This window comes from Limobrevibacterium gyesilva (assembly GCF_025989185.1).
GTDB classification, from domain to species: domain Bacteria; phylum Pseudomonadota; class Alphaproteobacteria; order Acetobacterales; family Acetobacteraceae; genus Limobrevibacterium; species Limobrevibacterium gyesilva.
In genome coordinates, this window is record NZ_JAPDNT010000007.1 from 57672 (window position 1) to 115342 (window position 57671).

Annotated in this window: 51 protein-coding genes (2 of these 51 cut by a window edge); 40 read left to right on the forward strand and 11 right to left on the reverse strand. The window is 69.5% G+C overall.

Annotation, left to right across the window (positions count from 1 at the left end):
- The 9 genes from nuoN to dnaE form a co-directional block, all read left to right on the forward strand.
- Positions 1-1188 carry the 3' portion of an NADH-quinone oxidoreductase subunit NuoN gene (gene nuoN, locus OL599_RS11575; RefSeq protein WP_264714010.1) on the forward strand. It extends 234 nt beyond the left edge of the window, so the window shows 1188 of its 1422 coding nt (coding positions 235-1422); its start codon lies off the left edge, out of view; it ends in the stop codon at positions 1186-1188.
- On the forward strand, positions 1185-1937 hold the full coding sequence (locus OL599_RS11580; protein ID WP_347403201.1) for a biotin--[acetyl-CoA-carboxylase] ligase: 753 nt from the start codon (positions 1185-1187) through the stop codon (positions 1935-1937). The genes nuoN and OL599_RS11580 overlap by 4 nt, the downstream gene beginning before the upstream one ends.
- Positions 1938-1941: 4 nt before the next feature.
- On the forward strand, positions 1942-2751 hold the full coding sequence (locus OL599_RS11585) for a type III pantothenate kinase (protein WP_264713903.1): 810 nt from the start codon (positions 1942-1944) through the stop codon (positions 2749-2751).
- Between the two features lie 78 nt (positions 2752-2829).
- Positions 2830-4476 carry a ribonuclease J gene (locus OL599_RS11590; RefSeq protein WP_264713904.1) on the forward strand — a complete coding sequence of 549 codons (1647 nt, stop codon included), beginning with the start codon at positions 2830-2832 and terminating at the stop codon, positions 4474-4476.
- A gap of 29 nt (positions 4477-4505) precedes the next feature.
- Complete coding sequence (locus OL599_RS11595) at positions 4506-4766, forward strand: DUF1467 family protein (protein ID WP_264713905.1); 261 nt, start codon at positions 4506-4508, stop codon at positions 4764-4766.
- A gap of 501 nt (positions 4767-5267) precedes the next feature.
- Positions 5268-6572 (forward strand): proline--tRNA ligase, encoded by a 1305-nt coding sequence (proS, locus tag OL599_RS11600; protein WP_264713906.1) that lies wholly within the window; start codon positions 5268-5270, stop codon positions 6570-6572.
- A gap of 17 nt (positions 6573-6589) precedes the next feature.
- Positions 6590-7843 (forward strand): lipoprotein-releasing ABC transporter permease subunit, encoded by a 1254-nt coding sequence (locus OL599_RS11605; protein WP_264713907.1) that lies wholly within the window; start codon positions 6590-6592, stop codon positions 7841-7843.
- Positions 7836-8513, forward strand: a complete 678-nt coding sequence (locus OL599_RS11610; protein ID WP_264713909.1) for an ABC transporter ATP-binding protein — start codon at positions 7836-7838, stop codon at positions 8511-8513. Before OL599_RS11605 ends, OL599_RS11610 begins: the two co-directional genes overlap by 8 nt.
- Positions 8513-11932 (forward strand): DNA polymerase III subunit alpha, encoded by a 3420-nt coding sequence (gene dnaE / locus OL599_RS11615; RefSeq protein WP_264713911.1) that lies wholly within the window; start codon positions 8513-8515, stop codon positions 11930-11932. The genes OL599_RS11610 and dnaE overlap by 1 nt, the downstream gene beginning before the upstream one ends.
- 24 nt (positions 11933-11956) lie before the next feature.
- Here the strand turns inward: dnaE and OL599_RS11620 are convergent, their stop codons facing one another.
- Complete coding sequence (locus OL599_RS11620; protein ID WP_264713912.1) at positions 11957-13081, reverse strand: TAXI family TRAP transporter solute-binding subunit; 1125 nt, start codon at positions 13079-13081, stop codon at positions 11957-11959.
- A 25-nt stretch (positions 13082-13106) separates the two neighbouring features.
- The gene (locus OL599_RS11625; RefSeq protein WP_264713913.1) at positions 13107-15692 is read right to left on the reverse strand and encodes an AAA family ATPase; all 2586 of its coding nucleotides are present in this window, start codon (positions 15690-15692) and stop codon (positions 13107-13109) included.
- Between the two features lie 467 nt (positions 15693-16159).
- Between OL599_RS11625 and OL599_RS11630 the strand changes: the two genes are divergently transcribed.
- From OL599_RS11630 to OL599_RS11730, 21 genes are all read left to right on the forward strand, one after another.
- On the forward strand, positions 16160-17005 hold the full coding sequence (locus OL599_RS11630) for a branched-chain amino acid aminotransferase (protein ID WP_264713914.1): 846 nt from the start codon (positions 16160-16162) through the stop codon (positions 17003-17005).
- A 46-nt stretch (positions 17006-17051) separates the two neighbouring features.
- Positions 17052-17453 carry an SRPBCC family protein gene (locus tag OL599_RS11635; RefSeq protein ID WP_264713915.1) on the forward strand — a complete coding sequence of 134 codons (402 nt, stop codon included), beginning with the start codon at positions 17052-17054 and terminating at the stop codon, positions 17451-17453.
- Between the two features lie 225 nt (positions 17454-17678).
- Entirely contained in the window at positions 17679-18461 is a 783-nt protein-coding gene (gene rpsB, locus OL599_RS11640; protein ID WP_264713916.1) for a 30S ribosomal protein S2, read from the forward strand.
- Between the two features lie 26 nt (positions 18462-18487).
- Positions 18488-19420 carry a translation elongation factor Ts gene (gene tsf / locus OL599_RS11645; protein ID WP_264713917.1) on the forward strand — a complete coding sequence of 311 codons (933 nt, stop codon included), beginning with the start codon at positions 18488-18490 and terminating at the stop codon, positions 19418-19420.
- A gap of 79 nt (positions 19421-19499) precedes the next feature.
- Positions 19500-20225: a UMP kinase gene (gene pyrH / locus OL599_RS11650; RefSeq protein WP_264713918.1), complete on the forward strand. Its 726-nt coding sequence runs from the start codon at positions 19500-19502 to the stop codon at positions 20223-20225.
- 35 nt (positions 20226-20260) lie between these two features.
- Positions 20261-20827, forward strand: a complete 567-nt coding sequence (gene frr, locus OL599_RS11655; RefSeq protein ID WP_264713919.1) for a ribosome recycling factor — start codon at positions 20261-20263, stop codon at positions 20825-20827.
- 117 nt (positions 20828-20944) lie between these two features.
- Positions 20945-21619, forward strand: coding sequence for a polyprenyl diphosphate synthase (uppS, locus tag OL599_RS11660; RefSeq protein WP_264714012.1), 675 nt, complete (start codon positions 20945-20947; stop codon positions 21617-21619).
- Positions 21600-22313 carry a phosphatidate cytidylyltransferase gene (locus OL599_RS11665; protein ID WP_264713920.1) on the forward strand — a complete coding sequence of 238 codons (714 nt, stop codon included), beginning with the start codon at positions 21600-21602 and terminating at the stop codon, positions 22311-22313. The genes uppS and OL599_RS11665 overlap by 20 nt, the downstream gene beginning before the upstream one ends.
- 11 nt (positions 22314-22324) lie before the next feature.
- Positions 22325-23491: a 1-deoxy-D-xylulose-5-phosphate reductoisomerase gene (dxr, locus tag OL599_RS11670; protein WP_264713921.1), complete on the forward strand. Its 1167-nt coding sequence runs from the start codon at positions 22325-22327 to the stop codon at positions 23489-23491.
- 180 nt (positions 23492-23671) lie between these two features.
- Positions 23672-24799 (forward strand): RIP metalloprotease RseP, encoded by a 1128-nt coding sequence (gene rseP, locus OL599_RS11675; RefSeq protein WP_408886935.1) that lies wholly within the window; start codon positions 23672-23674, stop codon positions 24797-24799.
- Between the two features lie 38 nt (positions 24800-24837).
- Positions 24838-25815, forward strand: a complete 978-nt coding sequence (locus OL599_RS11680) for a class I SAM-dependent methyltransferase (RefSeq protein WP_264713922.1) — start codon at positions 24838-24840, stop codon at positions 25813-25815.
- 469 nt (positions 25816-26284) lie between these two features.
- Positions 26285-28537 (forward strand): outer membrane protein assembly factor BamA, encoded by a 2253-nt coding sequence (bamA, locus tag OL599_RS11685; protein ID WP_264713923.1) that lies wholly within the window; start codon positions 26285-26287, stop codon positions 28535-28537.
- Between the two features lie 5 nt (positions 28538-28542).
- Positions 28543-29370, forward strand: coding sequence for an OmpH family outer membrane protein (locus OL599_RS11690; protein WP_264713925.1), 828 nt, complete (start codon positions 28543-28545; stop codon positions 29368-29370).
- A gap of 3 nt (positions 29371-29373) precedes the next feature.
- The gene (lpxD, locus tag OL599_RS11695) at positions 29374-30435 is read left to right on the forward strand and encodes a UDP-3-O-(3-hydroxymyristoyl)glucosamine N-acyltransferase (RefSeq protein ID WP_264713926.1); all 1062 of its coding nucleotides are present in this window, start codon (positions 29374-29376) and stop codon (positions 30433-30435) included.
- A 6-nt stretch (positions 30436-30441) separates the two neighbouring features.
- Positions 30442-30939: a 3-hydroxyacyl-ACP dehydratase FabZ gene (gene fabZ, locus OL599_RS11700; RefSeq protein WP_264713927.1), complete on the forward strand. Its 498-nt coding sequence runs from the start codon at positions 30442-30444 to the stop codon at positions 30937-30939.
- Positions 30940-30966: 27 nt separating this feature from the next.
- Positions 30967-31776, forward strand: coding sequence for an acyl-ACP--UDP-N-acetylglucosamine O-acyltransferase (gene lpxA, locus OL599_RS11705; RefSeq protein WP_264714014.1), 810 nt, complete (start codon positions 30967-30969; stop codon positions 31774-31776).
- Positions 31777-32625, forward strand: coding sequence for an LpxI family protein (locus OL599_RS11710; protein WP_264713928.1), 849 nt, complete (start codon positions 31777-31779; stop codon positions 32623-32625). It abuts the gene before it with no gap.
- A 2-nt stretch (positions 32626-32627) separates the two neighbouring features.
- Positions 32628-33026 (forward strand): lactoylglutathione lyase, encoded by a 399-nt coding sequence (gene gloA, locus OL599_RS11715; RefSeq protein WP_264713929.1) that lies wholly within the window; start codon positions 32628-32630, stop codon positions 33024-33026.
- 1 nt (position 33027) lies between these two features.
- Positions 33028-34359: a YcjX family protein gene (locus OL599_RS11720; protein ID WP_264713930.1), complete on the forward strand. Its 1332-nt coding sequence runs from the start codon at positions 33028-33030 to the stop codon at positions 34357-34359.
- Positions 34356-35207, forward strand: coding sequence for a DUF697 domain-containing protein (locus OL599_RS26045; protein ID WP_264713931.1), 852 nt, complete (start codon positions 34356-34358; stop codon positions 35205-35207). The genes OL599_RS11720 and OL599_RS26045 overlap by 4 nt, the downstream gene beginning before the upstream one ends.
- Before the next feature lie 109 nt (positions 35208-35316).
- Complete coding sequence (locus tag OL599_RS11730) at positions 35317-36894, forward strand: ABC transporter substrate-binding protein (RefSeq protein ID WP_264713932.1); 1578 nt, start codon at positions 35317-35319, stop codon at positions 36892-36894.
- A 150-nt stretch (positions 36895-37044) separates the two neighbouring features.
- Here OL599_RS11730 and OL599_RS11735 read toward each other — a convergent pair whose 3' ends face one another.
- From OL599_RS11735 to OL599_RS11745, 3 genes are read right to left on the reverse strand one after another with little or no spacing between them, the layout of a single operon-like run.
- A complete protein-coding gene (locus tag OL599_RS11735) occupies positions 37045-38634 on the reverse strand; it encodes an ABC transporter substrate-binding protein (RefSeq protein ID WP_264713933.1) in 1590 nt (529 codons plus the stop codon).
- Positions 38635-38660: 26 nt separating this feature from the next.
- Entirely contained in the window at positions 38661-40403 is a 1743-nt protein-coding gene (locus tag OL599_RS11740) for a M28 family peptidase (RefSeq protein ID WP_264713934.1), read from the reverse strand.
- A gap of 2 nt (positions 40404-40405) precedes the next feature.
- Positions 40406-41263 carry an alpha/beta hydrolase gene (locus OL599_RS11745; protein ID WP_264713935.1) on the reverse strand — a complete coding sequence of 286 codons (858 nt, stop codon included), beginning with the start codon at positions 41261-41263 and terminating at the stop codon, positions 40406-40408.
- An 83-nt stretch (positions 41264-41346) separates the two neighbouring features.
- Between OL599_RS11745 and OL599_RS11750 the strand changes: the two genes are divergently transcribed.
- The gene (locus OL599_RS11750) at positions 41347-42021 is read left to right on the forward strand and encodes a GntR family transcriptional regulator (RefSeq protein ID WP_264713936.1); all 675 of its coding nucleotides are present in this window, start codon (positions 41347-41349) and stop codon (positions 42019-42021) included.
- 34 nt (positions 42022-42055) lie between these two features.
- Here the strand turns inward: OL599_RS11750 and OL599_RS11755 are convergent, their stop codons facing one another.
- The 6 genes from OL599_RS11755 to OL599_RS11780 form a co-directional block, all read right to left on the reverse strand.
- The gene (locus OL599_RS11755; protein ID WP_456306700.1) at positions 42056-42271 is read right to left on the reverse strand and encodes a YbdD/YjiX family protein; all 216 of its coding nucleotides are present in this window, start codon (positions 42269-42271) and stop codon (positions 42056-42058) included.
- A complete protein-coding gene (locus tag OL599_RS11760; protein WP_264713937.1) occupies positions 42264-44330 on the reverse strand; it encodes a carbon starvation CstA family protein in 2067 nt (688 codons plus the stop codon). Before OL599_RS11760 ends, OL599_RS11755 begins: the two co-directional genes overlap by 8 nt.
- Positions 44331-44521: 191 nt before the next feature.
- Entirely contained in the window at positions 44522-45502 is a 981-nt protein-coding gene (locus tag OL599_RS11765) for an ABC transporter permease (RefSeq protein ID WP_264713938.1), read from the reverse strand.
- Positions 45503-45550: 48 nt separating this feature from the next.
- The gene (locus tag OL599_RS11770) at positions 45551-47092 is read right to left on the reverse strand and encodes a sugar ABC transporter ATP-binding protein (protein WP_264713939.1); all 1542 of its coding nucleotides are present in this window, start codon (positions 47090-47092) and stop codon (positions 45551-45553) included.
- A 32-nt stretch (positions 47093-47124) separates the two neighbouring features.
- Positions 47125-48090 (reverse strand): ABC transporter substrate-binding protein, encoded by a 966-nt coding sequence (locus OL599_RS11775; protein ID WP_264713940.1) that lies wholly within the window; start codon positions 48088-48090, stop codon positions 47125-47127.
- A gap of 214 nt (positions 48091-48304) precedes the next feature.
- Positions 48305-48898: a TPMT family class I SAM-dependent methyltransferase gene (locus OL599_RS11780; RefSeq protein WP_264713941.1), complete on the reverse strand. Its 594-nt coding sequence runs from the start codon at positions 48896-48898 to the stop codon at positions 48305-48307.
- 208 nt (positions 48899-49106) lie between these two features.
- Here OL599_RS11780 and OL599_RS11785 point away from each other — a divergent pair, with 208 nt between their 5' ends.
- From OL599_RS11785 to OL599_RS11825, 9 genes are all read left to right on the forward strand, one after another.
- Positions 49107-50501, forward strand: a complete 1395-nt coding sequence (locus OL599_RS11785) for a trypsin-like peptidase domain-containing protein (RefSeq protein WP_264713942.1) — start codon at positions 49107-49109, stop codon at positions 50499-50501.
- 35 nt (positions 50502-50536) lie between these two features.
- Positions 50537-51919 (forward strand): PQQ-dependent sugar dehydrogenase, encoded by a 1383-nt coding sequence (locus OL599_RS11790; protein WP_264713943.1) that lies wholly within the window; start codon positions 50537-50539, stop codon positions 51917-51919.
- A gap of 106 nt (positions 51920-52025) precedes the next feature.
- Positions 52026-52703 carry a dienelactone hydrolase family protein gene (locus OL599_RS11795; protein ID WP_264713944.1) on the forward strand — a complete coding sequence of 226 codons (678 nt, stop codon included), beginning with the start codon at positions 52026-52028 and terminating at the stop codon, positions 52701-52703.
- A complete protein-coding gene (locus tag OL599_RS11800; protein WP_264713945.1) occupies positions 52690-53352 on the forward strand; it encodes a phosphoribosyltransferase in 663 nt (220 codons plus the stop codon). The genes OL599_RS11795 and OL599_RS11800 overlap by 14 nt, the downstream gene beginning before the upstream one ends.
- A 58-nt stretch (positions 53353-53410) precedes the next feature.
- Positions 53411-55096: an adenosylcobalamin-dependent ribonucleoside-diphosphate reductase gene (locus OL599_RS11805; protein ID WP_264713946.1), complete on the forward strand. Its 1686-nt coding sequence runs from the start codon at positions 53411-53413 to the stop codon at positions 55094-55096.
- Positions 54999-55247 (forward strand): hypothetical protein, encoded by a 249-nt coding sequence (locus OL599_RS11810; protein ID WP_264713947.1) that lies wholly within the window; start codon positions 54999-55001, stop codon positions 55245-55247. The genes OL599_RS11805 and OL599_RS11810 overlap by 98 nt, the downstream gene beginning before the upstream one ends.
- 131 nt (positions 55248-55378) lie before the next feature.
- Entirely contained in the window at positions 55379-56611 is a 1233-nt protein-coding gene (locus OL599_RS11815) for a 3-methyl-2-oxobutanoate dehydrogenase (2-methylpropanoyl-transferring) subunit alpha (protein ID WP_264713948.1), read from the forward strand.
- A gap of 11 nt (positions 56612-56622) precedes the next feature.
- The gene (locus OL599_RS11820; protein ID WP_264714016.1) at positions 56623-57627 is read left to right on the forward strand and encodes an alpha-ketoacid dehydrogenase subunit beta; all 1005 of its coding nucleotides are present in this window, start codon (positions 56623-56625) and stop codon (positions 57625-57627) included.
- A 1-nt stretch (position 57628) separates the two neighbouring features.
- Positions 57629-57671 carry the beginning of a dihydrolipoamide acetyltransferase family protein gene (locus tag OL599_RS11825; RefSeq protein WP_264713949.1) on the forward strand. 1187 nt of this gene lie beyond the right edge of the window, so only the first 43 of its 1230 coding nucleotides appear in the window; its start codon is at positions 57629-57631; its stop codon lies off the right edge, out of view.

Sequence of the window (57671 nt, forward strand, 5' to 3'; positions counted from 1 at the left end):
GCCGCCCTCTGCGTGGTGGTCTCGCTCGACTACAACGAGCACGTCAACCTGCGCCGCTTCGAGTTCCCGGTCCTCATGCTGTTCTGCACCGTCGGCATGATGCTGATGGCGTCGGCATCGAACCTGATGACGATGTATGTCGGCACCGAGCTGATGAGCCTGGCGATCTACGTTCTCGCCGCCTTCGCCCGTGACGAGCTGCGGTCCGCCGAGGCGGGCCTCAAGTATTTCGTCCTCGGTGCGCTGGCCTCCGGCCTGATGCTGTACGGCATCTCGCTGGTCTACGGCTTCTCCGGCAGCATGGCGTTCGACAAGCTCGCCGAAGCGCTGGCCGATCCCGCCAGCGCCTCGCCCGGGCTGGTGGTCGGCATCGTCTTCATCGTCGCCGGCCTCGCCTTCAAGGTGTCGGCCGTGCCGTTCCACATGTGGACGCCCGACGTCTACGAGGGCGCGCCCACGTCGATCACGGCGTTCCTGGGCACGGCGCCGAAGGTCGCTCCCATGGCGCTACTGGTCCGCGCCATGGCCACGCCGTTCGGGCAATTGCTGGTGCAGTGGCAGCAGCTCATCGTGCTGGTGTCGATCGCCTCGATGCTGCTCGGCTCGCTCGCCGCCATCGGCCAGCGCAACATCAAGCGCCTGATGGCCTATTCCTCGATCGGCCACATGGGCTACGTGCTCATCGGCCTTGCCGCCGGCTCGGTCGACGGCATCCGCGGCGTGCTGATCTACCTCGTCACCTACGTGTTCATGAATGTCGGCACCTTCGCCTGCATCCTCGCCATGCGCCGCCGCGGCAAGATGCTGGAAGGCATCTCCGACCTGGCCGGCCTCGGCCGCACCGACCCGGCGATGGCGCTGGCCTTTGCCGTGTTCATGTTCGGCATGGCCGGCATCCCGCCCTTGTCGGGGTTCTGGGGCAAGTACTTCATCTTCAGCGCCGCCGTGCAACAGGGCATGTGGACGCTGGCGGTGATCGGCGTGCTCACCAGCGTGGTTGGCGCCTATTATTACATCAACATCGTCAAGGTGATGTATTTCGACGCGCCCGAGGAAGCCTTCGACCCGCGTCCGGCCTCGCTGTCCTTCGTGGCCGCGGTCGGCGGCCTGTTCACCACCTTCTTCTTCGTCTTTCCCGCACCGGTGGTGGCGGCGGCCGAGGCGGCGGCGAAGGTTCTGTTCAGGTGAGCCTGGACGCCACCGGCGCGTGGCGGCTGCAAGTCCACGACGTCCTGCCGTCCACCTCCGATCTCTGCCGGACCCTGGCGGAAGCCGGCGAGCCCGACGGGCTCGCCGTGCTGGCGCATCGCCAGGAACGCGGCCGCGGCAGCCACGGCCGCAACTGGGACTCGCCCGCGGGCAACATGTATCTCTCCGTCCTGCTGCGCCCGCCCGGGCGTGTGCGCGAGGGCGGGTTGTGGTCGCTGCTCGCCGGCCTCGCGCTGGCCGAAACGGTCGCGCCCTGGCTGCCCGATCCCGCCGCACTCACGCTGAAATGGCCGAACGACGTGTTGCTGGGTGGCCGCAAGCTCGCCGGTATCCTGCTCGACAGCTCCGCCGACCCGCAGGGCGCGCTGGCCTGGCTTGTCATCGGCATCGGCCTCAACCTCGCCGCCGCGCCGCAGGTGCCCGGCCGCGCCGTCGCGTGCATCGCCGACGTGGCCTCTGCGCCGCGCCCCGAGGACGCCGCCCGCGCCCTGCTGGCCCGGCTCGACCACTGGCGCCGCGTCCACCGGCAGGCAGGGTTCGCCCCGGTTCGCGCCGCTTGGCTCGCCCGCTCGCTGCCGGTCGGCGCCGCCATGGCCCTGCGTCTGGGCGAGCGCGACATCGGCGGATCTTTCGCCGGACTCGCCGAGGATGGCAGCCTGCTGTTGCAGACCGGCGGCCATGTGCACGCTTTTGCCGCCGGCGAAGTTCGCCTGCAGCTCGGGAGATAGGGCCATGCTCCTCGTCGTCGATGCCGGCAACACCAACGTCGTCGTCGCCGTGCATGACGGCGCGCAGTGGCGCGGCATCTGGCGCGTCGCCACCGACCCGCAGCGCACCAGCGACGAATACGCGGTGTGGCTGCTAACACTGCTCAACCTCTCCGGCGTCAAGCGCGAGGAGGTCAGCGCCGCCGTCATCGGCACCGTCGTGCCCGCGGCGCTCTACCACCTGCGCCGCCTTTGCCGCGACTGGTTCGACGTCGAGCCCCTGATTGCCCGCGCCACCCTGGACTGGGGCTTCGACATCAAGGTCGACAACCCCGAGGAGGTCGGCGCCGACCGTCTGCTGAACGCGCTGGCCGGGCACCGCACCTATGGTGGCCCGCTCGTCGTCATCGATTTCGGCACCGCCACCACCTTCGACGTGGTCGATCGCGACGGCGCATACCTGGGTGGCGTCATCGCGCCCGGCATCAACCTTTCCATCGAGGCGCTGCACCGCGCCGCCGCCCGCCTGCCGCGCATCGGCATCGGCCGGCCCCAGGCGGTGATCGGCCGCGGCACGGTTTCCGCAATGCAATCAGGCATCTACTGGGGCTATGTCGCGATGATCGAGGGCCTGGTCGCGCGCATCCAGACGGAATATGGTGGCCGGCTGAAGGTCATCGCCACTGGCGGCCTCGCCCCGCTGCTGGCCGAAGGCACCACCGTCATCGGCCACATCAACCCTGACCTCACGCTGGATGGCCTGCGCATGTTGGCGGAGCGCAACCCGGTCCCCACATTGTCACGTGAACGGGCGCGGCTGCCTGAGGGCGAATAGCCCCAAGTGCCCCCCGCACCATAGGAAAGCACACGCCGGACGGTCCCGTCCGGCGCGACTCGATTTGAAGGCATATTAATGGACGCTGTTACTGGCGATCTGGCGTTCCTGCCCCTGGGCGGGACCGGCGAGATCGGTATGAATCTCAATCTCTACCGCTGCGGCGGCAAGTGGCTCGCCGTGGATTGTGGCATCGGCTTCGGCGGCGCCGAGCACCCCGAGGTCGACGTGATGATGCCGGACCCGGCCTTCCTGGCCGAGCGCCGGGATCGTCTGGTCGGCCTTGTCATCACCCATGCGCACGAGGACCATATCGGCGCCGTGGCCTGGCTGTGGCCGCAACTGCGCTGCCCGGTTTACGCCACCCCCTTCGCCGCCGCGGTGCTGCGCCGCAAGCTCACCGAGACCGGGCTGCTGAACCAGGTGCCGCTGCATGTCGTGCCCCCCGGCGGTGCCTTCGACCTGCTGCCCTTCCGCCTGCAGTTCATCCGCGTCGCCCATTCCATTCCGGAAGCGCAGGCGCTGGTCATCCGCACCCAGGCCGGCATCGTCCTGCACACCGGCGACTTCAAGCTCGATCCCGACCCGCTGATCGGCCCCCGCACCGACGAAGCCGCCCTGGCTGCCCTCGGCGACGAAGGCGTGCTGGCCATGGTCTGCGACAGCACCAATGCGATGGTGGAAGGGCATTCCGGCTCCGAGGCCGAAGTCCGCCGCAACATGTCCGCCCTGGTGCGCAGCCTGCGCGGCCGCATCGCCGTCACCTGCTTCGCCAGCAACGTGGCCCGCGTGGAATCGGTGGCGCTGGCCGCGCGCGACGCCAAACGCAACGTCGCCATCGTCGGCCGCAGCCTGCGCAATCTCGAAGCGGCCGCCCGCGACTGCGGCTACCTCAAGGGCATCCCGCCTTTCCTGTCCGAGGACGAGGCCAACGACGTCGACGATGACAACCTTCTGATCCTGGTCACCGGCAGCCAGGGCGAGCCGCGCAGCGCTTTGGCCCGCATCGCCGCTGACCAGCACCCGCGCATCGAACTGGGCGAGGGCGACACGGTGGTGTTCAGCAGCCGCGTCATCCCCGGCAACGAGCGGGCGATCGGCACGGTGCAGGACAACCTGGTCCGCCGCGGCGTGCAATTGATGACCGACGCGGACCACATGATCCACGTCTCCGGCCACCCGGCTCGCGACGAGCTGCGCAAGCTCTACAAGCTGGTGCGCCCGCGCCTGTCGGTGCCGGTGCACGGCGAGTGGCGCCACCTCTCGGCCCACGCCGCCCTGGCGCAGGAAGCCGGCGTCACCCCCATCCTGATCGAGGACGGCGATATCCTGAGCCTCTCGCCCGGCCGCGCCGAAGTGACCGACAGCGCCCCCGTCGGCCGCCTGGTGCTGGACGGCGCCAGGCTGGTGCCGCTGCAGGGGGCGGTGATGGGCGCGCGCCGGCGCATGCTGTTCAACGGCGTCGCCATCGCCTCCTTCGCGGTGGACGAGGCCGGCCGCGTGCGCGGCACGCCGCGGCTCAGCGCGCCCGGCCTGTTCGACTCGGACGACCCCGAATGCGGCCGCATCGCCACCGAGCTGACCACCGCCATCGCCGACCTGCCGGCGCCGCTGCGGCGCGAGGATGCGGCGTTGACGGAGGCTGCCAAGGCGGCGTTGCGGCGGTCGCTGGGGCGACGGCTGCAGAAACGACCGCTGGTGGATGTACATCTGCTGCGGGTTTGAAGCCCCTCTGGCCTTGAACGGAGCCAAAGATGAACCCCGTTACCGGCATAGCCCTCTACGTCATGATCTGGTGGACGATGCTGTTTGCGGTCCTGCCGTTCGGCACCCGCCCGGTTGCCGACGCTGACGACACCACGGGTTGGCGCGGCGTGCCGGAACGGCCGCACATGTGGCGCAAGATCCTGGCGACCACGATCCTGACGGCGGTGATTTGGGGGCTGATCTACCTGGTCATCACCAGCGACTGGATCAGTTTCCGCAACGGCTGGCTGTCTTTGCCCGACGACTAGGCAGGAATGCTCAATTCTTGAACTTAAAGCTCAAATACGATGCAAACCCTGCCTGGGAATCGCATATTTCATCAGAAATGACGCGAATTTTGATGGACGATTGGGCGCTTGAACGCAATCATCACGCCAGGAAGAGGAGTGGTTCCTCGACCTGCCGTGTGACTGGCGTTTCCTCCCTAAACTTGGCCCGCTTCGCCGATGGCGTGCGGGCCTTTTTTCTATCTACAAGCGTAATCCCTGCAAGTCACGCGCGTTCATGCGTCCCAGGGCAAATTTCAATGGCTTTATATCAAAAAACTCTTGTGCAACGCACAAAAATAAGCCGCCGCAAACGTTTCGGATGACCCTGCGCCCCGATCTTCATCCGGCGTGTGAGGCAACCTGCGGTGGTGCCCGACGAAGGGCGCTGGCGGGTACGGCGCTCGCCCTGTAGGTTCCCGCCTTCGCTGTTCCAGCCCTATCTTGCCACGCCCCGACCCAAAGAACGGACCCGATCGAACGATGCGCCTCTCCCGCAGCCTGGTGCCGACGCTGAAGGAAACCCCGGCCGAGGCGCAGATCGCCTCCCATCGCCTCATGTTGCGGGCCGGCCTGGTCCGCCAGACCGCCTCGGGCATCTATGCCTGGCTGCCCGCCGGCTGGCGCGTGCTGCAGAACATCGCCCAGATCGTGCGCGAGGAGCAGGACGCCTCCGGCGCCCAGGAAATGCTGATGCCGACCATCCAGTCGGCCGAGCTCTGGCGCGCCAGCGGCCGCTACGACGCCTACGGCCCGGAAATGCTGCGCCTCAAGGATCGCCACGAGCGCGAACTGCTGTACGGGCCCACCAACGAGGAGATGATCACTGAGATCGTCCGCAGCTCGGTGAAGTCCTACCGCGAATTGCCGCAGAACCTGTACCACATCCAGTGGAAGTTCCGCGACGAGGTGCGCCCCCGCTTCGGCGTCATGCGCGGCCGCGAGTTCCTGATGAAGGACGCCTACAGCTTCGACCTCGACTATGCCGGCGCCGTGGTCAGCTACCGCAAGATGATGCTGGCCTATATGCGCACCTTCCAGCGCCTGGGCCTGAAGGCCATCCCCATGGCCGCCGACAGCGGCCCGATCGGCGGCGACCTCAGCCACGAGTTCATCATCCTGGCCCCCACCGGCGAGAGCCAGGTGTTCTACGACGCGGCATTCGAGGGCATCGACTACACCGGCGGCCAGTTCTCCTTCGACTCCGAAGCCGACCTGCAGCGCTTCCACGAGATGATGACCGGAAGCTACGCCGCCACCGACGAGAAGCACGACACCGCCGCCTGGGCCAAGGTCGCCGAGAAGCGGGAAGGGCGCGGGATCGAGGTTGGCCACATCTTCTATTTCGGCACCAAGTACAGCGAGCCCATGGGCCTGACCGTCGCCGGCCCCGACGGCAAGCCGGTCGTCCCGCACATGGGCAGCTACGGCATCGGCGTCTCCCGCCTGGTCGGCGCGATCATCGAGGCCTCGCACGACGAGGCCGGCATCATCTGGCCCGACAGCGTCGCCCCCTGGCAGGCCGTCATCGTGAACCTCAAGCCCGGCGACGCCGCCTGCGACTCCATCTGCGAGGACCTGTACGCGAAATTCGCCGGCAAGGCGCTGTATGACGACCGCGCCGACCGCGCCGGCGCCAAGTTCGCCGATGCCGACCTGATGGGCCATCCCTGGCAGATCGTCGTGGGCCCGCGCGGCGCCGCCGCGGGCAACGTGGAGCTGAAGCGCCGCGCCACCGGCGAGCGCCAGGAACTCGCTGTGGACGCGGCATTGGCCCGCATCCTCTAGCATGAGCGCGGGTTAGCATGTTCGGGCCGTTCGAGCGCGCGGTCGCCGGCCGCTACCTGCGGGCCCGCCGGGGCGAGCGCTTCGTCTCCGTCATCGCCGGCTTTTCGCTGGTCGGCATCGCCCTGGGTGTCGCCACCCTGATCATCGTCATGTCGGTGATGAATGGGTTCCGCCAGGAGCTGCTGGGCCGCATCCTCGGGCTCAACGGCCATCTCGGCATCTACGGCGTGGGCCAGCCGCTGGTGGATTACGACGCCGTCGCCGCCCGCGTCCGCGGCGTGCCCGGCGTCGTGTCGGTCATGCCCATGGTGGAGAGTGCGGCCGGCCTGAAAGCCGACCGCGGTGGCGGCTTCACCGGCGGCGTGGTGCGCGGCGTGCGCCTCGACGACCTGCGCCGCACCCATGTCGTGGCCGACAACATCCGCGCCGGCAGCCTCGACGCCTTCAAGGGCAACGACGCGGTGGCGATCGGCGTCGGGCTGGCGCAGAAATTCGGCATCGGCATCGGCGACCGCATCCAGATCTACGCGCCGGAATCGCAATCCACCCCGTTCGGCAGCATCCCCCGCGGCCGCGCCTACACCGTGGTCGCGCTGTTCCAGGTCGGCTTCAACGAGGCCGACACCAGCTTCGTCTACATGCCGCTCGATGCCGCCCAGATCCTGTTCCGCGTCGAGAACGCGGCCACCCAGATCGAGGTCGTCACCACCGACCCCGATCGCGTGCGCGAGGTGAACCGCGCCATCCGCGCGGCGCTCGGCCCCCTGCCGGTGCGCGTCATCGACTGGACCCAGAACAACAACAGCTTCTTCGCCGCGGTCGAGGTCGAACGGAACGTGATGTTCCTGATCCTGACCCTGATCATCCTGGTGGCCGCCTTCAACATCGTCTCCTCGCTGATCATGATGGTGAAGGACAAGACCAAGGACATCGCCGTGCTGCGCACCATCGGCGCCGGCTCGGGTTCGATCATGCGCATCTTCCTGATGTGTGGCGCCTCCGTCGGCATCGCCGGCACGCTGCTCGGCACCCTGCTGGGCGTGGTGTTCTGCCTGAACATCGAGACCATCCGCGGCTGGCTGGAAAGCCTCACCGGCACCAACCTGTTCAATCCCGAGGTCTATTTCCTCAGCCGCCTGCCGGCCGTGCTGCAATGGAACGAGGTGCTGCAGGTGGTCGGCATGGCGCTGGTGCTGTCGCTGCTCGCCACGCTCTATCCAAGCTGGCGCGCCGCCCGCACCGACCCGGTGGAAGCCCTGCGCCATGAATGAGTCGCTGCAACTGCGCGGCGTGCAGCGCACCTACCGCAGCGAGGGCGGCGCCCTGCCGGTGCTGCGCGGCGTCGATCTCACCCTGCAGGCCGGCGAGATCGTCGCCCTGGTCGCCCCCTCCGGCACCGGCAAGTCCACGCTGCTGCATCTCGCGGGCCTGCTAGAGAAGCCCGATGGCGGCCAGGTCCTGGTCGCGGGCCGGGACGCGGGCGCCCTGTCCGACGGCGAACGCACGGCGATCCGCCGCGACTCCATCGGTTTCGTGTATCAGTTCCACCATCTGCTCGGTGAGTTCACGGCCGTGGAGAACGTGGTGCTGCCCCAGATGATCGCAGGCAAGGATCGCCGCGCCGCCGAGGCCCGCGCCCTGACCCTGCTGACCGCTTTCGGCCTGCAGGCGCGCGCCCGGCACCTTCCCGGCAAGCTGTCGGGCGGCGAGCAGCAGCGCGTCGCCATCGCCCGGGCGCTGGCCAACGCGCCGAAGGTGCTGCTGGCCGACGAGCCCACGGGCAACCTCGATGTCGGCACCGCCTCGCTGGTGTTCGAGGAATTGCTGCAGACCGTGCGCACGCATGGCGTGGCCGCCCTGATCGCCACCCACAACCCCGACCTCGCCGCCCGCATGGACCGCACCGTCACGCTGCACGAAGGCCGGATCGTGGAGTACTGATGCCGCACGCCGATTTCGTTCATCTGCGCGTCCATTCCAGCTACTCGCTCAGCGAGGGCGCGATCACCGCCGCCAGGATCGCCGTCCTCGCCCGCGACGCCGGCATGCCCGCCGTCGCCATCACCGACACCGGCAACCTGTTCGGCGCGCTGGAATTCAGCCAGTACTGCGCGGGCAAGGGCGTGCAGCCCATCGTCGGCTGCCAGCTTGCGCTGACCCGCGCCGACAACCCCCGCCTGCCGCCCGACCCCGTGGTGCTGCTGGCCCAGAACGCCACCGGCTTCGCCAACCTCCAGCGCCTGTCCTCCGCCGGCTTCATGGACACCGACCCCGGCCTGAAGCCGCAGCTCAGCCTCGAGCGTCTGTTCGAGCATGCCGAGGGCCTGCTGCTGCTCACCGGCGGCACAAACGGCCCGATTGCCCGCCTGCTCGCCGAGGGCCAGAAGCAGGAGGCCGATCAGCTTCTCGCCCGCCTGTGCGAAGCCTTCCCCGACCGCACGGTGATGGAGCTGCACCGCCACGGCCTGGCCGTGGAACGCGCCATCGAGCCCGGCCTGATCGCGCTCGCCGACCAGCACGCCATCCCGCTGGTCGCCACCAACGACTGCTTCTTCGCCAAACCCGACATGCACGAGGCCCACGACGCCCTGCTGTGCATCGCCGAGGGCCGCCTGCTGTCCGAGCAGGACCGGAGGCGGGTGACACCGGAACACTGGTTCAAGCCGGCCAAGGTCATGCGCGCCTTGTTCGCCGACCTGCCGGAAGCCTGCGACAACACGCTCGCCATCGCCCGCCGCTGCGCGGTCATGGCGGAGACCCGCAAGCCCCTGCTGCCGGTCTGCCCGAAGGTGCGCCCCGGCCGCACCGAGGAAGAGACCGTCCGCGCCATGGCCATCGAGGGCCTGCAGCGCCGCATGGACGCCAAGGACGCGGACGCCGAGACCCGGGCGAAATACCGCGAGCGCCTGGACTTCGAGCTCGACGTCATCGCCAAGATGGGCTTCCCCGGCTATTTCCTCATCGTCGCCGACTTCATCCAGTGGGCGAAGGCGCACGGCATTCCCGTCGGCCCTGGCCGCGGCTCCGGCGCCGGCTCCGTCGCCGCCTGGGCGCTGACCATCACCGACATCGACCCGCTGCCCTTCAACCTGCTGTTCGAGCGGTTCCTGAACCCCGAACGCGTGTCGATGCCCGATTTTGACATCGATTTCTGCCAGGACCGCCGCGACGAGGTCATCGCCTATGTCCGCAACGAGTACGGCGGCGACCGGGTGGCGCAGATCATCACCTTCGGCAAGCTGCAGGCCCGCGCGGCCATCCGTGACGTCGGCCGCGTGCTCGGCCTGCCCTTCGGCCAGGTCAACAAGGTCGCCGAGCTGATCCCCAACAACCCGGCCAAGCCGGTAACGCTGAAGCAGGCCATCGACGGCGAGCCCAAGCTGCAGCAGATGCGTGACGACGACGAGTCCGTCCGCCGCCTGATGGAAATCGCGCTGCAGCTCGAAGGCCTGTACCGCCACGCCAGCACGCATGCCGCCGGCGTCGTCATCGGCGACCGCCAGCTCACCGAGCTGGTGCCGGTCTACCGCGACCCGAAATCCGACTTCCTGGTCACGCAATACTCCATGAAATACGTGGAGCAGGCCGGCCTGGTGAAGTTCGACTTCCTCGGCCTGACCACGCTGACCATCCTCCAGCGCGCCGTGCGCTACCTGAAGAAGGAAGGCATCGAGGTCGATCTCGACCGCCTGCCGCTGGACGATCCGCGCACCTACGACATGCTGCAGAAGGGCGACGCGGGCGGCGTGTTCCAGTTCGAAGGCCAGGGCATGCGCGACGTGCTGCGCCAGATGCGCCCCGACCGCTTCGAGGACCTGATCGCCGCCGTCGCCCTCTATCGCCCGGGCCCGATGGCCAACATCCCCGCCTATTGCCAGCGCAAGCACGGCGAGCAATGGGAGCCGCCGCACCCCGAGCTTCTGGACATCCTGCAAGAGACCTACGGGATCATGGTCTACCAGGAGCAGGTGATGCAGATCGCCCAGAAGATGGCGGGCTACAGCCTCGGCGGCGCCGACCTGCTGCGCCGCGCCATGGGCAAGAAGATCCGCGCGGAGATGGACGCCCAGCGCAAGATCTTCGTGGACGGCGCCACCGCCCGCGGCATCGCCCCGGCGAAGGCCGAAGAAGTCTTCGAGCTGATGGCGAAGTTCGCCGACTACGGCTTCAACAAGTCCCACGCCGCCGCCTACGCCCTGGTCGCCTACCAGACCGCCTGGATGAAGGCCAACTACCCCGTGGCCTTCCTGGCCGCCTGCATGTCGCTGGGCATCCACAACACCGACAAGCTCGCCGCCCTGCGTCAGGAAGCCGCCCGCATGGGCATCGGCGTGCTGCCGCCCGACATCAACCGCTCCGGCGCCGATTTCCGGCTGGAACGCGACGCCGAAGGCAAGCTCGCCATCCGCTACGCGCTGGCCGCGGTGAAGAAGGTCGGCCTGTCCGCCATGCAGGCCATCGAGCAGGTGCGCGGCGAGCGCCCCTTCGCCGACCTGCCGGACTTCGCCGCCCGCGTCGATCCGCGCCAGCTCAACAAGATGCAGCTGGAGAACCTCGCCCGCGCCGGCGCCTTCGATGCCATGGAGCCGAACCGCGCCCGCGTCTTCGCTTCCGCCGAAACCATCCTGCGCCGCGCCCAGGCCACCGCCGAGGAAAAGGACAGCGGCCAGATCGGCCTGTTCGGCGGCGCCGGCAAGCCCGAGCCCCTGCGCCTGCCATCCATCCCCGACTGGGAGGGGATGGACCGCCTGGGCTTCGAGGCCGAGGCAGTCGGCTTCCACCTGACCTCGCACCCGCTCGACGCCTACGCCCAGGTGCTGCGCCGCCTCGGCGTGATTCCCAGCAACCAGCTGGAAGCCCGCGCCCAGGCCGGCGCCGCGCGCGTGAAGCTCGCCGGCTCCGTGGTGAATACGAAAGAACGCATCACCCGCACCGGCAGCCGCATGGCCTGGGTGCGCCTGTCCGATTCCGGCGGCTCCTACGAGATCACCTGCTTCAGCGAGGTGCTCAGCCGGTCGCGCGAGATGCTGGCCGCCGGCAACTCCGTGCTGGTTACCGCCGACATCCGCCTGGAGGGCGAGGCGCTGCGCATCACCGCGCAGGACGTGGCCCCGCTCGACCAGGCCGCCAGCCAGGCCGGCGCCGGCATGAAGGTGTGGCTGCAGAAGAGCGAGGCCGTCGCCCATATCCGCGCCTTGCTGGACCGCGAAGGCAAGGGCAGGGGCCGCGTCATCCTCGTCCCCCGCCTCGACGCCGCCCAGGATGTGGAGATTACCCTTCCCGGAGGGTTCAACGTCACGCCAAGGCTGGCCCAGGCGCTGAAGATCGTACCGGGCATCGAGCGCGTCGAAGATCTCTGACGCCAGCCTGATCCGTCGCCGGCATTACTGGGTGGCGCGCTGGCGCTGCCAGACCAGGAACTGCTGGAACAGGGCCGCGCGCTCCTGATCGGTCATTGCCGGACGGGCGCCGCCGGACTGCGCCAGGAACGCGTTGAAGTCCTGCCGCAGCGCGCCTTCGCCCGCGCCGCCGGCCGTCTGCAGGCGCAGCCATTCCTGGGCCGCCGGGAAGCGCGTCCAGCCCGGCACCTGCGCGGCCAGGTTGACTTCCTTCCATTTCGGATGGCGCGGCGGCTTCAGGAACGAGGGGAACTTGTCGAAGAACGCCGCAACGAAGCGTGCCACCTTCCGATACCTCTCGGTATTCGGCGGCCAGCCATATGCGGCCATGACCGACCCGACCGCGAGGGTCTCGACATCGGCGCCCTCCGGCACCAGGGCGGGGTATTCGGCGTGCCCGAGCGACGAGGGCAGGTAGGTGTCCAGCAGGGCAGGCGTCATCGCCACGGGCAGGAAGTGCAAGCCCGTATCGGGGGCAATCCCCGTGAACAGCCGCGCGGGCTTTCCGGTGACGTAGCCGATCGCGGCAATCTCGCCGTTCTTCAGCTTCTCGAGCGCCGTATTCTGGTCGTCGTTGGCGAGTTTCGCGCTGATGCCGAGCGCGTCGAGCACAAGCGAAACCGTCATCGCGGAGCCGCTTCCGCGCACGTCCACATTGACGGTCTTGCCGGCGAGGTCCTGCAGGCTGGCGATGTCCTTGCGCGCCAGGATATGCAACTCCTCGTCATACAGCTTGGTGATGTATTCGACGGACTGATCGACCCCGGGGAACAGCTTCTCGCGCCGGACATACGCCAGCGCATCGGACTGCACGATGCCGATATCCACGCCCCGCAGGAACATGATGTCGGAGATGTTGCCGACCGAACCCTTGCCGATCAGCGCCAGCACCCGCAGCCGGTCGCCGTCGTCGAGCACCGCCGCGAGATCGGCGGCAATACGGATATACGTGCCGTCCACGCCACCGGAGACGATGCCGACCGTGCCGGCATTCGCGCGCATGACCGCGGCGTCGTTCGTCGGCAGCGCGCCTTGCGCCAGCGCGGCGGCTCCCGCGAGCGGCGCAAGGCAGGCGACAAGGAACACGAGCCTCAGCGTGCGTGAGATCATGGCGTGCCTCCCGTGGGGTCTTTTGTCATTGGCCGGCTTGAGACTTGAGTTTCTTCAGGCGGTCGCCGGCTTCCCGGTCGCCGAGCGCGATCGCCTTCTGGTACCAGGCGGATGCCCGATCGGGGTTGCCCTGGATACCGCGTGCGCCGATTTCGGCCAGGAACACGGGATCATAGGTCTTGCCCGCGCCGGTCGAGGCAGGACCGCTGCCCGCAGCGGCCGCCCGCTCGTATAGCAGCCGCGCTCCCGAGACGTCGCCTTCGCTCAGCATGGAGTCGCCCCGATGGAGAAAGGCGGCGACCATCGCCGGCGAAAGTGACACGGCAGTACCACGGCTTGATGCGGGAGGCTCGACACCGTGTCCCAGGCCGATGGCTGTCTGCGTCTGCGCCTGCGGTTGTGCCGGCGCAGGTGCCGGCGCGGGAGCGGGTATCGGTTGCGACGCCGCGGGGGTCGTTATTGCCACTTCACCCGCCGCCGCCGGAGGTGGCGCGACTGCCGGCATGATGGTGACCGGCTGCAAAGCGGCCGGCCCGGCTGGCGCAGCGGCGGGCGGCAACACGGGCGGCGCGGCGGTCGTCTCGGTGATGCTTGCCGGCTCGGCGACGGGCCTGGCCGCCGGGGCCATGAGCGGCGCCGAAACAGGGCCCTCAGGCGCGGCAGGGCCCTCGGGCGCGGGAGACTCTTGCGCTCGGGCGGGTCCCTGTTCGGGGGCCGCAGGCACCGGAGTCCGAGACACGGCCACGTCCCCCGTGCCTGCCGCGGGCGCGCTCTGGATGGGCTGTTCCGTGGGTGCCGGGGCGGCCGGCGTTCCCGTCGGGCTGTCCGCTTCGAGTTCCGCCGGAGCTGTTGTCGCAGGTGGCGTGGGCGACGGCTCGGCGGGCGCCGTTGCCTCTTGGGGCGCCGCGGCGGCATCAGGAGTGCCGGCGCCGGAAGCGGCAGGCTGCGCTGCCTCGGCTGGTGCGGGGACGGCCGGCGCCGGGCTCGAAGTCTCGACCCCGGCCGGCGCCGCATCGGCTCCGGCGGGCGGAAGTGCCGGCGGCTGTGGCGCCAGCGACGGCTCCGCCGTGTCCGAAGCCGGTGCCGCTTCGTCTGCCCCAGCGGCAGGTGGCGGCGTATCGCCACTATCGGGTGCCGCCACGGACGCAGCCTCGGCTATCGGCTTGCGCGCGGCTGGCTGGTCCGCGGCCGGGGTGGCTGTGGCCGGCTGTTGCAACGTGGCCGCCTGATCCGGTTCCGGCGCTGATCCTGTGCGGGCAGCCGGCTCAGCGGCGTTCGCAGACTCCGGCTGACCCTTGTCAGCGGCCGTCTCGGCCCGGCCGTCGACCGCCGCCGCCTCGGCGGCCTCTGTGGTGCCGGACAATGAGGCGGCGGCCAGAGTAAGGTTGGCCGGCATTTGCGGTGCCGGTACAACTTCGGGCACTGGCATCGTGTCCGATGTGACCGCGGCCGAGGACGGAGCGGCCCGCACCCCCGTGCCGCCGCCCAACAGGGTTGCCGCTGCGATCTCGTTCAAACGGTCAGACGGAGCCAGGCGGACCCAGGCCGCTCCACCCAGCGCGATCACCAGGGCCGTGCCAGCCGCGACCTGGGCCATTCGCCGAAGCCGGTAGCCTGGTGCCGGGGCGGCGCGTCGCTCCATGGCAACGATGGCCGCAGCCGGCCTGGCCGGTGGCAGGGGCGGCGGGGTTGCCACGATGGGGCCGATCCCTTCCGGCCACCCGGCAATCCTGGCGCCGATCGTGTGTGGAACGTCGGCCGGTTCCTGCCGCACGGGATCGCGTGCGCCGACCAGCGCACCCCCCGGCATCGGCGGCAGCGACGCGGCGGCGTTCTTCACGATGTCCGGCGTGATCGTCTTGCAGCGACGGCAGGCGCCAATGGCAAGCGCGGAACTCAGGATCCGGTTTATCCGCCCCGGGGTGCCCCTGGCGTGAAGAACCGTCTGGCTCAGCGCCTCTGCGGTCATCACCCGGGTCGTCGTCCTGCCGGCGCGCTTCAACTGGAACGCGATGTACTGCTCGGCGTCCTCGTCGGACAGTGGCGCGAGAACCGGTCTGGTGACGATCCGTTCGGCGAGTTCGTGAATGCCCTCGCGCGCCAGCGTCTCCCAGAAGCCGGGGCGGCCGACGAACACGAACTGAAGAACAGGCACCCCGCATTGGGCCCGCGCGCTCATCAGCTGCAGAAACGCGAGTGCGTTCGGCGCCAGCAGATGCGCGTCGTCGATGGCAAGCACGACGTGCTGTTCGTCGGCCACCGCCGTCGTCAGCGTCTTGAAGACCTCCGCCACGTCGGCGTCCGAGACGTCGCGGCTGGACTTGTGGGCGATCTGTCCCATCAGCGCGCGCAGGTTCTGCAGCGAGAACGACGGATTGTCGACGCGCACGAACCGGATCCTCTCGGCCGCAAGCGCCGCGATCACGGCATTCAGGATCGTTGTCTTGCCGGCCCCCTGTTCGCCGGTCAGAGCCAGAAAAATCTGCCGGTCCCGAATCCCCTGCACGATCGCGGAGATGGCATCCCGGTAGCCATCCGACATGAAGATCTCATGTCCATCCGCAGGCAGCTCGAATGGATCAAAGGACAAGCCATAGAGATCCAGATACATCGCCTGTCATCTCCCGGCGCATATAGAGCGCCGAAGGGCTGCATCCGAGACGAAAAACTTCGTGATCGTTGCGGCAGTGCTTGCAGCATGGGCCTGCACATTGCGGCGCACGTAGTACAGGTGGCATGGAAACGCCGCCCGCTTCCCGCTTGTCTGCGCTGCACTCGTGCGATGCGCGGCCACGTGCGGCATCTGCCTTCTCCTCGGCCTGCGGCACGGTAAGTCCCGGTCCGACACGGAAGGCTTCGCTCGATCGGGGACAGCATTGGCGCTGTCCAACGGCCATTCCACCCGGCGGCGATATTTGAAAGTGTAGTGTTCGCAACGGCCCGGATGCAATTCAGGAGTTGCCAGCGTCTGGCCGGCGCAAGCCGGAGATTGCGCCGGAGATGGGCTTCTCCGGGCCCCTTGACGCCCGGCCCCCCGTGTCTTCTCCTCCCGGGCATTGGACGCATGGGGACACGAGCATGGCCGCGACATTCTGGCTGGACGGACATTGGACCGACGAGGCGCCGCGCCTGACCGGCCCCGCTGATCATTCGTTCTGGCAATCCTCCGTCATTTTCGACGGCGCCCGCGCCATTGCCGGCCTTGCGCCCGACCTCGACCTGCACTGCCGCCGCGCCATCGCGTCCGCCCACGCCATGGCCCTGAAGCCCGGCATCGCCGCCGAGGAGATCGAGCGCCTCGCCATCGAGGGCATCCGCCGCTTCCCGCGCGATGCCGTTCTTTACATCAAGCCGGTGTTCTACGCCGCCGGCGGCATGATCTCGGCCGACTCCGCCACCACCGCCTTCGTGCTGCACATCTTCGAGGCCCCGCTGCCCGGCGCCGGCGGCTTCTCCGCCACGCTGTCGCCGTTGCGCCGCCCCGCCCCCGAAATGGCGCCGACCGACGCCAAGGCCGCCTGCCTCTACCCCAACTCCGACCGCGCCACCCGCGAGGCCAACGGCCGTGGCTTCGACCACGCGGTGATGCGCGACCCCTGGGACAACATCGCCGAGTTCGCCTTCGCCAACCTGATGCTGGTGAAGGGCGGCCGCGTGCTCACCCCGGCCGCCAACGGCACCTTCCTGGCCGGCATCACCCGCCGCCGCGTCATGGCCTTGCTGAACGAGGCCGGGACCGAGGCCGTCGAGGCGAAACTGACCGCGCAGGACCTGCACGACGCCGACGAGATCTTCAGTTGCGGCAACTACGGCAAGGTGGTCGCCTGCACCCGCTTCGAGGACCGCCAGCTCAATGCCGGCCCGGTGTTCACCGAGGCGCGGCGGCGGTATTTCGCCTGGGCCGAAGGCAGCCGGGTCAACTGAACGACGTCCGGGAGCTGCGCCACGTCACCCTGAACGGGGAGCCTCCATGCCCGTCCAGCCGGCCCTGACGCTCGGCATCGGGATCGCCCGGCCGTTGGCCGAGGTGTACGCCTTCCTGGCCGAGCCGGGGAACTTCGCGAAATGGGCGTCCGGCCTCGGCCATTCGTTCCACCGTATCGGCGACGGGGAATGGCGGGCGGAGACGCCGATGGGGCCGATGACGATCCGCTTCACCGCGCCCAACCCGTACGGCGTGCTCGACCACGACGTGATTCCCGAAACCGGCGGTGCGATGCACAACCCGATGCGGGTCGTCGCCAACGGCGACGGCAGTGAGGTGGTGTTCACCTTGTTCCAGCGCCCCGGCGTGTCCGACGCGGCGTTCGCGCGCGATGCGGACTGGGTCCGGCGTGATCTTCTCGCCCTCAAGACGCTGCTCGAAAGCTGAATTCGCCCCGCGGGGAGCAGCGGACCGCCTCCCGTCCGCACCCAGCCATGCCGCGGCCGCCCTTGCGTTTCGGCCCCGCCTCCGCCATATCCCCGCCGTCGGCGGCATGGTGTCGCCGGTAATTCACACGCGGGGCGCCTTTCCGGCCGGTAGAACGGTCAGGATCCGGTGCCTTTCGGCTCTGGCCCCGCGGAGGTTCAACCGGACGAGGAAAGGAGCACGCCGATGGCGATGCCCGAATTCACCCTGCGCCAGCTGCTTGAGGCCGGCGTCCATTTCGGCCACCACACCCGCCGCTGGAATCCGCGGATGGCGCCGTATCTGTTCGGCATCCGCAACCAGGTCCACATCATCGACCTGCAGCAGACCGTGCCGATGCTGGACCGGGCCCTGCGCGCGGTCCGCGACGTGACCGCCGCCGGCGGCCGCGTGCTGTTCGTGGGCACCAAGCGCGCCGCCGCCGAATACGTGGCCGACGCCGCCAAGCGCAGCGGCCAGTACTACGTCAACCACCGCTGGCTCGGCGGCATGCTGACCAACTGGAAGACCATCACCGGCAGCATCAAGCGCCTGCGCCAGATCGACGAGCTGCTCTCCGGCGACATCCAGGGCCTGACCAAGAAAGAGGTCCTGGACATCACCCGCGACCGCGAGAAGCTGGAGCGCGCGCTGGGCGGCATCAAGGACATGGGCGGCCTGCCGGACATCCTGTTCGTGATCGACACCAACAAGGAAAAGCTGGCGGTCCAGGAAGCCAACAAGCTCGGCATCCCGGTGGTCGCCGTGCTCGACAGCAACTCCGACCCCTCCGGCGTCACCTATCCGATCCCGGGCAACGACGACGCGATTCGCGCCATCACCCTCTATTGCGACCTGGTGGCGGGCGCCGTGCTCGACGGCATCAGCGCCGAGATGATGGCCAGCGGCCGTGACATCGGCGCCGCCGAGGACCTGCCGGCCGAAGCCCTGCCCGAGGTCGAGGCGCCCGCCGAGCAGCCGACCACCTGATAGAACGACGAACAAGGAGACATCGCATGGCCGAGATCACTGCGGCCCTTGTGAAGGATCTGCGCGAGCGGACCGGCGCGGGCATGATGGACTGCAAGAAGGCGCTCACCGAGAGCGGCGGCGACCTGGAAGCGGCCATCGACTGGCTGCGCAAGAAGGGCCTCTCCGCCGCCGCCAAGAAGTCGGGCCGCGTCGCTGCCGAGGGCCTGGTCGGCGTCGCTTCCGAACCCGGCAAGGCCGCCATGGTCGAAGTGAACGCCGAGACCGACTTCGTCGCCCGCAACGAGGCCTTCCAGGCCCTCGTCCAGCAGGTCGCGAAGACCGCCCTGCAGGTCGGCGAGAACATCGACGCCATCAAGGCGGCGCCCTATCCGGGCACCGGCCGGACGGTTGCGGAAGAACTCACCCATCTGGTTGCCACCATCGGCGAGAACATGAACATCCGCCGTGCGCGGGTGCTCACCGTGGCGAAGGGGGCGGTGGCCAGCTACGTCCACCAGTCCCTCAAGCCGGGTCTGGGCAAGATCGGCGTTCTCGTCGCCGTCGAGGGCGACAGCGAGGCAGGGGCCCTCGAAACCCTGGGCCGCCAGGTCGGCATGCACGTCGCCGCCACCCGCCCCGAGGCGCTGGACGCCGACTCGGTGGACCCGGCCGCGCTCGAGCGCGAAAAGGCGGTGCTGTCCGAGCAGGCCCGCGCCTCCGGCAAGCCCGAGGCGATCATCGACAAGATGGTCGAGGGCCGCATCCGCAAGTACTACGAGGAAGTGGTGCTGCTGGAGCAGGTCTGGGTGCATGACGGCGAGAGCCGGGTGAAGGCCGTGGTGAAGAAGGCCGGCGCCACGCTGGGCGGCTTCGCCCGCTTCCAGCTCGGCGAGGGCATCGAGAAGACGACCGGCGACTTCGCCGCCGAAGTGGCCGCGGCCGCCGGCGTCAAGGCGCCGGAGCCCGCCGCCTCGTAACCGTCGTCGTTCTGCCTCTCTTGTTCGGGGCGGGCGGGGCCTTTACGGTGCCGCCCGCCCCAAATCTGTCCGGAATCCCATGCCTCAGCCAACAACCTACAAGCGTGTCCTGCTGAAGGTATCGGGCGAAGCCCTCATGGGGCGCCGCGATTACGGGCTCGACACCGAGACCGTCGCCGCCATCGCCGCCGATATCGGCGACGTCGTGGCCCTCGGGGTCCAGGTCAGCCTGGTCATCGGCGGCGGCAACATCTTTCGCGGCGTCTCCGCGGCCGCCAGCGGCATGGACCGCGCCCAGGCCGACTACATGGGCATGCTCGCCACCGTCATGAACGCGCTGGGCATGCAGGCGGCGCTGGAGAAGATCGGCGTGCCCACCCGCGTGCAGTCCGCCATCCCCATGTCCTCGGTGTGCGAGCCCTATATCCGCCGCCGCGCGATCCGCCACATGGAGAAGGGGCGGGTGGTGATCTTCGCCGCCGGCACCGGCAACCCGTTCTTCACCACCGACACCGCGGCCGCCCTGCGCGCGGCCGAGATGCAGTGCGATGCCCTGCTCAAGGGCACCCAGGTCGATGGCGTCTACTCCGCCGACCCCCGCAAGGTGCCGGAAGCGGAGCGCTTCGAGCAGCTGACCTATCTCGACGTGCTGACGCGCGACCTCGCGGTCATGGACGCCTCGGCGATCAGCCTGTCGCGCGAGAACGCCCTGCCGATCATCGTCTTCAATATCCGCGCCCCCGGCGCCTTCGCCCAGGTCATGCGCGGTGAGGGGCGGTTCACCACGATCTTCGAACCGAAGTGACGGCGCTGTTGCGCCAGGGATAGAAGGGGGTTGCAATGGCGACCGATCTGAACAGCCTGAAGCAGGACCTCACGCGCCGCATGGATGGGGCGTTGGACACCCTCAAACGCGATTTCTCCGGCCTTCGCTCCGGCCGCGCCAGCCCGGCCCTGCTGGAGCCGGTGCGGGTCGAGGCCTATGGCAGCGAGGTGCCGCTGCCCCAGGTCGGCACCATCGCGGTGCCGGAGGCGCGCATGATCACCGTCCAGGTCTGGGACCGAAGCCTGATCGGCGCCGTCGAGCGCGCCATCCGCGACTCGGGCCTCGGCCTGAACCCCTCCTCGGACGGCCAGCTCGTCCGCGTGCCCATCCCCCAGCTCACCGGCGAGCGCCGCGCCGAGCTGTCCAAGGCCGCCCACCGCTATGCCGAGGGCGCCAAGGTCGCGGTCCGCGGCGTGCGGCGCGACGGCATGGACCAGATCAAGGCGCTGGAGAAGAAGGGCACGATCAGCCAGGACGACGAGAAGCGCTGGGCCGACGACGTGCAGAAGCTGACCGACCAGTACATCAAGCGGATCGACGATGCGCTGGCGGACAAGGATAAAGAGATCAAGCAGGTCTGAGGCGGGGTCATGGCGGCGATCGGCGACCCGAAGCTCCAGGAGGCACACGCGATATCCGGCGAGCGCCCGGGTGCCGCCGTCGCCCTTCCCGCGCCGCCGACGCATGTCGCCATCATCATGGACGGCAATGGCCGCTGGGCCGCCGCCCGCGGCCTGCCCCGTGTCGCCGGCCACCGCGCCGGCGCCCAGGCCGTCCGCCGCGCCATCGAGGCGGCGATCACCATGGGCGTGGGGTGGCTCACCCTCTACGCCTTCAGTAGCGAGAACTGGCGCCGTCCGGTCACCGAGGTGATGGACCTCACCGGCCTGCTGCGCCACTTCCTGAAAAGCGAGATCGCCGAGCTGAAGGAGCGCGGCGTCCGCCTGCGCTTCATCGGCGACCGCGCCCGCTTCGAGCGCGATATCCAGTTCGACCTGTCGCAGGCCGAGCGCGACACCGCCGCCAACACCCGCCTGAACCTGGTGGTCGCACTCTCCTATGGCGCCCGGGCCGAGATCGCCGCCGCCGCCCGCGCCGCCGCCGAGGCCGCGCATGCCGGCACGCTCGACCCCGCGACCCTGGACGAGACCACGTTCGCCGGATTCCTTTCCACGTCCGGCATCCCCGATCCGGATGTCGTCATCCGCACCTCCGGGGAGCAGCGGCTGTCGAACTTCCTGCTGTGGCAATGCGCCTATGCCGAACTGGTCTTCCTGGACGTGCTATGGCCGGATTTCGGCGCCTCGCACTTCGCCGAAGCCCTGACCGAATTCGCCCGGCGGGAGCGGCGCTTTGGCGCGCGTCCTGGCTGACCGCAAGACACCGGGCGGCATGCGCTGGGGCGACCTGTCGAAACGGGTGGTCTCGGCCGCCGTGCTGGCGCCCCTGGCGCTGTTGTGCCTGTGGGCCGGCGGCTGGCCATGGAGCGTCCTGATCGCGCTGGCGACGATCGGCATGGCAGGCGAATGGCGCCGCATGTGCCGCCATCGCCCCGCCACCGCGAACGCCTGGTGGGCCCCGCTGCTCGGCCTCGTCTACATCGTGCCCGGCCCCGCCGCGCTGCTGTGGTTGCGCGCCGACCCCGTCGCAGGCCTGGGCAATGTGCTGTTCGTCATCCTGGTGGTCTGGGCCACCGATATCGGCGCCTACCTGGCGGGGCGGCTGATCGGCGGGGCGAAACTGGCGCCGTCGATCTCGCCGGGCAAGACCTGGTCGGGCGCCGCCGGCGGCGTGGCCCTGGCCCTGGCGGTCGGCCTCGCCGCGGCGCATCTTGATGGCGCGCCGCTTTGGCGCGGCCTGCTCGTGGCAGCCGGCTTGGCCGTGGTCGCCGAGGCCGGCGACCTGCTCGAGTCCGCCCTCAAGCGGTATTTTGGTGTGAAGGATTCCGGGACCCTGATCCCCGGCCATGGCGGCCTGCTCGACCGCCTCGATGCCGTGTTGGTGACGGCGCCGGCCGCGGCTCTGCTGGCGGCGATGCTCGGACGCGGAGTAGAACTGTGGCGATGAAGAACGCAGCAATGAAGACGGTCACGGTTCTGGGCAGCACAGGCAGCGTCGGCACGCAGACGGTCGAGCTGCTTGCCGCGTCCCCCGAACGCTACCAGGTGCGCGCCCTCGTCGGCGGCCGCAACGCCACCCTGCTGGCCGAGCAGGCCCGCCTGCTGCGCGCCGAACGCGCCGTCATTTGCGATCCCGCCGCCTATCCCCGGCTCGTCGAGGCCCTGGCAGGCAGCGGCATCGACACCGCTTGCGGCGAGGCTGCCGTGGTCGAAGCCGCCGCCATGCCGGCCGACTGGACCATGGCCGCCATCACCGGCGCCGCCGGCCTTCAGGCCACGCTGGCCGCCGTCCGCGGCGGCGGCGCCGTCGCCCTGGCCAACAAGGAAGCCCTGGTCTGCGCCGGCGAAGTGTTCCTGCGCGCCGTGCGCGCCCACGGCGCCACGCTGCTGCCGGTCGATTCCGAGCACAACGCCATCTTCCAGTCCATGGCCGACGGCAACCGCCCGGCGGTGGAGAAGATCGTGCTGACCGCCTCCGGCGGCCCGTTCCGCACCGCCAGCATGGACGAGATGGCCCGCGCCCTGCCGGAAGCGGCGCTGCGCCACCCGATCTGGTCCATGGGCGCCAAGATCAGCATCGACAGCGCCACCATGATGAACAAGGGCCTGGAGCTGATCGAGGCCGCCCGCCTGTTCAACCTGACCAGCGACGAGATCGGCGTGCTCGTGCACCCGCAATCCGTCATCCACGGCCTCGTCTACTATCGCGACGGCAGCGTGCTGGCGCAGCTCGGCAGCCCGGACATGCGGGTGCCCATCGCCCACACCCTGGCCTGGCCCGGCCGCATCACCACCCCCGCCCCGCGGCTCGACCTCGCGGCGCTGGCCCGACTCGAATTCGCCGAGCCGGACATAATCCGCTTCCCGGCCCTGCGCCTGGCCCGCGAAGCCTTGCAGGCCGGCGGCGGCGCCCCCACCATCTTGAGTGCCGCCAACGAGGTGGCCGTGGAAGCATTCCTGGGGCGCCGCATCGGCTTTCTGGACATCGCCGCGGTGGTGGAGATGGTGATGGACGACATGGGAACGCTGCCGGCCGACAGCCTGGAAGCCGTGCTCGACCTGGATGCCCGGGCCCGCAGCGGCGCGGCGCGGTTCTGCGCGCAACGGGGCCTCTCGGCTGCCTGACTCCGCCCGGGCTGCCGCCGCTCAGCGCCATCTTCGCAAGAAGAAGGCCAAGTCGCGCACAACCATTGGTGGTAATGGATCAAACCGTTCCTGTTGCTGCCGGAATACCTTCGTGATCTAGTCAAAATGCCATGCCGGCGAACGGAAAAAGCCCGCCGGACGAGACATTAGGAGAAAGACGTGTTCGACTTCCTGCCGTCAGTGCTCCGCACGCCGCTGGCGTTCGTCATCGTTCTCGGGGTGCTCGTCTTCATCCACGAGCTCGGGCACTATCTCGCGGCACGTTGGCGCGGCGTCCATGTCGAGGCGTTCTCGATCGGCTTCGGCAAGGCCCTGGCCAGCTGGACCGACCGGCGCGGCACCGCCTGGAAGCTGGCCTGGATCCCGCTCGGCGGCTACGTGAAGCTGCACGGCATGGAGCGGCCGCAGGATGTCGAGCCGGAGGTTCGGGCGCGGTGGATTCCCGGCCGGACCTTCCACGAGAAATCGGTGCTGTCCCGCGCCATCGTCGTTGCTGCCGGCCCGGTCGCCAATTTCATCCTCGCCGCGGTGCTGTTCTTCGCCCTGTTCGCCGCCGTTGGCCGGCCGGTGGCGCTGCCCGAAGTGGGCGAGGTGATCGCCGACTCGGCCGCGGCGAAAGCGGGCCTGCAGCAGGGCGACCGCATCACCGGCATCGACGATAGCCGTGACTCCCGGCCGGTCAACCGGTTCGAGGATCTGCAGCGCATCGTCGCCGCCAACCCCGGCCAGCCGCTCATCCTGCATATCCGCCGCGGCGACGCCGCCCAGGACATCCGGGTAACCCCCGAGGCGCGCGACGGCGGCTCCGGCAAGCAGATCGGTGTCCTGGGCGTCCGTGGCGGCGCCACCGTGTTCGAGCAATTGTCGATCCCGCAGGCCCTCGTCGCCGGCGTCGGGCAGACCTGGGACGTGACGGTGCAGACGCTGGCCGGCGTCTGGAGCATGATCGCCCAGAACAAGGCCGGCGAAGACCTCGGCGGGCCGCTGCGCATCGCCCAGCTGTCCGGCCAGGTGGCCTCGCTCGGCTTCGCCAGCCTGGTGTCGTTCATTGCGGTGCTGTCGGTGAATCTCGGCCTGATCAACCTGTTCCCGATCCCGGTGCTGGACGGCGGCCACCTGCTTTTCTACGCGGCCGAAGCCATCCGCGGCCGGCCGCTGCCGCCACGCGCCCAGGAATACGGCTTCCGCGCCGGCTTCGCCCTGTTGATCGGCCTGTTCGTCTTCGCCACCTGGAACGATCTCGCGCATATCGGCCTGTTCCGCTGGGTGGCCGGCCTGATCGGGTAGGCCAGCCGCCGGAAGCGCGGCCGGGCGGCCGCTTGCCCATGCGCGGGCTGAAGGATCTCGCCGCCGCGCTGCGCCGGCGGCTGCGCCCCTCGCTGCCCCCGCCGGGCGGCGAGGAGGTGCTGCAGTTCATCCGCGACGGCCACCGCTTCGTCTGGAGCCCGCCGGAGATCCGCCGGCAGATCCAGAGCCACGGCATCAACATCGTCCCGGCCGACTTCTATTCGAACATCCCCCTGATCGAGGACCTCGAAACCACCTTCGAGGGCGCGCCGACGCGCCGGCCCGTCTACGACAAGGTCTTCGACGCCGAGCGGATCGCCGCCTTCCTCGCCGGCATCGCCCCCTTCGCCGCCGAATTCATCCCGCCGGACGAGGGCGACGAGGCGGCCTGCTCGTCGTTCTTCTGGAAGAACTCCCAGTTCTCCTGGACCGACGCGATGGCCTATTACTGCATCCTGCGTGCGCGCAAGCCGAAACGTGTCATCGAGATCGGCTGCGGCTTCTCGACCCTGGTCGCCGACGCGGCGCTGCGGATGAACGGATCGGGCGAGATCATCGCGATCGAGCCGTTCCCGCGCCCGTTCCTGCCGCGCATTGGCACCGTGTCGGAGATCATCCGCGCACGCGTCCAGGACATCCCCCGCGCCAGGGTGCTTGACCTGGTCGGGGGCGCCGACATCCTGTTCATCGACTCGACGCACACCGTGAAGATCGGCAGCGACTGCCTCTACCTCTATCTCACGGTGCTGCCCGATGTTCGCAGCCGGCTGCTGGTGCACAGCCACGACATCTTCCTGCCTTTCGGGATGCCGCTCGACTGGGCGCGTGACCGCCAGATCTACTGGACCGAGCAGTACCTGCTCTACGCCTATCTCCTGCAAAACCCCTTCGCCCGGGTCGTGTTCGGCAGCACCTATGCCACCGAATTCCTCGCCGCCCAGACCCTTTCCCTCATGGGCGGCAAGTGTCCTCCGGGCGGCGGCAGCCTGTGGTTCGAGCTGAACGCCGGCGTCTGATACCAATGGCCCTTGACGATGACCCTTCCATCGTCAAGGGCCGTTGGTATCGCGCGCCGGGTTGGTGGGCGGCGGCGCGCAAAATCGCAAAATAACGACTTATACCGGCGGCCATTCTTCATGGCCGCCGGTATGACCGCGGCAGACAGGCTTCGGCACCGCCCCGATTCGGCCTCGCCGATATCGTTCATGCCGGCGAGTCGCCCGGTCATGACACGCCTGTGGCAAGCAACGAGGCGGCATTTCTCCGCGCCGTGAGCGATCATTCAACGGCCTGGGTAGCGCGGCGCGGGTCTCGTCGCTATTCTCCGCGCGCCCGTGGTCAGCTGTCTCGATTGGTGAGACGGCGCTGCAATGAGGGGTGCCGCCTTTGTCTCGTTCCCGCGCAGCGCTGCTTGCGATCGTCTGTCTTTCGACCGCGTCCGTTTCCGTCCTTTCCAGTGCGCAGGACCTGCCGGGTCCGTTGCGTATGGCCCAGTTGCAGGGCGGCAGGATCGAAGCCATCAAGGTGGAGGGCAACCAGCGTATCGAGGAGGGCACGATCCGCTCCTACATGCTGGTCCAGCCGGGCGACCCGTTCGATCCCGACCAGCTCGATCGCAGCCTGAAGACCCTTTATGCGACCGGATTGTTCTCGGACGTGAACCTGCGGCGCGACGGCAATACGCTGGTCGTGCGGGTGACCGAGAATCCGATCGTCAACCGCATCGCCTTCGAGGGCAACCGCAAGCTCACCGACGACACCCTGCGGCCGGAGCTGCAGTTGCGCCCGCGCGCCGTGTTCACCCCCGCCATGGCGCAGGCCGACCGGCAGCGGCTGCTCGACCTGTACGCCCGCAGGGGACGGTTCGGCGCCCGCATCGAGCCGAAGATCATCAAGCTCGACCAGAACCGCGTGGACGTGGTCTTCGAGATCAACGAGGGCGAGACCACCCTGATCAGCCGCATCGCCTTCGTCGGCAACCATGCCTTCAGCGAGAGCACCCTGCGCGACGTCGTCAACTCGCGCGAGGAGCGGTGGTGGCGGTTCCTGTCCAGCAGCGACAGCTACGACCCCGACCGCCTGAATTTCGACAAGGAACTGCTGCGCCGCTACTACCTGCAGAAGGGCTATGCCGACTTCGAGGTGACCAGCGCCACCGCCGAGCTGGCGCCGGACAAGTCGGCGTTCTTCGTGACCTTCACGGTGAGCGAGGGCGAGCGCTACAGGGTCGGCAAGACCGACGTCAACGTGACCCTGCGCGGCGTGACCAAGGAATCGGTGCTGCCGCTGGTGGAGCTGGGGCCGGGCGACTGGTACGACGGCGACGCGGTGGAGCGCACCACCCAGGCGATCAGCGAGGCGCTGCAGAACCGCGGCTTCCCGTTCGTCGAGGTGAAGCCGCGGGTGCAGCGTGACCGCGAGAAGCACACGATCGACCTGGTGTTCGACGTGGGCGAGGGGCCGCGGGTCTATGTCGAGCGCATCGAGATCTCCGGCAACCAGCGCACCCAGGACAAGGTCATCCGCCGCGAGTTCCGCCTCGCCGAAGGCGATCCGTTCAACGCCGCCCTGATCCGCCGCAGCCGCCAGCGCCTGCAGGACCTCGACTATTTCGCCAATGTGGACGTGACGTCGCAGCCGGGCTCGGCGCCCGACCGCGCGATCGTCAACACCAAGATCGAGGAGAAGGCGACCGGCGAGCTGACCATCGGCGGCGGCTATTCCACCGACGCCGGCGCGCTGCTCAGCGCCGGCCTGCGCGAGAAGAACCTGATCGGCTCGGGCATCGACGCCAGCCTCAACGGCGTGCTGGCGCAGAAGCAGAGCCAGATCAACCTGTCGGTGACCGACCCGTATTTCCTCGACCGCAATATCGTGGCCGGGTTCGACCTGTTCCACACCACGTTGAACAACCTCGACATCGCCCAGTACAACGAGCGCCGCACCGGCCTGACGCTGCGCATGGGCTACGAGTTCAACGAGCATCTGCGCCAGATCTGGTCGTACTCGGTGGTGCAACGCGACGTCTACAACGTGCAGTCCAACGCCAGCATCTACGTCAAGGACGAGGCGGGGCAGTCGCTGCTGTCGCAGATCGGCCAGACGCTGACCCTCGACTACCGCGACAGCCGCATCGATCCGCACAAGGGCTACGTGATCCGGTTCGGCTCCGACTTCGCGGGCATCGGCGGCGATGCCAAGTTCGTCCGCACCAAGATCGACACCACCTACTACATGCCGCTGGACCGGATCACCGGCAACCAGGACTGGACCGTCGCGATCTCGGGCGGCGCCGGCTATCTGTTCAATCTGGGCCGCAACGAGAAGATCATCGACCGCTTCTTCCTCGGCGGCGACAATCTGCGCGGCTTCCAGACCGGCGGCGCCGGCCCGCACTCGATCCCGACGGCGACGAATACGACCTCCGACAGCCTGGGCGGCCGGTTCCTGTGGACCCAGTCCACCGAGCTGCGCTTCCCGCTGCCGATCACGGCAGATTTCGGCCTGACCGGTCGCGCCTTCGTTGACATCGGCGGGCTGTCACAGGTGAATTCGGTGGTCTTGAACGGCCAGGTGGTGCCATTCACCGATGACGGCTCGCCGCGCGTCGGCGCCGGCGTCGGCGTCTCCTGGAAGACGCCGTTCGGCCTGATCAACGTCGATCTGGCGCAGGCGGTGGTGAAAAAGAAATTCGACCAGACTCAGTTCTTCCGCTTCGGTTTTGGCACGAGGTTCTAGTGCACATGTCTCGTATCGGTTTGGCCGTCGCAGCGTTCGCGGCGGCCTCGGTGTTCCTCTCGCTGCCCGCGGCCGCGCAGAGTTCCGACTATTTCGTCCCCAACCAGCCGCGGCCGGCACAAGGCGGGCAACGGGCGCAACCCCAGCGCCCCGCCCAGCCGCAGCGCCCCGTGGCGCCCCCGGCGCCCGCGGCGGCATTGCCAGCCGACCAGGACCAGGCGCTGGCCCAGATCCCCATGCCGCCCGTCCCCGAACTGCCGGCGCTGCCAAAGGGGACGGCCCCGCCAACGGCGACCATCGGCGTGATCGGCGTGCCCGAGGTGATGCGCGCCTCCGCCGCCGCCCAGCAGGTGGACAAGATCATCGGCGAGCGTCGCGAGAAGCTGAACGAGGACGCGCAGAAAGAGCAGACCGCCTGGCGCGAGATGCAGCAGACGCTCACCAACCAGCGCGGCACGATGTCGCCCGAGCAGGTCCGCACCAAGGAGCGTGAACTGCAGGAGCGGATCACCAATGCGCAGCGTCAGTTCCAGAACCGCAACCGCATCATCCAGGAGGCCGCGCAGGTCTCCCTGAACCAGATCCAGGCCTCGCTGATCGCCGTCATCCGCCAGGTGGCGGAGAGCCGCGGCATGAACCTGGTGCTGCACCGGGCCCAGGTGGCGCTGAACGTGAACGAGTTCGACATCACCGACCAGGTCGCCGAGCAGATCAACAAGGTGCTGCCTTCGGTCACGATCCCGCCCGATGGCGTATCCCCGCTGGCCCAGCAGCCGGCGGCGCCAGCCGCCACCCCGGCCGCCGCGCCCGCCGCCGCGCCGCCGAAGAAATAGGCCATGCCAGCGCCGGCGACCGCGGGCGATCCACGGTTCTTCGCGCGCAGCGGACCGCACACGCTGGCCGCGGTGGCGGCTGCGGCGGGTGGCGCGGCGCCCGAGGCCGACCTGCTCCTGTCCGGTGTGGCGCCGTTGCAGGCCGCGGGGCCGGACCAGGTCAGCTTCCTGGACAACCGCCGCTATGTCGACGCGCTGCGGGAAAGCCGGGCGGGGGCGGTGATCGTGCACCCGACCATGGTCGGCCATGTGCCCGCGGGCTGCGTCGCCATCGTCACCAAGGAGCCTTATCTGGCCTGGGCGCGCGCTGCGCGGCTGTTCCATCCGCTGCCGCCGCTGCGGCCCGGCGTGCATCCGGCCGCCTGTGTGCACCCCTCCGCCGTGGTCGATCCCACCGCCGAGGTCGGCCCGCTGGCGGTGATCGAGGCCGGGGCGGAGATCGGGCCGCGCTGCCGGATCGCCCCGTGCGCCGTGATCGGCGAGGGCGTCGTGCTCGGGCCGGATTGCCGCGTCGGCGCGCATGCCAGCCTCAGCCACGCCCTGCTGGGCGCCCGCGTCTACATCTATCCCGGCGCGCGGATCGGGCAGGAGGGCTTCGGCTTCGCCGTCGCCCCGGACGGCTTCGAGACCGTGCCCCAGCTCGGCCGGGTGCTGGTCGAGGACGATGTCGAGATCGGCGCCAACAGCTGCGTCGATCGCGGCTCGGCCCAGGACACCGTGATCGGCGCGGGCTCCCGCCTCGACAACCTGGTGCAGATCGGGCACAACGTTCGCCTGGGGCGCTGCTGCGTGATCGTGTCGCAGGCTGGCATCTCCGGCTCCACGGTGCTTGAGGATTTCGTCCAGGCGGGCGGCCAGGTCGGCATCGCCGGACATCTTCGCATCGGTGCGCGTGCGCGGGTCGGCGCGCAGGCCGGCGTGATGGCGGATGTGCCCGCCGGGGCCGAGGTAATCGGGAGCCCGGCGCAGCCGGTACGGGATATGTTCCGCCAGGTGGCGGTGTTGAAGAAGCTCGCGACCCAGTACAAGGCTGGCGGTTCGGCGAAGGGCACGGATTCGGACTGAACGGACATGGACTCAACGACATCAGAAACCACTTCCGGGCCGGAAGACCGCGTCGAACTGATCGACATCGCGCGCATCATGCACGCGATCCCGCACCGCTACCCGTTCCTGCTGATCGACCGTGTGGTGGACCTGGTACGCAACCACTCCGCCGTGGGCATCAAGAACGTCTCGGTGAACGAGAGCTTCTTTCAGGGCCATTTCCCCGGCCATCCCGTCATGCCCGGGGTGCTGATCATCGAAAGCATGGCCCAGACCGCCGCCGTTCTGGTGGTCGAGACGCTGGGGCCCGAGGCCGCGGGCAAGGTGGTCTATTTCATGTCGGTGGAAGGCGCCAAGTTCCGCCGCCCGGTGGTGCCTGGCGACCAGGTCCGCATTCACTGCACGAAAGAGCGCAACCGCGGCAATGTGTGGAAGTTCAACGCTGTGGCGCGGGTTGATGGCGTGGCGGTGGCCGAGGCCACCTATGCCGCGATGATCATGGACCGGGTTGCGGACAAGTAGCGGACAGGTAGGTTAAGTACGGTGAGTTTGATCCATCCTTCGGCGGTCGTGGCGCTCGGTGCCACGATCGGAACGGGCGTGCGCGTTGGCCCATGGTGCCATGTCGGGCCTGACGCCGTGATCGGGGATGGGGCGCAGCTGATCAGCCACGTCGTCGTCGACGGCCACACCCGCGTTGGCGAAGGGGTGATCCTGTACCCCTTTTGCACCGTCGGCCTGGCGCCGCAGGACCTGAAATACAAGGGCGAGCCCACCCGCACCGAGGTCGGCGCCCGCACCCAGGTGCGCGAGCACGTCACCATCCATCGTGGCACCGTCACCGGCCAGGGCGTCACCCGCGTCGGCGCGGACTGCCTGCTGATGGCGGTGGTGCATGTCGCGCATGATTGCCAGATCGGCAACGGCGTGGTGGTGGCCAACAACGTGGTGATGGGCGGGCACGTCAGCATCGGCGACAACGCCGTGGTCGGCGGCGCCGCGGCGATCCACCAGTTCGTGCGCATCGGCCGCGCCGCGATGATCGGCGGCGTGTCCGGCGTGGAAGCCGACGTGATCCCGTTCGGCAGCGTGATCGGCAACCGCGCCCGCCTCGCCGGCCTCAACGTCATCGGCCTGCGCCGCCGCGGCTTCGACCGCGCCCAGATCCACGCCTTGCGCGCCGCCTTCCGGCTGATGTTCAAGGGCCCCGGCGTGTTCGCCGAGCGGGTTGCCCAGGCCCGGGCCACCTATGGCCACGAGCCGCTGATCGCCGAGATCCTGGCGTTCATGGACGCCCCCAGCAAGCGCGGCCTGATCCGTTCCGCCGTGGTGGCGGACGACGACGACGATGACGCCTGAATGAGCGACCGCCCGGCGCTGGGTATCCTGGCGGGCGGCGGCCAGATTCCGGGCCGGATCGCCGCCGCGGCCCGCGCCGCCGGCCGGCCGGTGTTCATCATCGGCCTGGAGGGCTTCGCGGAGGCGTCGGTGCTGGCGCCCTATCCGCACGCCATGGCGCGCATCGGCGCCGCCGCGCGTATCCTCGATCTGCTGCGCGGCCATGGCTGCAAGGACATCGTGCTGATCGGCCCGGTCCGCCGGCCGTCCTTGCTGGATCTCCGACCGGACGCGCTGGCCACGAAACTGCTCGCCCGCGTCGGCCGCGTGGCCTTCGCCGGCGATGACGGCCTGCTGGCCGCGGTGGTGCGGGTGCTGGGCGATGAGGGCTTCAACGTTCTGGGCGCCCACGAGATCCTGGCGGAAGTCCTGGGGCCGCCCGGCCTGCTGAGCGTGGCCGCCCCTGATGCCCAGGCCATGGCCGACATCGAGCGCGGCGTGGCCGTGGTCCGCGCGCTCGGCGCCGTCGATGTCGGCCAGGCCTGCGTGGTGCAGCAGGGGCTGGTGTTGTGCGTGGAGGCGATCGAGGGCACCGACGCCATGCTCGCCCGTGCCGCCAGCCTGCGCCGCAGCGGCGTCGGCGGGGTCATGGTGAAGCTGGTCAAGCCCGGCCAGGATCGCCGCGCCGACCTGCCGACGATCGGGCCCATGACCATCACTGGCGCCGCCGCCGCCGGCCTGCGCGGGGTGGCGTTCGAGGCCGGCGGGACGATACTTGCAGAACGCGAGGCGACGATCGCGGCGGCGAACGAGTCCGGGCTGTTCCTGCTCGGCCTCGATCCCAATCAGCCTGCTTCAGGGGGAGTATGATTATGAGCGATAACTATCGGTTCCTGCACACCATGCTGCGGGTCGGCGACCTCGACAAGAGCGTGGCATTCTACACGCAGCTGCTGGGCATGAAGGAGCTGCGCCGCCGCGAGGTGCCGGACGGCAAGTACACACTGTCGTTCGTGGGCTATGCCGACGAGTCCACGGGGGCCGGCGTGATCGAGCTGACCTACAACTGGGGCGTGGACAAGTACGAGCTCGGCACCGGCTTCGGCCATGTCGCCATCGGCATGCCCGATGTCTACGGCACCTGCGACAAGCTGCGCGCCGCCGGGGCGAAGGTCACCCGTGAGCCCGGCCCAGTGAAGTTCGGCACCACCGTCATCGCCTTCGTCGAGGACCCGGACGGCTACAAGATCGAACTGGTCCAGCGCGCCTGATGTGAATCCGGTCTCGGCGGCGCGCGGGCTGCTGCCCGTGCGCCGCACCGTACGGATCGGCGTGACCGGCCTGGCGCGGGCCGGCAAGACCGCGTTGCTGACCTCGCTCGCGGCCAATCTGCTTGCGCCCGGCGCGCTGCCGGCCTTGGCCCGGCGTCTGGCCGGGCGGGAGCTGCGGGTTGCGATCGCGCCGTCGGGGGCGGACTCGCTGCCCCGCTTCGATCATCCCGCCCATCTCGCGGCCCTGGCTGCCGACCCGCCGCGTTGGCCGGCGCGCACCGATGCGGTTTCGCTGCTGGCGCTGGACCTGGAGATCGGCCGGGTGGGGCTCACGGCGGCGCTGCCGGCGCAGCGGGTGCGGCTGGAACTGCTGGACTATCCCGGCGAGTGGCTGCTCGATCTGCCGCTGCTGACGCAGCCTTTTGCGGCGTGGTCGCAGGCGGTGCTGCGGCGGCTGGAGCCGGCGCCGCAGGCACGGCCGTTCCTGGCCTTCGTGCATGGCCTGCCTGCCGGCGCGCCGGCCGACGAGGCGCTGGCGCGTGCCGGGGCCACCCTGTATCGCGGCCTGCTGCGCCAGTTGCGCGACGACGCCGGCCTGTCGCTGCTGCAGCCCGGCCGCTTCCTGATGCCGGCGCCGGGCCCCGAGCCGCCCTGGAACACGTTCTTTCCGACGCAGGGCAACGGGCCGCTCGCGGGCCTGTTGCGGGCACGCTACGACGAATATGTCCGGGCGGTGGCGCGCGACCTCGCCTCGCCGTCGTTCGGGCGGATCGACCGGCTGGTGGTGCTGGCCGATGTGCTGTCGGCGCTGCATGCCGGCCCGGCCGCCTTCGCCGATGCGGCCGCGGCGCTATCGGCGGTGGCGGCGGCGTTGCGCTGGCGGCGGGCGCCCGGCTTCCTGCCGGACTGGATCGCCGCGCTGCTGCCGCTGGGCGGCATCACCCGCGTGGCCTTCGCCGCCAGCAAGGCGGACCACGTGGCCGAGCGGCAGCGCGCGAACCTTGCGGCCCTGGTCGGCGCCCTGACCGGCGTGCCGGGCGGGGCCGCATCGGCGGCGTTCGCACTGGCCGCGGTACGCTGCACCGAGGATTTCGTCTGGACCCTGGAGGGCCGCCCGGTTTCGGCGGTGCGCGGGCGGGTGGAGGGGCAGGGGCTGGTCGGCTCCTATCCCGGCGAGGTGCCGCACACGCCGCCCGACGCCGGGTTCTGGGCGCACCCGTTCCTGGCCATCCCCGAGCTGCAGCCCATGCGCCTGCCCCTGGGGGGACGCGGCGGGGTGCCCCATATCAACCTCGATACGCTGCTCGTTTTCCTGCTGGAGGACCTGCTGTGAGCGACCCCCGCGTTCGCCCGCGGATCGAGGTGCTGGACCCCCAGGCGCCCCGGCTGGAGCCGCCGGCGTTGCCGGTCGTGACCGAGCGGCCGCCCGGCCCCGGAAGCGTGACGCTGGCCCTGGGCGGGGCGTTGCTCCTGCTGCTGGGGCTCGCGGCGCTGGACACGGCCAATTTCGTCGCCGACCAGTTCGCGCGTTCGCCGGTCCTGGGCTGGCTGACCCTGGGCGTGGCGACGGCCGGGTTCGGGCTGATCGGCGCGGCCGGCTGGCGCGAACTGCGCGGGCTGTTCGCGCTGCGCACGGTGGACCGTCTGCGGGCGCAACTCGCCGATCCCGTGACGACGCGCGCGGCCGCGGCGACGTGGCTGGCGGGGGTGCCGGACGGCAAGGCGCTGTTGCCCGCCGTCCTCGCCGCGAACGACCCGGACGCCATCATCGCCCTGCTGCGGGCCGGGCCGGCGGCGACCTTGCGGGCGCGGTCCGAGGCGCTCGGGCGCGAGGCGGCGGTGCAGGTCTTCGCCGCCACCGCCGCCATTCCGTCGCCATCGCTGGACGGGCTGCTGGTGGGCTGGCGGGGCGCACGGCTGGTGCGGCAGGTGGCGGTGCTGCACGGCATGCGGCCGGGGCTGCTGGGCACGCTGGGGCTGTTGCGGCGCACCGTGTTCTCGGCGGCCGCGGTGGCGGCGGCCGACCTCGCGGCGGACACGGCGGCGCGGGCGCTGCTGTCCAACCCGCTGCTGCAGCATCTGGCCGGCGACGTGGCCGGCGCCGGCGTCGCGGCGCGGCGGATGATCGTGCTGGGGCGCGTGGCGGCAGCGGCGTGCAGCCCGGTGCCGCCAGCCCCCTGACGGCACTGCCTTGAATCGGTGGCGCGGCCGGTTCAGGATACATTGCGATAAGCAGGAATACCGGGAGCAACAAGAATACGGGTCAACCGTTTCATGGGGGGGAACCACAATGCGCCGTCGCGATATCCTGAAATCCGCGCTGGCCGGCTCGGTCGCGCTCGCCGCGCCACGTATCGGCCGTGCCGAGGGCACGCGCCTGCTGAAATTCGTGCCGCATGCCGATTTGGCGTCGCTGGATCCGGTCTGGACCACGGCCGATATCACCCGCAACTACTCGCTGGCCGTGTTCGACACGCTCTATGGCATCGACGCGAAGTTCAACGTGCAGCCGCAGATGGTCGCCGGGCACACCACCAGCAGCGACGGCAAGCTGTGGGAACTGACCCTGCGCGACGGGCTGACATTCCATGACGGCACGCCGGTGCTGGGGCGGGACTGTGTCGCCACCATCAAGCGCTTCGCCGTGCGCGAGCCGCTCGGCAGCGTGATGCTGGGCCTGATCGATGAGATCGGCGCGCCGTCCGACAAGGTGATCCGCATCCGGCTGAAGAAACCCTTCGCCCTGCTGCCCAGTGCGCTGTCGCAGTACCAGAGCGCCATCATGCCGGAGCGGCTGGCGAAGACCGATCCGATGACGCAGATCTCCGAAGCGGTCGGCAGCGGCCCGTTCCGCTTCAAGGCGGACGAGCGCATTGCCGGCGCCAAGGTGGTGTTCGAGCGTAACCCGGCCTATGTGCCGCGCCCGGACGGCGTGCCGAGCTTCACCGCCGGGCCGAAGATCGCCTATCTCGACCGCGTGGAATGGACGGTGATGCCCGACGCCGCCACGGCGCAGGGGGCGTTGATGAACAACGAGATCGACTGGTGGGAGAACCCGTCGATCGATCTCATTCCCGCGCTGCGCAAGGACAAGCGGCTGCGCATCGAGGTGAAGGACATCACCGGCGAGATCGGCTGCCTGCGCTTCAACCATCTGCTGCCGCCGTTCGACGACGCGGCGGTGCGCCGGGTGGTGCTGGCGGCGATGAACCAGCGCGACGTGATGGACACGGTGGCCGGCGCAGAGCCGAGCCTGATCAAGACCGATGTCGGCATCTTCGTGCCGGGCACGCCGTACGCCAGCACCGTGGGCCTGGAGGCCACGCACCAGTACGACGACGTGGACAAGCTGAAGCGGCTGCTCGCGGCCACCAGCTACAAGGGCGAGAAGATCGTCGTGCTGGCGGCGTCCACGATTCCCACCATCTACGCCGAGGCCCAAGTGGCCGCCGACGTGCTGAAGCGCATCGGCTTCAGCGTCGACTACCAGGCGCTGGACTGGGCCACGGTGGTGCAGCGCCGCGCCAGCATGGAGCCGGTCGACAAGGGCGGCTGGAACATCTTCTTCACCTATCTCGGCGGCACCGGCAACGTGACGCCGGCGACCGACATCTCCATCCGCGGCACCGGCAAGAAGGCCTGGTTCGGCTGGCCCACCAGCGAGAAGATGGAAACGCTGCGCGACGCCTGGTTCGACGCGCCGGACCTGCCGGCCCAGCAGAAGATCACGGCGCAGATGCAGGCGCTGTTCTGGGAGTGGGTGCCGTATGTGCCGCTGGGCATGTACGACCAGCCCACGGCCTATCACGGCTACCTGACGGACGTGCGCGACGGCTATCCGCAGTTCTATGGCGTAAGGCGGGTGTGAAGCCGGCCCCGGAGACTCGCCTGGAGCCTGACCGGAGCCGAAAGGCGTTCCGATCGGGCTCCAGGTCTTTGTCTTGTCGCGTGATTCACGCCTCCGTGTGATCCCACCTGTGGCGATCACGCTCTCGCGAATCTCCGGGATCGAACGCCCTCAGGCGCGGCGGATGTTCCAGAACAGCGGCATGCCCACGACGCGGTCCTTGAGGTCGCGCCGCATCGCCGTCGAGCGGTAGACGCAGCCGAGCGGGATGCAGGGCAGTTCGTCCATCGCCACCACCTGGATCTCGCGGGCGATGCGCTTCTGCGCGGCGAGGTCGGTCGCTTCCATCCACTGGTCGCGCAACGCTTCCAGCCGCGGGGCGGTGGGCCAGCCGAACCAGGCGTCGCGGCCGTTGCCGCGCAGCAGGATATGCGTCGCGGGATTGATGAACCACAGGCCGGGGAAGGCCCAGCAGCCCACCGACCAGCCGCCCTTGTCCAGCGGCTGCATCGACCGCCGGCGCTGCACCACCGTGCCGGAATCGGTGAGCGCGGCATCCAGGTTCAGGCCCAGCCGGCGCAGTAGGTCGGCCGCCACCTGGGTCAGCGCTGCCGTCGTCACCGTATCAGTCGGGCCGATCAGGCGCACCAGCTGGCCGTCATAGCCGGCCTCTTTCAGCAGGCGCTTGGCCTTGTTCAGGTCGCGCGGGCCCTGCAGCGGCTCCAGCCCGGCATCACTGGCCATGGGGGAGCCGGCGGGGAACATGCCGGTGCCGGTGGCGAAGTTGTCCGGGTCGGTGCCGGCCGCCGCCATGACGAAATCGGCCTGGTCGATCGCCGGCAGCAGGGCCTGGCGCATGGCCTTGCTGTCGAACGGGGGAACCAGCTGGTTCCAGCGCATGACGCAAACGAGCGGCAGCAGGTCCATGCGCGACACCGCGAGGTCGCGCGACCGGCGCACCAGTTCGAGGATTTCCGCCGGCGGGTCCGAGAACCAGTCCACCTCGCCCTGCTGCAGCGCCGCCGCGGCGGTGGCGGCGTCGGGGATGATCCGCCACTCGATGCGGTCGAACTGCGCGACCTTCGGCCCGGCGGTGAGGCCGCTGCCCCCGGCCGGCGTGGGCTGGTAGGCGGCGAAGCGTTCATAGGCGGCGATGTTGCCGGGGCGGTACTCGTCGCGCTTGAAGCGGAACGGGCCGGAGCCGGTGGTGTCCGTGAGCTGCTTCGACGGGTCGGTGCGCGCCACGCGCTCGGGCATGATGAACGGCACCGGCGCGATCGGCTGGGCCAGGGTCTGGATCAGCAGCGGGAAGGGCCGCTTCAGGCGGAAGCGGATGCGCCGGTCGTCCAGCGCCGACAACTCGTCGAGCACGCTGTTGAGCGTCTGGCCCATGGGGGCCACCGCCATCCAGCGCTGCAGGCTGGCGACGACGTCGCGGGCGCGGATCGGCTGGCCGTCGTGGAAGGTCGGGCCGGCGCGCAGGGTGATCGTGCAGATCTTGCCGTCCTGCTCGAAGACATGGCCTTCGGCGAGCTGCGGCTGCGGCTGGTAGGCGCCGTCGGTGCCGTAGAGCGTGTCGTAGATCAGATAGCCATGGTCGCGCACCACATCGGCGGTGGTCCAGATCGGGTCCAGCACCGTGAGGTCGGAATAAGGCACGAAGCGCAGTACGCGCTGCCGTTCGGACTGGGCGAGCGCCGGGCGGGCGAGTGCCGCGGTGGCGGCGGCTGCGCCGGTGGCGAGGAAGCTGCGTCGGTCCATGGGTCGGGCCCTCGATGTGATGAAGATCATTCGGCGTCCAGCAGCCGCGTCGCCTCGGCCAGGGCATGGGCGATGCGGTTGCGCTCCCGCTGCAGGCCGACGCGGGCCATGCGCGCCGCATCGGGCGCCATGGCGGCGAGCCCCAGGGCGGGCGCGAGGCCCGGCAGCAGGCGGGTCGGCACGGCGCGGTCATGCTCGAACGGGCTGCGCGCCTGGTAGAGCACGGGGTTCAGCAGATGCGCGGCGCGCAGCAGCCGGCGGTTGGCGGCCGAGGTCGTCGCGGAGTCGGTCAGGTCGGCGGCGCAGGCCTGGAACCGGGCGGCGGTTGCCGCGAAGGCCTGGGCGCTCGTCTCCAGTTCCGCGAGCAAGGCGAGGTCCGGCGCGGCCTCGCGGTACTCGCGCAGCGCCGCCAGCATGTCGCCGGCAGTGGCGGCGAGGTCGAGCGGCAGGAGCGGCGCATCGGCCAGCGAGTCGACCATGCGGGCGTGGATCGCGGTGTCGGCGGCGAGGATGTCGGGGTCGGCCTTGTCCAGCGTGTCCTGGGCAGTGTGCCACCACCAGGCGATGCCGCTGTTCGGCAGATGCGCGGGATCGTCTTCGGCGAGGAAGCTGCTGACCTGCAGCGAGCTGAGGCCGACGCCCCAGAAGCTCTGGTCGGAGCCGCGATGCGGCCGAGTGGGGTCAACGTAACGGTCCTGCCGGCTCAGCGTGCGGGCGTTGAACGCCGCTTCCTGCGCCGGCACCGGCTCGGCGAAGGCGGCCAGGGCGGCGGCGGTGAAGCCGGAAACCTCTGCCATCTGGTTGCGGGCGCATTTCGTCACCGCGCCGCGCGAGCCGACGATGTCGACGTTGAAATAGGCGATGCCGTTCTCGTGCAGGTCCTGCCAGAACGTGTCGGCGTACCAGGCGGAGCCGGAGTAGCGGCCATGCGTGTGGCCCGGCCACCAGGCCAGCCGCACGCCGTAGCGGCGGCTGCCGGCACCCGGTGCGAGCAGCCGCGCGCATTCCAGCAGCAACGCGTTGGCGGTGATGTTGTCGGTGGTGCCGTCGAACCAGGTGCAGTAATGCGAGCCCACCAGCACGAACGGCGCCTCGCGCCCGGGGATCTCGGCCACCGGCAGGCGGACCTGGCGCCAGCCTTCCTCGGCCTGCGCCACCAGCCGCACGCGCAGGCCGCCGGACGCGGCCAGGGCCTTCAGCCTCTCGCCGTCCGGCCGGGAGATCGAGGCGACGGCGAGGCGCGGCATCTGCGCCAGTTCTTCGGCCGTGGCCGGCGCGCCCCAGATCGGGGAGACCGTCATCTTGTGCCGCTGCGGACCCGAGGAGATGCCGATCAGCCCGACCACGCCGGCGCGCAGGGCGGCGGCGCAGGCGCCGTGTTCCGGGATGTGGTCGACCAGCACGATGGCGCCGGCCACGTCGCGCCCGGCATAGTCGGCCGGCCGGCCGCGCCCGACCGCGACCACGGGCGCGGTGACGCCCTCCGGTCCGGTGTCGCCTGCGAAGGCGACGCCGACCGCTTCGATCTGCTGCGGCGCCGGCGCCAGCACGTGCAGTTCGGTGCGGGTGGGCGCGCCGATATAGGAGTCGAAGACATGTACCTGATGCCGCACGCCGTATTCGGCGAGGCGGGCGGTGAGGTAGGCGCAGGCCGCCGCCTCCGCCGCCGAGCCCGGAACCTTCTCGCCGAGGGCGCTGAGATGGGCGACGGTGGCGGCCAGCGCGTCGCGCGAAACCTCCGGGCGGAAGGCGGAGAGGAAGGGCGGCATCGTCAGGCGCCGCCGCGCCGGGCGCACAGGACGTCGAGGAAGAAGTCCTGGACGTTGGGAAGCACCTTAGTGCCGTCATGCGGGACGTTGGGCACGATATCCTGGCGGACCTGGATGCCGTGCGCCTCGAAATTGCGCCGCAGCGCGGTGTTGCGTTCGATGCGGGTGCGGCCGGTGGCGTTGATGCCGTCCATGTAGTTGCGGCTGCCGGGCTGGTAGTCGATCTCCCAGGTCTCGATGTCGGCGGCGCCGACGACCATCTGCACCGGCACCTGCCGCATCGCCGCCAGGTCGAGCGCGGTGCCGAACAGCGCTTCGAGGTTGCGGGTGCCGACCCAGTAGTCGCGGGTGTCGTCGATCAGCGTGACCGCGCCGGGCGCGCCGATCGACACGGCGCACAGCCGCTGCGGATGCAGGTAGAAGAACCGGTGCACGAAATGCCCGCCGCCGGAGAAGCCGAACAGCATGAACGGGCCGAAGGCGTGGCCGAGCCGCGCGCCGGCTTCCTCGATCATGGCCAGCAGGACGTGGTCGTAGCGGATGTCGCCTTCGCGGATGTACTTGAAGCCGTCCGCGTTGTCGTCGCCGCAGACGCCCACGGGGAACAGCGGCGCCAGCACGACGCATTTGTTGTAGCGGGCGAAGGCCGAGAAGCCGTCGCGATAGGCGGTCATGGTGCGCCCGGTGCCATGCACGGCGACGATGAGCGTGTGCCCGGCGGGGTCGGCGTCGAAGCCGGGGGGCACGTACATGCAGTAGGAGAAGCGGGGGTCCTTGCGGCAGGCGTACACGACGGTCGGGCCGCGCTGGTACATCTGCTTGCGCCGGTCGGCGGCGGCGGTCGTGGTTTGTGGCAGCATGGCGCGATCCCGGATAATCTGGCTGGCGTCTGAAGGTGCTAATATTGGTACCAATTTGTGTGCCACCGCAAGCGAGCGAACGTATGGAGAGTGACCAAGCCCTGCCGGCCGGGTGCGCCGGCGATGCGATGTCCGGGCCGACGCGTTCGCACAGCGTCGCCGAGCGGATCGCCCAGGACATCCAGGCCGGAGCGCTGCCGCCCGGCGCCTGGCTGAAGCAGATCGACCTGGAGCGGCGCTATGGCTGCAGCCGCGGCGACGTGCGCCGGGCGCTGGACGAGCTGGTGGCCAAGCGGCTGGTCCAGCACGTGCCCAATCGCGGCCACCACGTGTTCGAGCTGGACCCGCAGCGGCTCGCGCAGCTCGGGCAGCTTCGCGCCATCCTGGAGGCGGCGGCGGCCGACCTCAGCTACGACAAGGCGGACGCCGCGGCGCTGCAGCGGCTGGAGGCGCTGGCGGCGCGGTTCGAGGCGGCGGTGCGCGACGGCACGCTGCTGGAGCAGCATGCGGCCAACATCGCCTTCCACATGGCGCTGCTGGAGCTGTGTCCGAATCCGGAGCTGGCCGCGATGATCCGGGAGACGCGCAACCGCGTGCCGTCGGCGCTGCTGTCGCAATGGCCGACGCGGGGCTGGATCGAGCAGTCCATCCGCGACCACGCCGACATGATCGCGGCCCTGCGCGCCTGCGACCGCGACGCGCTGCGCCGGGTGGTGGTGGGGCATATGCGGGAAGGGCGGCGGCCCGGGGCCGGCTGAGCGCCGCCGCCGGCCGCCGCGCTCTCCCGGAGGCTCAGCAGCAGCCCCTGAACCGGCCCTTGCCGATGGCGTAGCGGGCGGCCTGGCGCTCGCGGAAGAACTCCTCGTAGGTCATGACCGGCTGGTCGGGATGGAAGGTCTGCCGATGCGTGACATAGGTCGGGTAGTCGGGAATGCCGACCATGAGGCGCGCGGTCTTCGCCACGACCTCGCAGACCAGGCGGGCACGCGCCATTGCCATCTCAGTCATTGCTGCCTCCTGCCAGGACGCCGGCGCCGCCGACCTCGATGGCCGTGATCTTCGGGTTGCCGAGGGCTTTCCAGCTGGTGATCAGGCCGTAGACCACGGTCGCCACAACGATGGCGACGAACAGGGCGGCCAGGGTGGCGTCGACATAGTCGTTGAAGATGATCCGGTTCATCTCCGCCAGCGATTTCGCGGGCGCCTGCACCTTTCCGGCCGCCACGGCGTCGCCGAGCAGGCGTGCGTGGCTGACGAAGCCGACCGCCGGATCGGGGCTGAACACTTTCTGCAGGCCGGCGGTGACGGTGCAGACCACGAGCCAGGCGGTCGGCACGACCGTCACCCAGGCGTAGCGCTGGCGCTTCATCTTGAACAGCACGACGGTGCACAGGGTCAGCGCGATGGCGGCCAGCATCTGGTTGGCGGTGCCGAACAGCGGCCACAGGGTCCAGATGCCGCCCAGCGGGTCGATGACGCCCTGGTAGAGGAAATAGCCCCACAAGGCGCAGGACAGGGCCGAACCGATGATGTTGTTGGCCCAGGACTCGGTTGCCTTGAACGCCGGGACCACGTTGCCGACCAGGTCCTGGATCATGAAGCGGCAGACGCGCGTGCCGGCGTCGACGGTGGTGAGGATGAACAGCGCCTCGAACAGGATGGCGAAGTGGTACCAGATTCCCATCAGCACGCGGCCGCCCAGGAACTCGGACAGGATGCTCGCCATGCCCACCGCCAGCGTGGGGGCGCCGCCAGTGCGCGACATGATGCTGGTCTCGCCCACGTCACGGGCGATCTGGGTCAGCATGTCCGGCGTCACGGCGAAGCCCCAGCCGGTGATCACCTGCGCCGCCTGCGCGGGGTCGGTGCCGATCAGGCCGGCCGAGCTGTTCATGGCGAAGTAGACGCCGGGATGGATCACGCTGGCGCTGATGATCGCCATCATCGCGACGAAGGACTCCGTCAGCATGCCGCCATAGCCGATGAAGCAGATCTGGTCCTCGTTCTCGATCATCTTCGGCGTGGTGCCGGACGAAATGAGCGAGTGCCAGCCGGACACCGCACCGCAGGCGATGGTGATGAACAGGAACGGGAACACGCTGCCGGCCCATACCGGTCCGGTGCCGTCGATGAAACGCGTCACCGCGCTCATCTGCATGTCGGGGCGCACCACGATGATGCCGATCGCCAGCAGCAGGATCGTGCCCACCTTGAGGAAGGTCGACAGGTAGTCCCGCGGCGCCAGCAGCAGCCACACCGGCAGCACCGAGGCGACGAAGCCGTAGCCGATGATGAGCAGCGCCAGCATGTCGCCAGGCAGGTTGAACCACGCCGCGAGCGCCGGGGTTTCGGAGACGGTGCGGCCATAGATCAGGGCCAGCAGCAGCAGCACCGCGCCGATGGCGGACATCTCGCCGATGCGGCCGGGCCGGAGGAAGCGCACATAGATGCCCATCAGCAAGGCGATCGGGATGGTGGCGAAGACGGCGAAGGTGCCCCACGGGCTGCCCACCAGCGCCTTGACGACGACGAGGGCGAGCACGGCCAGGATGATGACGCAGATGAGCAGCACGCCGATGCCGGCGATGGCGCCGGCGGCCGGGCCCATCTCGGAGCGGATCATGTCGCCAAGCGAGCGGCCGTCGCGCCGTGTCGAGAGGAACAGCACGGTCATGTCCTGGACCGCGCCGGCGAACACGGCGCCGGCGAGGATCCAGAGCGTGCCGGGCAGATAGCCCATCTGTGCGGCGAGCACCGGGCCGACCAGGGGACCGGCGCCGGCGATGGCCGCGAAATGGTGGCCGAACAGCACGTAGCGGTTGGTCGGCACGTAATCGAGGCCGTCGTTGTGGCGGTAGGCGGGCGTCTGCCGGGTCCGGTCGATGGCGAATACCTTGCCGACGATGTAGAGCGCATAGAACCGGTAGGCGATGAAGTAGATGCAGGCGGATGCGATGACGAGCCAGGCGGCGTTGACCGGCTCGCCGCGGCTCAGTGCCACGATGCCGAAAGCGATCGCGCCAAGCACGGCCAGCCCGGCCCACATCAGCTTTGCTTGCAGCGTCATTGCTTCGCTCCCATGAACCGCACCCGCGTTACTGGCTCACGTCAGCACCGGGACGGCCTGTTCGACCCCGACCCAGTATCACCCGTTCATCATGGGGATACGTCGTCCGTTCGCAATGATGTTAACACAGCTGGTCGACAGAATTCCGCAAATCCGTGGCCGTGCCCGGCGCTGGGGGGCGAAGGTGGCCGTCATCGCCGCCGCCGGCGCATCTGGTCGAAATAGACGATGACGATGATCAGGCCGCCGGTGATGATGCGTTGCCAGAACGGGTTGATGTTGAGCAGGTTGGCGCCGTTGGCGATGGTGGTGAGCAGGAATGAGCCGATCAGCGGCCCATGCACCGAGCCCACCGCGCCGAACAGGCTGGTGCCGCCGATGACCGAGGACGCGATCGACTGCAGCTCCCACCCGTCGCCGGTGGTGGCGACGCCGACGCCGATGCGCGCGGCGGTAAGGATGCCGGCGAAGGCCGCGAGCATGGCCGAGACCGTGTAGGCTAGAAAGATCACGACGCTGACATTGACGCCGGAAAGCCGGGCCGCCTCGGCGTTGCTGCCGACGGCATAGATGTAGCGGCCCCAGCGCGACAAATGCAGCAGCACGAAGGCCGGGACCGCGACCAGGATCACCATCCAGAACAGGTTGGGGACGCCGAGGAGCGCGCCGCGGGAGAAATCGGTGAAGCGGTCGACGGTGATCGAGATCGTCGCGCCGTTGGTCATCAGCAGCCCGATGCCGCGCAGGGCCGTCATGGTCGCGAGCGTCATGATGAAGGGCGGCAGGCCCATCTTGACGATGCCGAAGCCGTGGAACAGGCCGATGGCCACGCCGACGCCGAGGGTGATCAGCACCGAAGCCCAGACCGGGAACCCGCCCTGCAGCAGCATCGCCACGATCACGCTGCAGAAGCCGATGACGGCGCCCACCGACAGGTCGATGCCGGCGGTGATGATGACGAAGGTCTGGCCCATGGCGATGATGGCCCAGAGGGCGGCCTGGCGCATCAGGTTGGCGAAGTTGTTGGCGGTGAGGAAGGTGTCGGTGGCGAGGCTGAGTGCGATCCACATCGCCAGCAGCAGGCCGAGCAGGGTGAGGCTCATCAGGAAGCCCAGGCCGGTGCTGGGCTTGGTCTGCGGGGCGACGGGGGCGGTTGCGGCTGCGGTCGTCATGACTGGTCGTCCTTGCGAGCGGGGCGGTCGGACCGGCGTGGCGTCGCTTCAGGTGCCGAGGGCCTCGGCCAGGATGGTTTCGTGATCGGCGTCCTTGTGGCTGTGGCTGGCGACGAGGCGGCCTGCGCGGAAGACGTGGAGGCGGTCGGCGAGTTCGTACACCTCGGGCAGGTACGACGAGATCAGGATGATGGCCGCATCCCTTTTCAGCAGGGCGGCGAAGACCCGGTACATCTCGACCTTGGTGCCGACATCGACGCCCGCCGTCGGCTCGTCGAAGATGTAGAGGTCGGCGCCGTGGCTGAGCCATTTGCCGACGACGAGTTTCTGCTGGTTGCCGCCGGACAGGTTCGCGGCGAGCGCGTTGCGCGAGGCCGTCTGGATGCGCAGGTCGCGGATCTGCCGGTCGGCATGTTCGCGCTGCGCCGGCAGCGAGATCACGAGCCCGCGGGTGAGGCGCCTGAAGATCGGCAGGTTGAGGTTGAAGCCGACGCCGAGATTGAGGCAGAGGCCCTGGTCGCGGCGACTTTCCGGCACCAGCGCGATGCCGCGGGCGATGGCGTCGGATTCGCGCCGGATCGTGACCGCCTCGCCCTTGAGGATCATGCTGCCGCCGGTCTTCGGATGGCGGCCGAACAGCGCCTGGACGAATTCGCTGCGACCGGCGCCGATGAGCCCGTAGAGGCCGACGATCTCGCCGGTGCGGACGGTGAGCGAGATGTCCTGGAAGCCACGGCCGGTCAGCCCGCGCGTTTCCAGCACCGGCGGGCCGAAGGGGATTTCCTCCTTGTGGTAGACGTCCTCGATCGAGCGGTTGACCATGCCGCGGATGATCGTCGGCTCGTCGGTGTCGGCGATGCGCGCGGTCGAGACCAGGCTGCCGTCGCGCAGGATCGAGACCCGGTCGGCCAGCTCGAAGATCTCCTCGAGCCGGTGGCTGATATAGACGATCGTCACGCCCTGCCTGTGCAGCCGGCGGATCAGCGCGAACAGCTGGTCGGCTTCCTGGCGGGTCAGATAGGCGGTGGGTTCGTCGAAGATCAGGAATTTCGTGCCGCGCGTCGCCGCCCGTGCGGTCGCGACCAGCTGCTGCTGGCCGATGGTGAGGTCGCCGAGCAGCACGCCGGACGGGATCCGGAAGCCGATGTCGTCGATGATCGCCTGCGCCGCGCGCTCCATGCGGCGGGTCTGGAGGATGCCGAGGCTGGCCGTCTCGTCGCCGAGGAAGAGGTTGGCCGCCACGGTGAGGTGGCGGCACAGGATCACCTCCTGGTGCACCGCGTTGATGCCGAGTGCGATGGCGTCGTGCGGGGTTGCGAGCGCGACCGGCCGGCCGTGCCAGAAGATCTCGCCTGACGTGCGGGGATAGACGCCCGTCAGCAGCTTGATGAGGGTGGACTTCCCCGCGCCGTTCTCGCCGACGATGGCGTGGACCTCGCCGGGCAGGAAGGCGAGATCCACTTGCTTGAGCGCATGCGTGCCGGGGAACCGCTTGTCGAGTCCGCGCAGTTCCAGGATCGGGGTGGCTGCGCCCAGGCGGTCCGGGGGAGGGCCGGAACCGTGGGTGCCCGTTGTCTCAGCCAGGGACATGCCTTCGCCTCCCGCGCCGGAAGCCTTGCGGCCTACTTCACCTTGGGACTCAGCAGCTCCTGCGACCGCGCCGAGTTCATGTTGTCCTTCGTGATCAGGTTGGCCCCGGTGTCCACGAATTCCGCGACCTTCTCGCCCTTCGAGGCCGCCAGCGCCGTCTTCACGCCGTCGTAGCCCATGCGGTAGGGGTCCTGCACGACCAGGGCATAGATGACGCCCTGGCCGAGGAACTTCACGAGCTTGTCATCGGAATCGAAGCCGATCACCGTGACCTTGTTCTGCAGGTTGTTCTCGGCGATGGCCTGGCCCGCCCCCTGCGCCATGATGAGGTTCGAGGCAAACACGCCGACGAGCTTCGGATTGGCGGTGATGAGGTCGGTCATGATGTTCAGGCCGGTGGTGGCCTGGCCGTCCGCGACCTTGTCGGCGACGATCCTGAGGCCCGGATACCTGGCCGCCAGCTGCTCCTTGAAGCCCTTGGCGCGCTGGTCGAGCGAGCCGACGCCCGGCAGGGCCGTGATCAGCGCCACGTCGCCTTCGATCTTGCCGGTCTTGGCCTGGACGCCCTGGGCGAGGCCATCGGCGGCGATGCGGCCGCCCTGCACGTTGTCGGTGGTGAGGAACGAGGTGAAGCCCTTGGAATCGGCGGCGGAGTCGATGCCGATGACCTTCACCTTCGTGGCCGCTTCGTCGATCGGCTTGCCGAGCGCGGCGCGCTGGGTGGGGGCGATCACGATGGCCGCGGGCTTCGACGACACCGCGTTCTCCAGGATGGCGATCTGGCCGTTGATGTCGGCCTCGGACGTGGCGCCGAGCTCGGGCACCTTCACGTTGAGGTCCTGGCCCGCCTTGCGCGCGCCGGCCAGCACGATCTGCCAGAAGAAGGAGGTGGTGTCCTTGACGATGATCGGGATCACCGGCTGCTGCGCGAACGCCGGGGCGGTGACGGCGAGGGAGGATGCGAACAAGGCCGCCGTCAGGAAGGATCTTGTCTTCATCGGATGTTTCCTCGTCACTGGTGAGCGCCTGGCGGGCGTTCCCACCGGAACGTCCGTGTGCCGTGTGATGCGCGTGGCCCGACGAGCGGGGCGGCCGGCCGGTGGTACCCCTCCCGTCGGACCCGCAGACGCTAGCACAGGGGCGGGGGTTGTCACGCGGCGCAGTGCCGGAGAACCGCCCGCCCATCAGGATGTTAACGGCGTGCCGGTAGGCTCAGCGGCGCGTCAGGACGACGGGCTGTTCCGTGAAGCCGGACGGATGCGGAACCTGCGCGGGCAGGGACGGGGGCCACTGCCAGGCCGTGTCGCCGAACAGCGTGCGCATGCTGGCGAGATCGCAGTGGTGGAACGGCAGGCCGGCCGTCTCCCGGCCGATCTGCATGAACATCGCGAACAGCCGGCCGGACGGACGCAGCCAGCGTTGCAGGCGGCCGGTATAGGCGGGCCACAGATCGGGTGCGAGGGCGCCGAGGCAGGTCTGGTCATAGACGGCATCGAACGGCGCCGGCGCTTCCCAGGCGAACAGGTCGCCGAGTTCGACATGCGCGCGGACATGGAGGCCTGACAGCCGGCCCTGCTGCGCGGCGATGGCGCTGGGTGCGGAGTCCACGACGGTGACGTCGAAGCCGGCCTCCGCCAGCAACAGCGGCTCGACGCTGCGGCCACAGCCCGGCACCAGGATGCGGCAGGGCGTGAGCGTGCCGTCCGAGCGCCAGGCGATGAAGGCCGGGTTGATCCCCGGCCGCTCCCATCCCGTGGCGCCCTCGCGGTAGCGGCGTTCCCAATCCGTGGCCTGTGTCGCGACCATGACCGTTCCCCCCTTGTTGCCGTCAGATGTGGAGCGTCATGCGCCGGGCTGCCAGGGTGGTGATCTGGCGGAGCATCGTGCCGGGATGGGATCACATCTGGGCAAGTTGCGCCGAATCGTCACCCAGGCTCGATGGAACGATCCTACTCTTGCGACGGCGCCTGCCTTGCGCAGCTCAGGGGGATCGGGGCCGATGAAATACGCTTCCATGACATTTGCGCGGTTCGCCGACATGTGGCTGCCGCCGGCGCTGGCCGTTACCGTCGTCGTTGCGATGACATTCGCCACGGCCGCCGCCGCGGACGCGCCATTGCCGGACATCGTGGCGAAGCTGGTGCCGTCGGTGGTCAACATCACCACGTGGAAGATGATGCCGCCATCGGACGGCCAGGGGCCGCCGATCAAGACCCGCATCTTCGGTTCCGGCTCGATCGTGCGGCCGGACGGCTTCATCGTCACCGCCCGGCACGTGGTGAAGGACGGCGAAGGATTCTACATCACCCTGAGCGACGGCACGCAGCTGCGCGCGCAGCTTGTCGTCGAGGGCCAGCAGGTCGACATCGCCGTGCTCAAGGTGAACAGCGGCAAGCCCTTGCCCGCGGTGAAGGTCGGCGACAGCGACACGCTGCGCCAGGGCGACGCCGTCATCGCCATCGGCAACCCGCTCGGCCTGTCCAGCACGGTGACCACAGGCATCGTCAGCGCGCTCGACCGCAACATCCAGCAGGGCCCCTACGACGCCTTCATCCAGACCGATGCCGCGATCAATCCGGGCAACTCCGGCGGCGGGCTGTTCAACGCGGCGGGCGAGCTGATCGGCGTCAACGACGCGATCTTTCAGGCAGCCGACACCGGGGGCGGCGGGTCCATCGGCCTTGGTTTCGCCATCCCGGTGAACGACGCCAAGTTCGCCGTCGTGCACATGATGGAGCCGGATTGGGTCGGGCCGGGGTGGATCGGCGCCGCGATCCAGCAGGTGACGCCCAATATCCAGGGCGCCGTGGGGCTGCAGACTCCCGACGGGTCGATCCTGGCGCAGATCGAGCCTGGAGGACCCGCCGAGGCCGCCGGGCTGAAGCTCGGCGATGTCGTTACCGCCTTCAACGGCAAGGCGGAGGATAACGCCCGGGGGCTGCGACGGGCGATTGCGGTTTCCGTTCCCGGCACGACGGTGCCGGTGACCGTGTGGCGGGGCGGGCAGCAGATGACGCTGCAGCTGACGCTCGGGAAGACGCCCGGCTTCAAGCCGGCCCTGGCCAATCGCGCCGCCTTTGCGGCCGCGTCGGACGTGCCAGCCCTCAAGACCACGGCGCAGATCGGCATGACGATCGCCCCGATTACCGACGCGCTGCGGGCCCAATATAAGCTCAGTCCGGACCAGACCGGCGCGCTCGTCACCAATGTCGCCGAGAACACCGATGCGTGGATGTTCGGGGTCAATCCGGGGAACGTGATCGTGCGTGTGGGCGATCAACCGGTGACCTCGCCGGAGCAACTGCGCCAGCACGTGCAGGAGGCGATCCAGCAGGGCCGCCAATACGTGATGCTGCTGTTCCAGGGTCCCCGGGGCTTCGAATGGGTGTCGTTCCCGGTCCGGCAGTGAGGCCCGGCGGCGAGAGAGGCCCGTGCGACAGCCTGGTGCGGTTAGTCCGAAACCTGTCCTGGGCGGGGGCGTTCGCTTGCGTCGCGGCCGGCGTTCTCGGAGCGTCGCCGGCATGGGCCCAGGGCGTCCTGACCGGCCCGGCCGCCTATGGCGATTGGCGCGGTGATGCGCCGGGCGTGGCGCGCCGGATTACGCCGGGCGATCTGCCGCCGCCGTTCGCCAGCCGGTCGGCAAGCAACTTCCCGGGCGTGGCTGACCCGCCGCCGGCGGCCTCGCTGCACGTTCCCCGCGGGTTCGTGGTGCAGCAGTTCGCAAGCGGCCTGCGTAATCCCCGCATCGTGCGCGTCGCGCCGAATGGCGACATCTTCATCGCCGAGAGCAGCGCCGGGCGCATCCGGATCATGCGGGCCGCGGATGGCGCTGAACGGCCGGACGAGGTCCGGATTTTCGCGACCGGACTCGACCAGCCGTTCGGCATGGCGTTCTTCCCGCCGGGGCCCGACCCGGATTGGCTGTACGTCGCCAGCAACAATGCGGTCGCACGCTTCCCCTATCGCAACGGGGACCTGCAGGCGCGCGGCGCCGCCCAGACTGTCGTGCGGAAGCTTTCCGGGTCGTCCGGGCATCATTGGACGCGTGACCTGGCGTTCAGCCTGGACGGCCGGCGGATGTTCGTCTCGGTCGGCTCCGGCTCGAATGTCGCCGAGGGCATGCCGCGTCTCGGGCCCGAGGAGATCCGGCGCCACGAGGCCAGGTATGGCCTGGGATCGGCCTGGGGCAACGAGGAATTGCGAGCCGACGTGCTGGCGTTCGACCCGGATGGGACGAACCTGCGTGTGCTGGCGACGGGCATCCGCAACTGTTCGGGGCTGGCCGTCCACCCGCGGACCGGCGACCTGTGGTGCGCCACCAACGAACGTGACGGGCTGGGCGACGACCTCCCGCCCGACTACGCGACGCGGGTGCGCGAGGGCGCGTTCTATGGCTGGCCGTGGTACTATATCGGCCCGCACGAGGATCCACGCCATCGCGGCGAGCGGGCGGATCTGGCCGCCCGGGTGACCGTGCCCGACGTGCTGATCCAGCCGCATTCGGCGCCGCTGGGGATGGTGTTCTACCAGGGCGCGGGGGTCGCGGCCTTTCCCTCGTCGTTTCGTGGCGACGCGTTCGTGGCGCTGCACGGGTCCTGGAACCGCGGCAAGCGCACGGGGTACAAGGTCGTGCGGGTTCGCCTGCGCGACGGCGTTCCCGACGGGACCTACGAGGATTTCCTGACCGGCTTCGTGGTCGACGACGAGGACGTGTCCGGCCGCCCCGTCGGCGTCGCCGTTGCCCATGACGGCGCGCTTCTGGTCACGGAGGATGGCAACGGCACGGTCTGGCGCGTTTCCTTTCCGTTCGGCCAGGACGCGCAATAGGCGGCGTACGTGTCGCTGCCTGGAGGAATTGCCGGCCCGGATTGATGTCGATCAATGCAATGCCGCCTGGACCGCAGTTTGATGGCGCCGTGACGGGAGGCAGGCGATGGCCGCACGGAATGGCCGGACAGTCACCGTGACGCTGCCGCCATTCGGCGGGGCGGGGCTGCTGGGCATGCCGGACGGCACCCCCGGCGGTATCGTCCTGTTCGCGCATGGCAGTGGCAGCAGCCGGCTGAGCCCGCGCAACAATTTCGTCGCGCGGGAATTGCAGCAGGCCGGTCTGGCAACCTTGCTGTTCGACCTGCTGACGGAGGACGAGGCCGCCAGCCGCGCCTGCGTCTTCGATATCGCCCTTCTCGCCGACCGGCTCAGCCACGCCGCGCGCTGGGCCGCAATGGCGGCGGAGACGAGCGACCTGCCGCTGGGCTATTTCGGCGCCAGCACCGGCGCCGCTGCGGCGCTGGTGGCGGCGGCGCAGGCTGGCAACGTCGTCCGCGCCGTCGTCAGCCGCGGCGGCCGGCCGGACCTGGCGGGCGCGGCGCTGCCGGCGGTCGCCGCCCCCACGCTGCTGATCGTCGGCGGCGCCGATGTCGACGTGCTGGCGCTCAACGAGGCCGCCCGGCGGCGGATGCGCTGCGAATGCCGGCTTGAGGTGGTCCCCGGCGCGACACACCTGTTCGAGGAGCCCGGCGCGCTCGATGCCGTCGTGGCCCTGGCGCGCGCCTGGTTCCTGCACCATCTCGCGGGCCAGACGGGGGAGGTGAGGCATGCTGTTCCGTGATCGCCAGGAGGCCGGGCAAATGCTTGCCGAGCGTCTGCTTGCGTTCAAGGACCAGCGCCCGGTGGTGCTCGCGCTGCCGCGCGGCGGGGTGCCGGTGGCCTTCGAGGTCGCGCGCGTTCTTGCCGCGCCGCTCGACCTGGTGCTGGTCCGCAAGATCGGCGCCCCGCAGCAGCCGGAGCTTGCACTCGGGGCGGTGGCGGACGGCGAGCAGCCGGAGCTGGTGACCGATCCGCAGCTTGTCCGACATGTCGGCGCCTCCGACGAATACCTTGAACGCGCCAGGCGCGCGGGGCTGCAGGAGATCGAGCGCCGCCGGCATGTCTATCTCGGAGACCACCCGCCGGTGGACATACGCGGACGGCCCGCCATTGTCGTGGATGACGGCATCGCCACCGGCGCCACCATGCGCGCGGCGTTGCGTGCCACACGCCGCCGTGCCCCGTCCCGGCTGATCCTGGCCGTGCCGGTCGCCCCGCCCGATACGATGCGGCGGCTGCGGGGCGAAGTGGACGAGGCGATCTTCCTGGACACCCCCACTGAGTTCTTTGCTGTCGGGCAGTTCTACGAACAGTTTCCGCAATTGCGCGACCAGCAGGTGGTCGATCTGCTCAACCAGGCGCGCGCTTTCGTTTCGGCACAGGAGACGTAGCGGGAGATCATGATGCCCGGTCGCTTCCTCCCCTGCATGTCCTGCGCAGTCCGTCACGATGCGGGCTGAGCAGCCGCTCGCCGCGCCGATCGCGCGGCATGTCTGGGAGACGCGCTATCGCGCCGGCGCGCCGGCCGAGCTGTCCGTCGCCGCCACCTGGCGACGGGTGGCGCATGCGCTGGCGCAGGTCGAGCCGGCCGATCGCGACGTGTGGGAAGGGCGGTTCCTGGAGATCCTGCAGGACTTCCGGTTCCTGCCCGGCGGCCGCATCCAGGCCGGCGCCGGCACCCACCGGCAGGCGACGCTGTTCAACTGCTTCGTCATGGGGATCATCGAGGATTCGATCCCCGGCATCTTCCAGGCGCTGCGCGAAGGTGCCGTGACCATGCAGCAGGGCGGCGGCGTCGGCTACGACTTCTCGACCCTCCGGCCGCGAGGGGCGCGGGCGCGCGCGGCGGGGTCCATCGCTTCCGGCCCGGTGTCGTTCATGGATGTCTGGGACGCGATGTGCGCCACCATCCAGTCGACCGGCGCCCGCCGCGGCGCGATGATGGCGACGCTGCGCTGCGACCATCCCGACATCGCCGAATTCATCGATGCCAAGCGCGCGCCTGGCCGGCTGCGCCACTTCAACCTGTCTGTGCAGGTGACGGACGCGCTCATGCACGCCGTGGCCCGCGACGAGGAATGGAAGCTGGTGTTCCCCGCCGCCGCCCTTGACGAAGACGGCGACAGCGTGGTGCGGGAATGGCCGGGCCATGCTGCCGCGGTGGGGTGCCGCATCCTGCGCCGCGTGCGCGCGCGGGAGTTGTGGCACAGCCTGCTGCGCGCCAGCTACGATACCGGCGAGCCGGGCGTGCTGTTCATCGACCGTATCAACCGGCTGAACAACCTGGCCTACTGCGAGCGCATCAGCGCCACCAATCCCTGCGGCGAAGTGCCGCTGCCGCCTTATGGCGCCTGCGACCTCGGCGCGATCAACCTGACGCGCCTGATCCGCGACCCCTTCACGCCGCAAGCCCGGCTCGACACGCAGCGCGTGGCGGATATCGCCGCGACCGCGGTGCGCCTGCTGGACAACGTGATCGACGCCTCGATCTTCCCGCTGCCGCAGCAGCGCCAGGCGGTGCTGCGGGCGCGGCGGATCGGCCTTGGCATCACTGGGCTGGCCGATGCGCTGGTGATGCTCGGCTTGCGCTACGGCAGCGAGGCGGCGCTGGCGTTCGCGGAGACGACGATGCGCGCGATCTGCCATGCCGCCTACCGGCAGTCGGTGGCGATCGCGCGCGAGAAGGGCAGCTTCCCTGCATTCGCGCGTGCCGCGTATCTGCAGTCGCCGTTCATCGAGGCGCTGCCTGCGGATATTCGCGACGACATCGCGCGCGACGGCATCCGCAACAGCCATCTGCTGTCGATCGCGCCGACCGGCACGATCAGCCTGCTCGCCGGCAACGTGTCGAGCGGGATCGAGCCGGTGTTCGCGCCGGATCACCGCCGCATGGTGCTGAACGCGCAGGGTGCGGCCGGTTGCGTTCGTGGTGACCGACTATGCCGTGCAGCTGTGGCGGGAGCGGCAGGGCCGGACGGACGGCGGGCCGGACGCAATGGTGACGGCGGGCGAAGTGCCGATCGAGGCGCATCTGGGCATGCAGGCCGTGCTGCAGGCGCATGTGGACAATGCGATCTCCAAGACGATCCATGTCCCGGCGGAGACCCCGTTCGAGGCCTTCGCCGGCGTCTATGAGCGCGCCTACGAAAAGGGGCTGAAAGGCTGCACGACGTTCCGGCCCGCCGCGGGCGTGGAAGCCGTGCTGGGGCCGGTGGCGGAGAGGGCGGCGCCCTGCGGTGCCGATGCGTCGCTCAAACGAATCGCCAGGGCAGCGGAATCGCGATAGCATCCGTGCAACCGCCGTGAGCCGCTTGCCCCGCCGGCGGTGCCCCAGCCCCTGAGGTGGGAGAAGCGGATGCGCATGCACGACGCCTTGCGGGTGGCACCGCGAACCCCGGCCGGGCCGGGAGAGCGCGGATGAAGAACGCTGTTCCCTTGCGCCTGCACGTGCCCGAGCCGCCGGCCCGGCCGGGGCAGGAAGCGGATTTCAGTTGGGTCAAGGTGCCACCGGCCGGCACGGTGACGCGGCCTGATATCGCCGTCGATCCCTATGAGATCCGGCGGCACGCCTACGAACTGATCCGCGTGCTGGACGACAATGCCGCCGCCGTCGGGCCATGGGATCCTCGGCTGGACGCCGAAACGGTGCGCCGCGGTCTGCGCGCGATGATGCTGACGCGGGCGTATGACGAGCGGATGTTCCGCGCCCAGCGCCAGGGCAAGACGTCGTTCTACATGCGTTGCACCGGCGAGGAAGCGGTCGGGGTCGGGCAGGCCATGGCGCTCGACGATCGGGACATGACCTTCCCGACCTATCGCCAGCAAGGGCTGCTGATCACCCGCGGCTGGTCGCTGGTGGACATGATGAACCAGGTGTTCTCCAACACCCGCGACCGGCTGAAGGGCCGGCAGATGCCGATCATGTATTCCAGCAAGGAGGCAGGGTTCTTCTCGATCTCCGGCAACCTGGCGACGCAGTTCTCGCAGGCGGTCGGCTGGGCCATGGCCTCGGCCATCAAGGGCGACGACCGGATCGCTGCGGGGTGGATCGGCGAGGGCGCCACCGCCGAGGGCGACTTCCACCACGCGCTGACATTCGCCAGCGTCTATCGCGCGCCGGTGATCCTCAACATCGTCAACAACCAGTATGCCATCTCGTCGTTCCAGGGGATCGCGGGCGGCGAGCGCACGACATTCGCGGCGCGCGGGCTGGGCTACGGCCTGCCGTCCTTGCGCGTGGACGGCAACGACTTCCTGGCGGTGTATGCGGTGACGCGCTGGGCGGCGGACCGGGCACGGGCGAACCTGGGTTCGACGTTGATCGAATTGTTCACCTATCGCGCCGCCGCGCATTCGACGAGCGACGACCCGAGCAAGTACCGCCCGGCGGACGAAGCACGCCATTGGCCGCTCGGCGATCCGATCGAGCGGCTGCGGGCGCATCTGGTCGCCCGCGGCGAATGGTCGGACGAGCGGCACGGCCAGTTGGCGGCGGAGGTGGACGGCGAGGTGCGCGACGCCCTACGCGAGGCCGAAAGCTACGGCACGCTGGGCACCGGCGAGCACCACAGCCCGGCGACGATGTTCGACGACGTGTTCAAGGAGATGCCCTGGCACCTTCGCCGCCAGCGCCAGGAACTGGGGTACTGATCGTGGCGGCGATGAACATGGTGCAGGCGCTGAACGCGGCGATGGACATCATGCTGGGCCGCGACGCGAACGTGGTCGTGTTCGGCGAGGATGTCGGTTATTTCGGCGGCGTGTTCCGCTGCACCGAGGGGCTGCAGCGGAAATACGGGCCTTCGCGCGTGTTCGACACGCCGATCGCCGAGGCGGGCCTGCTGGCCACCGCCGTCGGCATGGGCGCGTACGGCTTGCGGCCGGTGGTGGAGATCCAGTTCGCGGATTACATCTATCCCGCCACCGACCAGCTGATTTCCGAGGCCGCGCGGCTGCGCTATCGCTCGGTGGGCGATTTCACCGCGCCGATCACGGTGCGCGCGCCGTGCGGGGGCGGCATCTTCGGTGGGCAGACGCACAGCCAGAGCCCGGAGGCGATCTTCACCCATGTCTGCGGGCTGACCACCGTGATTCCGTCGAACCCCTATGACGCCAAGGGCCTGCTGATCAGCGCGATCGAGGACGACGATCCGGTGATCTTCCTGGAGCCGAAGCGCCTGTACAACGGCCCGTTCGATGGCCACCACGACCGGCCGGTGACGCCCTGGACCGAGCATCCCGCGGGAGAGGTGCCGGACGGCTACTACACGGTCCCGCTCGGCAAGGCGTCGGTGGTGCGGTCCGGCGAGGCGGTGACAGTGCTGACCTACGGCACCATGGTGCATGTCGCGATGACGGCCGTGGCCGAGAGCGGCGTGGACGGCGAGGTCATCGACCTGCGCACGCTGATCCCGATCGACATCGACACGATCGTGGACTCCGTGCGGAAAACGGGGCGGTGCGTCATCGTCCATGAAGCCACCCGCACCAGCGGGTTCGGCGCCGAGCTGTCGGCGCTGGTGCAGGAGAACTGTTTCTACAGCCTCGAGGCGCCGATCGTCCGCGTGACCGGATGGGACACGCCGTATCCACATTCGCTGGAATGGGACTACTTCCCGGGCCCGAAGCGGGTGGCGGAGGGGCTGCGGCGGGCGATGGAGGGCTGAGATGGGGCGCTACGTGTTCAAGCTGCCCGATGTCGGCGAAGGCA

Excerpts from the sequence above, each read along its gene's own strand:
- OL599_RS11585 (WP_264713903.1), top strand. The coding sequence starts at position 1,942 with ATGCTCCTCGTCGTCGATGCCGGCAACACCAACGTCGTCGTCGCCGTG.
- OL599_RS11590 (WP_264713904.1), top strand. The coding sequence starts at position 2,830 with ATGGACGCTGTTACTGGCGATCTGGCGTTCCTGCCCCTGGGCGGGACC.
- OL599_RS11595 (WP_264713905.1), top strand. The coding sequence starts at position 4,506 with ATGAACCCCGTTACCGGCATAGCCCTCTACGTCATGATCTGGTGGACG.
- proS (WP_264713906.1), top strand. The coding sequence starts at position 5,268 with ATGCGCCTCTCCCGCAGCCTGGTGCCGACGCTGAAGGAAACCCCGGCC.
- OL599_RS11605 (WP_264713907.1), top strand. The coding sequence starts at position 6,590 with ATGTTCGGGCCGTTCGAGCGCGCGGTCGCCGGCCGCTACCTGCGGGCC.
- OL599_RS11610 (WP_264713909.1), top strand. The coding sequence starts at position 7,836 with ATGAATGAGTCGCTGCAACTGCGCGGCGTGCAGCGCACCTACCGCAGC.
- dnaE (WP_264713911.1), top strand. The coding sequence starts at position 8,513 with ATGCCGCACGCCGATTTCGTTCATCTGCGCGTCCATTCCAGCTACTCG.
- OL599_RS11620 (WP_264713912.1), bottom strand. The coding sequence starts at position 13,081 with ATGATCTCACGCACGCTGAGGCTCGTGTTCCTTGTCGCCTGCCTTGCG.
- OL599_RS11625 (WP_264713913.1), bottom strand. The coding sequence starts at position 15,692 with ATGTATCTGGATCTCTATGGCTTGTCCTTTGATCCATTCGAGCTGCCT.
- OL599_RS11630 (WP_264713914.1), top strand. The coding sequence starts at position 16,160 with ATGGCCGCGACATTCTGGCTGGACGGACATTGGACCGACGAGGCGCCG.
- OL599_RS11635 (WP_264713915.1), top strand. The coding sequence starts at position 17,052 with ATGCCCGTCCAGCCGGCCCTGACGCTCGGCATCGGGATCGCCCGGCCG.
- rpsB (WP_264713916.1), top strand. The coding sequence starts at position 17,679 with ATGGCGATGCCCGAATTCACCCTGCGCCAGCTGCTTGAGGCCGGCGTC.
- tsf (WP_264713917.1), top strand. The coding sequence starts at position 18,488 with ATGGCCGAGATCACTGCGGCCCTTGTGAAGGATCTGCGCGAGCGGACC.
- pyrH (WP_264713918.1), top strand. The coding sequence starts at position 19,500 with ATGCCTCAGCCAACAACCTACAAGCGTGTCCTGCTGAAGGTATCGGGC.
- frr (WP_264713919.1), top strand. The coding sequence starts at position 20,261 with ATGGCGACCGATCTGAACAGCCTGAAGCAGGACCTCACGCGCCGCATG.
- uppS (WP_264714012.1), top strand. The coding sequence starts at position 20,945 with ATGGACGGCAATGGCCGCTGGGCCGCCGCCCGCGGCCTGCCCCGTGTC.
- dxr (WP_264713921.1), top strand. The coding sequence starts at position 22,325 with ATGAAGACGGTCACGGTTCTGGGCAGCACAGGCAGCGTCGGCACGCAG.
- OL599_RS11680 (WP_264713922.1), top strand. The coding sequence starts at position 24,838 with ATGCGCGGGCTGAAGGATCTCGCCGCCGCGCTGCGCCGGCGGCTGCGC.
- bamA (WP_264713923.1), top strand. The coding sequence starts at position 26,285 with ATGGCCCAGTTGCAGGGCGGCAGGATCGAAGCCATCAAGGTGGAGGGC.
- OL599_RS11690 (WP_264713925.1), top strand. The coding sequence starts at position 28,543 with ATGTCTCGTATCGGTTTGGCCGTCGCAGCGTTCGCGGCGGCCTCGGTG.
- lpxD (WP_264713926.1), top strand. The coding sequence starts at position 29,374 with ATGCCAGCGCCGGCGACCGCGGGCGATCCACGGTTCTTCGCGCGCAGC.
- fabZ (WP_264713927.1), top strand. The coding sequence starts at position 30,442 with ATGGACTCAACGACATCAGAAACCACTTCCGGGCCGGAAGACCGCGTC.
- OL599_RS11710 (WP_264713928.1), top strand. The coding sequence starts at position 31,777 with ATGAGCGACCGCCCGGCGCTGGGTATCCTGGCGGGCGGCGGCCAGATT.
- gloA (WP_264713929.1), top strand. The coding sequence starts at position 32,628 with ATGAGCGATAACTATCGGTTCCTGCACACCATGCTGCGGGTCGGCGAC.
- OL599_RS11730 (WP_264713932.1), top strand. The coding sequence starts at position 35,317 with ATGCGCCGTCGCGATATCCTGAAATCCGCGCTGGCCGGCTCGGTCGCG.
- OL599_RS11735 (WP_264713933.1), bottom strand. The coding sequence starts at position 38,634 with ATGGACCGACGCAGCTTCCTCGCCACCGGCGCAGCCGCCGCCACCGCG.
- OL599_RS11740 (WP_264713934.1), bottom strand. The coding sequence starts at position 40,403 with ATGCCGCCCTTCCTCTCCGCCTTCCGCCCGGAGGTTTCGCGCGACGCG.
- OL599_RS11745 (WP_264713935.1), bottom strand. The coding sequence starts at position 41,263 with ATGCTGCCACAAACCACGACCGCCGCCGCCGACCGGCGCAAGCAGATG.
- OL599_RS11750 (WP_264713936.1), top strand. The coding sequence starts at position 41,347 with ATGGAGAGTGACCAAGCCCTGCCGGCCGGGTGCGCCGGCGATGCGATG.
- OL599_RS11755 (WP_456306700.1), bottom strand. The coding sequence starts at position 42,271 with ATGACTGAGATGGCAATGGCGCGTGCCCGCCTGGTCTGCGAGGTCGTG.
- OL599_RS11760 (WP_264713937.1), bottom strand. The coding sequence starts at position 44,330 with ATGACGCTGCAAGCAAAGCTGATGTGGGCCGGGCTGGCCGTGCTTGGC.
- OL599_RS11765 (WP_264713938.1), bottom strand. The coding sequence starts at position 45,502 with ATGACGACCGCAGCCGCAACCGCCCCCGTCGCCCCGCAGACCAAGCCC.
- OL599_RS11770 (WP_264713939.1), bottom strand. The coding sequence starts at position 47,092 with ATGTCCCTGGCTGAGACAACGGGCACCCACGGTTCCGGCCCTCCCCCG.
- OL599_RS11775 (WP_264713940.1), bottom strand. The coding sequence starts at position 48,090 with ATGAAGACAAGATCCTTCCTGACGGCGGCCTTGTTCGCATCCTCCCTC.
- OL599_RS11780 (WP_264713941.1), bottom strand. The coding sequence starts at position 48,898 with ATGGTCGCGACACAGGCCACGGATTGGGAACGCCGCTACCGCGAGGGC.
- OL599_RS11785 (WP_264713942.1), top strand. The coding sequence starts at position 49,107 with ATGACATTTGCGCGGTTCGCCGACATGTGGCTGCCGCCGGCGCTGGCC.
- OL599_RS11795 (WP_264713944.1), top strand. The coding sequence starts at position 52,026 with ATGGCCGCACGGAATGGCCGGACAGTCACCGTGACGCTGCCGCCATTC.
- OL599_RS11800 (WP_264713945.1), top strand. The coding sequence starts at position 52,690 with ATGCTGTTCCGTGATCGCCAGGAGGCCGGGCAAATGCTTGCCGAGCGT.
- OL599_RS11805 (WP_264713946.1), top strand. The coding sequence starts at position 53,411 with ATGCGGGCTGAGCAGCCGCTCGCCGCGCCGATCGCGCGGCATGTCTGG.
- OL599_RS11810 (WP_264713947.1), top strand. The coding sequence starts at position 54,999 with ATGCAGGCCGTGCTGCAGGCGCATGTGGACAATGCGATCTCCAAGACG.
- OL599_RS11815 (WP_264713948.1), top strand. The coding sequence starts at position 55,379 with ATGAAGAACGCTGTTCCCTTGCGCCTGCACGTGCCCGAGCCGCCGGCC.
- OL599_RS11820 (WP_264714016.1), top strand. The coding sequence starts at position 56,623 with ATGAACATGGTGCAGGCGCTGAACGCGGCGATGGACATCATGCTGGGC.